The sequence below is a fragment of the Nocardia sp. NPDC050697 genome, from assembly GCF_040654395.1.
Taxonomy (GTDB): Bacteria; Actinomycetota; Actinomycetes; order Mycobacteriales; family Mycobacteriaceae; genus Nocardia.
This window is the reverse complement of record NZ_JBFAHY010000001.1, coordinates 1113031-1168163: the sequence shown is the minus strand read 5'-3', so window position 1 is coordinate 1168163 and position 55133 is coordinate 1113031. Positions and strand designations below refer to the sequence as shown.

At 72.4% G+C, this 55133-nt stretch carries 59 protein-coding genes (1 of these 59 running past the window's edge); 29 read left to right on the top strand and 30 right to left on the bottom strand.

Annotation, left to right across the window (positions count from 1 at the left end):
- A protein-coding gene (locus AB0H71_RS05795) for a DoxX family protein (RefSeq protein ID WP_357015213.1) crosses the window boundary here: on the top strand, positions 1-79 show its 3' portion. 428 nt of this gene lie to the left of the window's left edge; 79 of the gene's 507 nt are visible here — the last part of the coding sequence; its start codon lies beyond the left edge, outside the window; the stop codon is at positions 77-79.
- Positions 76-927, top strand: coding sequence for an AMP-binding protein (locus AB0H71_RS05790; protein WP_357015211.1), 852 nt, complete (start codon positions 76-78; stop codon positions 925-927). Before AB0H71_RS05795 ends, AB0H71_RS05790 begins: the two co-directional genes overlap by 4 nt.
- A gap of 3 nt (positions 928-930) precedes the next feature.
- Here AB0H71_RS05790 and AB0H71_RS05785 read toward each other — a convergent pair whose 3' ends face one another.
- The 6 genes from AB0H71_RS05785 to AB0H71_RS05760 are packed head-to-tail and all read right to left on the bottom strand — an operon-like array spanning position 931 to position 7026.
- Positions 931-1341: a PaaI family thioesterase gene (locus tag AB0H71_RS05785; protein ID WP_357015209.1), complete on the bottom strand. Its 411-nt coding sequence runs from the start codon at positions 1339-1341 to the stop codon at positions 931-933.
- Positions 1338-3038, bottom strand: a complete 1701-nt coding sequence (locus AB0H71_RS05780; protein ID WP_357015207.1) for a class I adenylate-forming enzyme family protein — start codon at positions 3036-3038, stop codon at positions 1338-1340. The genes AB0H71_RS05785 and AB0H71_RS05780 overlap by 4 nt, the downstream gene beginning before the upstream one ends.
- On the bottom strand, positions 3028-4602 hold the full coding sequence (locus tag AB0H71_RS05775) for an AMP-binding protein (protein ID WP_357015205.1): 1575 nt from the start codon (positions 4600-4602) through the stop codon (positions 3028-3030). The genes AB0H71_RS05780 and AB0H71_RS05775 overlap by 11 nt, the downstream gene beginning before the upstream one ends.
- Positions 4602-5411 carry an enoyl-CoA hydratase/isomerase family protein gene (locus tag AB0H71_RS05770; RefSeq protein ID WP_357015203.1) on the bottom strand — a complete coding sequence of 270 codons (810 nt, stop codon included), beginning with the start codon at positions 5409-5411 and terminating at the stop codon, positions 4602-4604. The genes AB0H71_RS05775 and AB0H71_RS05770 overlap by 1 nt, the downstream gene beginning before the upstream one ends.
- Entirely contained in the window at positions 5408-6211 is an 804-nt protein-coding gene (locus AB0H71_RS05765; protein WP_357016189.1) for an enoyl-CoA hydratase-related protein, read from the bottom strand. Before AB0H71_RS05765 ends, AB0H71_RS05770 begins: the two co-directional genes overlap by 4 nt.
- 20 nt (positions 6212-6231) lie before the next feature.
- Positions 6232-7026: an enoyl-CoA hydratase-related protein gene (locus AB0H71_RS05760; RefSeq protein ID WP_357015201.1), complete on the bottom strand. Its 795-nt coding sequence runs from the start codon at positions 7024-7026 to the stop codon at positions 6232-6234.
- A 64-nt stretch (positions 7027-7090) separates the two neighbouring features.
- On the opposite strand from AB0H71_RS05760, the gene AB0H71_RS05755 reads away from it, so the two are divergent.
- The gene (locus AB0H71_RS05755) at positions 7091-7765 is read left to right on the top strand and encodes a hypothetical protein (protein WP_357015199.1); all 675 of its coding nucleotides are present in this window, start codon (positions 7091-7093) and stop codon (positions 7763-7765) included.
- Positions 7762-8637: an enoyl-CoA hydratase/isomerase family protein gene (locus tag AB0H71_RS05750; RefSeq protein ID WP_357015197.1), complete on the top strand. Its 876-nt coding sequence runs from the start codon at positions 7762-7764 to the stop codon at positions 8635-8637. The genes AB0H71_RS05755 and AB0H71_RS05750 overlap by 4 nt, the downstream gene beginning before the upstream one ends.
- 52 nt (positions 8638-8689) lie before the next feature.
- Here the strand turns inward: AB0H71_RS05750 and AB0H71_RS05745 are convergent, their stop codons facing one another.
- The 6 genes from AB0H71_RS05745 to AB0H71_RS05720 all read right to left on the bottom strand — a co-directional run bounded on the left by AB0H71_RS05745 (position 8690) and on the right by AB0H71_RS05720 (position 14478).
- A complete protein-coding gene (locus AB0H71_RS05745; protein ID WP_357015195.1) occupies positions 8690-9553 on the bottom strand; it encodes a TetR/AcrR family transcriptional regulator C-terminal domain-containing protein in 864 nt (287 codons plus the stop codon).
- A gap of 170 nt (positions 9554-9723) precedes the next feature.
- Positions 9724-10527 (bottom strand): enoyl-CoA hydratase-related protein, encoded by an 804-nt coding sequence (locus AB0H71_RS05740; RefSeq protein WP_357015193.1) that lies wholly within the window; start codon positions 10525-10527, stop codon positions 9724-9726.
- Complete coding sequence (locus tag AB0H71_RS05735; RefSeq protein WP_357015191.1) at positions 10524-11717, bottom strand: CaiB/BaiF CoA-transferase family protein; 1194 nt, start codon at positions 11715-11717, stop codon at positions 10524-10526. The genes AB0H71_RS05740 and AB0H71_RS05735 overlap by 4 nt, the downstream gene beginning before the upstream one ends.
- Positions 11717-12481 carry an SDR family NAD(P)-dependent oxidoreductase gene (locus tag AB0H71_RS05730; protein WP_357015190.1) on the bottom strand — a complete coding sequence of 255 codons (765 nt, stop codon included), beginning with the start codon at positions 12479-12481 and terminating at the stop codon, positions 11717-11719. Before AB0H71_RS05730 ends, AB0H71_RS05735 begins: the two co-directional genes overlap by 1 nt.
- Positions 12478-13665: a cytochrome P450 gene (locus AB0H71_RS05725; RefSeq protein WP_357015189.1), complete on the bottom strand. Its 1188-nt coding sequence runs from the start codon at positions 13663-13665 to the stop codon at positions 12478-12480. The genes AB0H71_RS05730 and AB0H71_RS05725 overlap by 4 nt, the downstream gene beginning before the upstream one ends.
- A gap of 27 nt (positions 13666-13692) precedes the next feature.
- Complete coding sequence (locus AB0H71_RS05720) at positions 13693-14478, bottom strand: SDR family oxidoreductase (RefSeq protein ID WP_357015188.1); 786 nt, start codon at positions 14476-14478, stop codon at positions 13693-13695.
- A 113-nt stretch (positions 14479-14591) separates the two neighbouring features.
- Between AB0H71_RS05720 and AB0H71_RS05715 the strand changes: the two genes are divergently transcribed.
- Positions 14592-15830: a cytochrome P450 gene (locus AB0H71_RS05715; protein WP_357015187.1), complete on the top strand. Its 1239-nt coding sequence runs from the start codon at positions 14592-14594 to the stop codon at positions 15828-15830.
- Positions 15831-15840: 10 nt separating this feature from the next.
- The gene (locus AB0H71_RS05710) at positions 15841-17325 is read left to right on the top strand and encodes a carboxyl transferase domain-containing protein (protein ID WP_357015185.1); all 1485 of its coding nucleotides are present in this window, start codon (positions 15841-15843) and stop codon (positions 17323-17325) included.
- Positions 17326-17361: 36 nt separating this feature from the next.
- Here the strand turns inward: AB0H71_RS05710 and AB0H71_RS05705 are convergent, their stop codons facing one another.
- The gene (locus tag AB0H71_RS05705) at positions 17362-18489 is read right to left on the bottom strand and encodes an NDMA-dependent alcohol dehydrogenase (RefSeq protein WP_357015183.1); all 1128 of its coding nucleotides are present in this window, start codon (positions 18487-18489) and stop codon (positions 17362-17364) included.
- An 86-nt stretch (positions 18490-18575) separates the two neighbouring features.
- Here AB0H71_RS05705 and AB0H71_RS05700 point away from each other — a divergent pair, with 86 nt between their 5' ends.
- Genes AB0H71_RS05700 through AB0H71_RS05660 form a run of 9 tightly spaced genes read left to right on the top strand, consistent with a single transcriptional unit; the run spans position 18576 to position 28343 of the window.
- Positions 18576-20201, top strand: a complete 1626-nt coding sequence (locus AB0H71_RS05700) for an AMP-binding protein (protein WP_357015181.1) — start codon at positions 18576-18578, stop codon at positions 20199-20201.
- 3 nt (positions 20202-20204) lie between these two features.
- The gene (locus AB0H71_RS05695) at positions 20205-21047 is read left to right on the top strand and encodes an amidohydrolase family protein (RefSeq protein ID WP_357015180.1); all 843 of its coding nucleotides are present in this window, start codon (positions 20205-20207) and stop codon (positions 21045-21047) included.
- Positions 21044-22093 carry an acyl-CoA dehydrogenase gene (locus AB0H71_RS05690; protein ID WP_357015178.1) on the top strand — a complete coding sequence of 350 codons (1050 nt, stop codon included), beginning with the start codon at positions 21044-21046 and terminating at the stop codon, positions 22091-22093. Before AB0H71_RS05695 ends, AB0H71_RS05690 begins: the two co-directional genes overlap by 4 nt.
- Before the next feature lie 12 nt (positions 22094-22105).
- Positions 22106-23287 carry an acyl-CoA dehydrogenase family protein gene (locus AB0H71_RS05685; protein WP_357015177.1) on the top strand — a complete coding sequence of 394 codons (1182 nt, stop codon included), beginning with the start codon at positions 22106-22108 and terminating at the stop codon, positions 23285-23287.
- Entirely contained in the window at positions 23287-24948 is a 1662-nt protein-coding gene (locus AB0H71_RS05680) for an OB-fold domain-containing protein (protein WP_357015175.1), read from the top strand. The genes AB0H71_RS05685 and AB0H71_RS05680 overlap by 1 nt, the downstream gene beginning before the upstream one ends.
- A gap of 32 nt (positions 24949-24980) precedes the next feature.
- Positions 24981-25820, top strand: a complete 840-nt coding sequence (locus tag AB0H71_RS05675; RefSeq protein WP_357015173.1) for an alpha/beta fold hydrolase — start codon at positions 24981-24983, stop codon at positions 25818-25820.
- The gene (locus tag AB0H71_RS05670) at positions 25817-26728 is read left to right on the top strand and encodes a TIGR03619 family F420-dependent LLM class oxidoreductase (RefSeq protein ID WP_357015171.1); all 912 of its coding nucleotides are present in this window, start codon (positions 25817-25819) and stop codon (positions 26726-26728) included. Before AB0H71_RS05675 ends, AB0H71_RS05670 begins: the two co-directional genes overlap by 4 nt.
- Positions 26725-27726, top strand: coding sequence for a Rieske 2Fe-2S domain-containing protein (locus tag AB0H71_RS05665; protein WP_357015169.1), 1002 nt, complete (start codon positions 26725-26727; stop codon positions 27724-27726). The genes AB0H71_RS05670 and AB0H71_RS05665 overlap by 4 nt, the downstream gene beginning before the upstream one ends.
- Positions 27723-28343: a cysteine hydrolase gene (locus tag AB0H71_RS05660; protein WP_357015167.1), complete on the top strand. Its 621-nt coding sequence runs from the start codon at positions 27723-27725 to the stop codon at positions 28341-28343. Before AB0H71_RS05665 ends, AB0H71_RS05660 begins: the two co-directional genes overlap by 4 nt.
- 157 nt (positions 28344-28500) lie before the next feature.
- On the opposite strand, the gene AB0H71_RS05655 is transcribed toward AB0H71_RS05660, so the two are convergent.
- From AB0H71_RS05655 to AB0H71_RS05635, 5 genes are read right to left on the bottom strand one after another with little or no spacing between them, the layout of a single operon-like run.
- Positions 28501-28800 carry a hypothetical protein gene (locus AB0H71_RS05655; protein WP_357015165.1) on the bottom strand — a complete coding sequence of 100 codons (300 nt, stop codon included), beginning with the start codon at positions 28798-28800 and terminating at the stop codon, positions 28501-28503.
- Positions 28797-30299: an AMP-binding protein gene (locus AB0H71_RS05650; protein ID WP_357015164.1), complete on the bottom strand. Its 1503-nt coding sequence runs from the start codon at positions 30297-30299 to the stop codon at positions 28797-28799. The genes AB0H71_RS05655 and AB0H71_RS05650 overlap by 4 nt, the downstream gene beginning before the upstream one ends.
- Before the next feature lie 54 nt (positions 30300-30353).
- Entirely contained in the window at positions 30354-30833 is a 480-nt protein-coding gene (locus tag AB0H71_RS05645; RefSeq protein WP_357015162.1) for a hypothetical protein, read from the bottom strand.
- Positions 30830-31027 (bottom strand): hypothetical protein, encoded by a 198-nt coding sequence (locus AB0H71_RS05640; RefSeq protein ID WP_357015160.1) that lies wholly within the window; start codon positions 31025-31027, stop codon positions 30830-30832. Before AB0H71_RS05640 ends, AB0H71_RS05645 begins: the two co-directional genes overlap by 4 nt.
- Positions 31028-31038: 11 nt before the next feature.
- The gene (locus AB0H71_RS05635) at positions 31039-32259 is read right to left on the bottom strand and encodes a CoA transferase (RefSeq protein WP_357015158.1); all 1221 of its coding nucleotides are present in this window, start codon (positions 32257-32259) and stop codon (positions 31039-31041) included.
- Between the two features lie 101 nt (positions 32260-32360).
- On the opposite strand from AB0H71_RS05635, the gene AB0H71_RS05630 reads away from it, so the two are divergent.
- The 7 genes from AB0H71_RS05630 to AB0H71_RS05600 all read left to right on the top strand — a co-directional run bounded on the left by AB0H71_RS05630 (position 32361) and on the right by AB0H71_RS05600 (position 38845).
- Positions 32361-33902: an aldehyde dehydrogenase family protein gene (locus AB0H71_RS05630; RefSeq protein WP_357015157.1), complete on the top strand. Its 1542-nt coding sequence runs from the start codon at positions 32361-32363 to the stop codon at positions 33900-33902.
- Positions 33903-33919: 17 nt separating this feature from the next.
- A complete protein-coding gene (locus AB0H71_RS05625) occupies positions 33920-34768 on the top strand; it encodes a mycofactocin-coupled SDR family oxidoreductase (protein ID WP_357015155.1) in 849 nt (282 codons plus the stop codon).
- Entirely contained in the window at positions 34765-34947 is a 183-nt protein-coding gene (locus tag AB0H71_RS05620) for a rubredoxin (RefSeq protein ID WP_357016186.1), read from the top strand. Before AB0H71_RS05625 ends, AB0H71_RS05620 begins: the two co-directional genes overlap by 4 nt.
- On the top strand, positions 34944-36164 hold the full coding sequence (locus tag AB0H71_RS05615; RefSeq protein WP_357015153.1) for an FAD-dependent oxidoreductase: 1221 nt from the start codon (positions 34944-34946) through the stop codon (positions 36162-36164). The genes AB0H71_RS05620 and AB0H71_RS05615 overlap by 4 nt, the downstream gene beginning before the upstream one ends.
- 86 nt (positions 36165-36250) lie before the next feature.
- Positions 36251-37423: a thiolase family protein gene (locus tag AB0H71_RS05610; protein WP_357015151.1), complete on the top strand. Its 1173-nt coding sequence runs from the start codon at positions 36251-36253 to the stop codon at positions 37421-37423.
- Positions 37424-37442: 19 nt separating this feature from the next.
- Complete coding sequence (locus AB0H71_RS05605) at positions 37443-38213, top strand: SDR family NAD(P)-dependent oxidoreductase (protein ID WP_357015149.1); 771 nt, start codon at positions 37443-37445, stop codon at positions 38211-38213.
- A 26-nt stretch (positions 38214-38239) separates the two neighbouring features.
- A complete protein-coding gene (locus AB0H71_RS05600; protein ID WP_357015147.1) occupies positions 38240-38845 on the top strand; it encodes a TetR/AcrR family transcriptional regulator in 606 nt (201 codons plus the stop codon).
- Here the strand turns inward: AB0H71_RS05600 and AB0H71_RS05595 are convergent.
- The 3 genes from AB0H71_RS05595 to AB0H71_RS05585 all read right to left on the bottom strand — a co-directional run bounded on the left by AB0H71_RS05595 (position 38832) and on the right by AB0H71_RS05585 (position 41196).
- Complete coding sequence (locus AB0H71_RS05595) at positions 38832-39281, bottom strand: hypothetical protein (protein WP_357016183.1); 450 nt, start codon at positions 39279-39281, stop codon at positions 38832-38834. The two genes, AB0H71_RS05600 and AB0H71_RS05595, sit on opposite strands and share 14 nt — an antisense overlap.
- Positions 39281-40498: an amidohydrolase family protein gene (locus AB0H71_RS05590; protein WP_357015145.1), complete on the bottom strand. Its 1218-nt coding sequence runs from the start codon at positions 40496-40498 to the stop codon at positions 39281-39283. The genes AB0H71_RS05595 and AB0H71_RS05590 overlap by 1 nt, the downstream gene beginning before the upstream one ends.
- Positions 40499-40593: 95 nt before the next feature.
- Positions 40594-41196: a class I SAM-dependent methyltransferase gene (locus AB0H71_RS05585; RefSeq protein ID WP_357015143.1), complete on the bottom strand. Its 603-nt coding sequence runs from the start codon at positions 41194-41196 to the stop codon at positions 40594-40596.
- Between the two features lie 41 nt (positions 41197-41237).
- Here AB0H71_RS05585 and AB0H71_RS05580 point away from each other — a divergent pair, with 41 nt between their 5' ends.
- The 5 genes from AB0H71_RS05580 (at position 41238) to AB0H71_RS05560 (ending at position 44906) form a co-directional block, all read left to right on the top strand.
- The gene (locus AB0H71_RS05580) at positions 41238-41747 is read left to right on the top strand and encodes a GNAT family N-acetyltransferase (protein WP_357015141.1); all 510 of its coding nucleotides are present in this window, start codon (positions 41238-41240) and stop codon (positions 41745-41747) included.
- A gap of 142 nt (positions 41748-41889) precedes the next feature.
- Positions 41890-42291 carry a VOC family protein gene (locus AB0H71_RS05575; protein WP_357015140.1) on the top strand — a complete coding sequence of 134 codons (402 nt, stop codon included), beginning with the start codon at positions 41890-41892 and terminating at the stop codon, positions 42289-42291.
- Positions 42292-42342: 51 nt separating this feature from the next.
- Entirely contained in the window at positions 42343-43605 is a 1263-nt protein-coding gene (locus tag AB0H71_RS05570; RefSeq protein ID WP_357016180.1) for an alpha/beta hydrolase-fold protein, read from the top strand.
- A 30-nt stretch (positions 43606-43635) separates the two neighbouring features.
- A complete protein-coding gene (locus AB0H71_RS05565; RefSeq protein WP_357015138.1) occupies positions 43636-44325 on the top strand; it encodes a hypothetical protein in 690 nt (229 codons plus the stop codon).
- On the top strand, positions 44322-44906 hold the full coding sequence (locus tag AB0H71_RS05560; protein WP_357015136.1) for a TetR/AcrR family transcriptional regulator: 585 nt from the start codon (positions 44322-44324) through the stop codon (positions 44904-44906). Before AB0H71_RS05565 ends, AB0H71_RS05560 begins: the two co-directional genes overlap by 4 nt.
- Here AB0H71_RS05560 and AB0H71_RS05555 read toward each other — a convergent pair.
- Entirely contained in the window at positions 44891-46165 is a 1275-nt protein-coding gene (locus AB0H71_RS05555; protein WP_357015135.1) for an MATE family efflux transporter, read from the bottom strand. The two genes, AB0H71_RS05560 and AB0H71_RS05555, sit on opposite strands and share 16 nt — an antisense overlap.
- A gap of 287 nt (positions 46166-46452) precedes the next feature.
- On the opposite strand from AB0H71_RS05555, the gene AB0H71_RS05550 reads away from it, so the two are divergent.
- Entirely contained in the window at positions 46453-47043 is a 591-nt protein-coding gene (locus AB0H71_RS05550; protein ID WP_357015133.1) for an RDD family protein, read from the top strand.
- Between the two features lie 57 nt (positions 47044-47100).
- Here AB0H71_RS05550 and AB0H71_RS05545 read toward each other — a convergent pair whose 3' ends face one another.
- From AB0H71_RS05545 to AB0H71_RS05535, 3 genes are all read right to left on the bottom strand, one after another.
- Positions 47101-47373, bottom strand: a complete 273-nt coding sequence (locus AB0H71_RS05545; protein ID WP_357015131.1) for a GlsB/YeaQ/YmgE family stress response membrane protein — start codon at positions 47371-47373, stop codon at positions 47101-47103.
- 85 nt (positions 47374-47458) lie between these two features.
- Complete coding sequence (locus AB0H71_RS05540; protein WP_357015130.1) at positions 47459-48316, bottom strand: 5-oxoprolinase subunit PxpA; 858 nt, start codon at positions 48314-48316, stop codon at positions 47459-47461.
- A 51-nt stretch (positions 48317-48367) separates the two neighbouring features.
- Positions 48368-49315, bottom strand: coding sequence for a superoxide dismutase (locus AB0H71_RS05535; protein ID WP_357015128.1), 948 nt, complete (start codon positions 49313-49315; stop codon positions 48368-48370).
- Between the two features lie 110 nt (positions 49316-49425).
- Between AB0H71_RS05535 and AB0H71_RS05530 the strand changes: the two genes are divergently transcribed.
- On the top strand, positions 49426-49875 hold the full coding sequence (locus tag AB0H71_RS05530; protein ID WP_357015127.1) for a MarR family transcriptional regulator: 450 nt from the start codon (positions 49426-49428) through the stop codon (positions 49873-49875).
- Between the two features lie 7 nt (positions 49876-49882).
- On the opposite strand, the gene AB0H71_RS05525 is transcribed toward AB0H71_RS05530, so the two are convergent.
- The 5 genes from AB0H71_RS05525 to AB0H71_RS05505 all read right to left on the bottom strand — a co-directional run bounded on the left by AB0H71_RS05525 (position 49883) and on the right by AB0H71_RS05505 (position 55019).
- Positions 49883-51172 carry a diacylglycerol kinase family protein gene (locus AB0H71_RS05525; RefSeq protein ID WP_357015126.1) on the bottom strand — a complete coding sequence of 430 codons (1290 nt, stop codon included), beginning with the start codon at positions 51170-51172 and terminating at the stop codon, positions 49883-49885.
- Complete coding sequence (locus AB0H71_RS05520) at positions 51169-52863, bottom strand: SulP family inorganic anion transporter (RefSeq protein WP_357015124.1); 1695 nt, start codon at positions 52861-52863, stop codon at positions 51169-51171. Before AB0H71_RS05520 ends, AB0H71_RS05525 begins: the two co-directional genes overlap by 4 nt.
- Before the next feature lie 77 nt (positions 52864-52940).
- On the bottom strand, positions 52941-53462 hold the full coding sequence (locus AB0H71_RS05515) for a hypothetical protein (RefSeq protein WP_357016177.1): 522 nt from the start codon (positions 53460-53462) through the stop codon (positions 52941-52943).
- Between the two features lie 244 nt (positions 53463-53706).
- Complete coding sequence (locus AB0H71_RS05510; protein ID WP_357015122.1) at positions 53707-54627, bottom strand: hypothetical protein; 921 nt, start codon at positions 54625-54627, stop codon at positions 53707-53709.
- Complete coding sequence (locus AB0H71_RS05505) at positions 54624-55019, bottom strand: hypothetical protein (protein WP_357015120.1); 396 nt, start codon at positions 55017-55019, stop codon at positions 54624-54626. Before AB0H71_RS05505 ends, AB0H71_RS05510 begins: the two co-directional genes overlap by 4 nt.
- Between the last annotated feature and the right edge of the window lie 114 nt (positions 55020-55133).

The window sequence follows — 55133 nt, the reverse complement described above, 5'->3', positions numbered from 1 at the left end:
CGCGGCCGGGCTCGGCGTGCTGGGCGGAGTGGCCCAGCTGGTGATCTTCTACCGGCCGGACGCGGAGCAGCCGCGGTGAGCGGCCCCGCCGATGTGCATGCCGAACCGGGGGCAGTGCGCGACCCCGGTGCGGAGTTCGCCCCCACGCTCGCGGAGCGGCTCGACTCGTACGGCGCGCGTCCGTTCGTCGAGTTCGAGCGGCGCTGGTACACCGGCGACGACCTCGCCGCGATCGCCCGCGCCACCGAGGACGCGCTGGCGCGGGCGGGAGTCGGCCCCGGCGAGGCGGTCGGCGTGACCGTGCGCAACCGGGTGCCGCACGCGGCGGTCGTGCTCGGTGCGGTGGCGCGGCGGCGGCCCTTGGTGATGATCAACTCCTACCGGTCGGCGGGCGCGATCGCGCGCGAGGTCGCGGAGCTCGGGCTCGCCGCGATCGTCGCGGGCGAGCGGGACTGGACCGCCGAACTCCGCGCGGCCTGCGCGGCGGCGGGCAGCGCGGGCGTCGCCGCGGAGATCGGGCGGACCGTGTGCGCGCGCCGCGGCGCGACCGCGACAGCGGCGGCACCGGGGCCGCATATCCCGTCCGGCGGCACGACCAGCCCGCCGCAGCGTGTGGCACTCGGCACGGCGGCTTCGGGGCTGCACATCCCGTCCGGCGGCACGACCGGCCCGCCGGACCCCGCGGTGCGGGACGCCTGCGTGGTCGGCGTGCCCGACCTGCGGCTTGGCCAGGTGCCGTTCGCCGCCGTCGAGCTGCGCGGCGGCCACACTGCCCCGGCACCGGCCGAGCTGCTGGCGCTCGTCCGCGAGGAACTGCCGAGCCACCACATCCCGGTCGACGTCGCGGTGCTGCCCGAGCTGCCGCGCAATGCCGCCATGAAGGTGCGGACCGACGCGGTCGCCGCGCTCTACGGCGACCGCGGCTGACGGTCAGGCCGGCGGGGCGCCGATCCCGGGGAACCCGACATTGGCGAAGTTCGCGGTGGCGATCACCGCGAGGGTGTCGCCCGGCACCACCCGCACCTCGACCTCCACCACCGTGGATCGCCTGCCGGAGTGCACGATTCGGGTGTAGGCCCGCGCCGTCCCCTCGGTGACGGCGCGCAGGTACCGGATATTCAGGTCCGAGGTGACCACCCCGGTGCCGCTGGGCCGGGTGGCCAGCGCGGCCGAGCCCGCGGCGACGTCGACCAGGGTGGCGAGCAGCCCGCCCTGGATCCCGCCGGAGAGATTGACGTTGTGCGCGGCGGCGGGCAGCTCCCAGTACTCGGTGCCGTCCTCGGTGGTCCGGCGGAAGCCGATCCGGTTCATCAGGTCGCCGATCGCTTCGAGCGCTGTCATCGTGAACTCCTCGCTGTGGTACCCCGGGCGTCGAGCAGCGCGCGCAGGGCGGGAAGGTCGACCTTGCCGGTGCCGCCGCGCGGCACCAGGTCGTCGGAGTCGAGCAGGAGCCAGACGGCGGGCACCTTGAAGGCGCTGAGCACGCCCCTGGCCGCCGAGCGCAGCTCCGCGGCCGAGGTGTCCGTGCGGCACACCACGGCGGCGGCGATGCGCGGGCCGGGCAGGTCGGTGACGTAGGCCTGGGTCACCGCGGGCAGCGAGCGCAGCGCGCGCTCCACCTCGCCGGGGTAGACGGTGGCGCCGCTGACCTTGACCATGTCGTCGGAGCGGCCGTGGTAGAAGAGGAATCCGGCGTCGTCCAGGCGGCCGAGGTCGCCGGTGCGGTAGAAGCCGTCCCGGGTGAACAGCTCCTCGCGGGTGCGGCCGCGCAGGCCGCGCAGGATGTGCGGGCCGCGGATCAGGATCTCGCCGATCTCGCCCGGCGCGGGGGCGTCGATACGGAGTTCGGTGCCGGGGAAGGGGCGGCCGCAGCTGCCCCATGCCCGCTCCGGCATGTCGGTGTCGGCGGGGTAGCCGCAGTAGGGGCCGAAGGATTCGGTCATGCCGAACAGGTTCGCGCGGGCACCCGGTCTGGAGCGCAGCTCGGGCGGGAGCAGTGCCTCGAGGCTGCCGGGGCGCAGCGCGGAGAGGTCGGCGCCGACGGTCTCGGCCTCGCGGGCGAGGGCCTGCGCCTGGTCCGGCCAGCCTCGGAAGAGCGTGACCCCCTCGCGTTCCAGCAGCCGCAGGGTGCTGCCCGGGTCCGGGATCTCCTCGGTGACGAGGGTGGCGCCCGCCAGCAGCGCGGAGAGGATGCCGCCGCCGAGGCCGCCGACCCAGAAGAACGGCATCGGCAGGTAGAGGCGGGTCTCCGCGGTGATGCAGCGGTCGGCCAGCCCGGCGCGCACCGCGCCGAGCGCGCTGCCGTGGGTGTGGATCACCCCCTTCGGGGCGCCGCGGCTGCCGGAGGTGAACAGGATGGTCAGGGGGTCGGCCGGGGTCACGGCGGTGGCGAGGGCGCGGGCCACGGCTGTGGTGTCGCCGCGCAGTGCGGCGGCCTCGTCGCTGGTCAGCACGGTCCGCAGGGAGGGCAGCTCGGGGTGCAGGATCGGTGCCGTGAGCGGGGAGTCCAGTGCGGTGCGCAGGTCGTCGAGGTAGCGGTGGCCGCGGAACTCCTCGGCGGCGATGAGGACCTGCACCGCGGCGGTGCGCAGCTGGGCCAGCAGCTCCGGCGGGGTGAGCAGGGTGGAGAGCGGGACCAGGACCGCGCCGATGCGGGTCAGCGCGAGCGCGGTGCGCACCCAGCCGGTGTTGTTCGGGGCGAGCAGCCCCACCCGGGTGCCCGTGCCGATGCCCACGGCGACCAGCCCGGCGGCGAGCTCGGCCGTCGCGGTGTCGAGTTCGCGGTAGGTGAGCCGGTGGGCCGGGTCGATCACCGCGGGCTTGTCCGGATGGGCGGCCGCCGCGGCGGTGATCGCCGCGTCGATGGTGGCGGAATGGCTCCCGGCCCCGAGAGCCGGCAGAGTCCGCTCCCCGGCATCGGCCCTGGCCTCGGCATCGTCGGCACCCCTGGCGGCACCGGCGGCGTCAGCGACGAGGTGCTCATCGTCGCGCTCGGCCGTAGCCGCGGCGAGGTCCGTGCCTGGCGAATCACCGGACATGCTCGCCCCCGGCGGCGATAGCGCCGTTCACGGGAATCTCGCCCGATGCCGGTGAGACCTGGGCTCCCGCCGCAGCGACCTCGGCTCCGGCGGTGGGATGCACGGCGGTGTCGGCGAAGTGCCGCCGCACCGCGCCCAGATCCGGCTTCCCGGAGGGGGTGCGCGGAATCTCCGGCACCACCGCTATCTCGGTCGGAACCTCGTACCCGGCGAGCCGGTCGCGCAGGAAGGCCGTGAGGTCGTCCGCGTCGGTGTGCGCGCCGGAGCGCAGCTCCACCATCGCCACCGGGGTCTCGCCGAGCCGCGGGTCGGACCTGGCCACCACGGCGGCGCCGCGAACGGCGAGGTGCGCCTCGAGCGCGCCCCGCACGTCGTCGGGCAGCACCTTGAACCCGCCGCGGATGATGGCCTGGTCGGCGCGGCCGAGAATCCAGAGGAATCCGTCGTCGTCGAGCCGGGCCAGGTCGGTGGTGCGGATCCACCCCGCGTCCGGCCCGAGCTGCCCCGGCGCCACCTCGAGCAGCCCCTGCTCGCCCGCGGGCAGTTTGCTGCCGTCGTCGGCGATGACCCGCAGCTTCGCCCCGCCCTGCGCCCGGCCGACGCTGCCGCGCTTGGTCGCCCAGAACTCGCGGTGGTCGGCCAGCGTCCACCCCGCCACCCCGCCGCCGAATTCCGTGGCCGCGTAGGAGGTGAGCACCGGAATGCCGAACTTCTCGTAGAAGGCGTCGGCATCGGCGGCGGCCAGCGGCGCGGTCCCCGAGGTCACCACCGCGACGCTCGCGAGATCCTCCCGGGTCAGCTCGGAGTGCAGCACCATGCGCAGCGCCGCGGGCACCAGTGAGACCGCGCGCGGCCGATGCGTGCGCACCGCCCGCGCCCACGGGTCCAGCTCGAACCGCGGCAGCAACACGAACGGCCGCGCCTCGGCCACGCACTGCAGCACCCGGTATACGCCGCCGATGTGCACCAGCGGCGCGTTCACGATCGCCACCCCGGTACGCGGCTCGACCGGGGCGGGCGCGGTGCGGAACCCGGGCCCGATCACGCTGTGCGCGAGCATGTCGTAGCCCAGGTCGATGCGCTTGGGCGGGCCGGTGGTGCCGCTGGTCAGCATGCGCACGGCCACATCGCAGCTCAGCGGATCGACGCCGTACTCCGGGATCGGACCGGTGAACAGCCCGGCCAGCGACCCCGTCGGGGTGCCATCGGGCACCACCGCCGCGAGGTCGCCGGGCAGCCCGAGCACCAGCGGCAGGTCCAGCTCGACCAGGTCGGCGCGGGTGCGCTCCTCGCCGCGGGACGGATTGATCGCGACGACCGTGCCGCCCGCCCCGAGCACCCCGAGGAAGGCGGTGACGTGCGCGGGAGTATTGCGCAGCAGGATCCCGATCGGCGCCCGGCCACCGACGGCGTGCGCGCGGGTGAGCGCGGCGATCCGGGCGGCCGGGCCCGCGAGCTCACCCCAGGTGTGCCAGTGGCCGTCGAACTCGATCGCGGGGGCGTCCGGCCGCAGCGCGAGCACCTCGGCCAGGCGGCGGATCAGGGGATGGACGGAGGTGCTCATCAGCGGATCCTCGGTTCGGTGGGGGCGGGACGGCCGCCGGCGGCCAGTTCGGCGGTGCCGAGCGGGTTGCCGAGCCGGGTGTAGATGAGCCCCTGGTCCAGGGCGGCGCGGTACGGCTTGTCCAGCGATTCCCAGATCGCCTTGACGGTGCCCTGGGTGGCCGTCGGCGGTTTGGCGGCGATGGTCGCCGCGATCTCGTGCGCGCGGGCCCAGAGCCGGTCGGCGGGGACGACCTCGGTCACCAGCCCGATGCGCAGCGCGGTGGCGGCGCCGACCCGTTCGTCATTGCCGAGCAGCGCGATCCGCAGCGTCTCGCCGAGCCCGACCCGGCGCATGAGCCCGATCGGCTCCAGCGCGGAGACCAGCCCGGCCGAGACGTGCGAGTCGAAGAAGGTGGCGTCCTCGGCGCAGAGCACCACGTCGGACTCGTTCACGAAGTAGAACGCGCCCGCGGTGCACATTCCCCGCACCGCGCAGACCACCGGCTTCCACATCTTCTGCCACTTGGGGCTGAGCAGCTCGCCCGGATCCTCGTGGTGCCAGATGCTCTCCGGCTGGCCGTAGCTGGACTTGATGTCGAGCCCGGCGCTGAAGGCCCGCTCGCCCGCGGCGCGCAGCACCACCGCGTGCACCCGGTCGTCGGTGCGCAGCGCCTGCCAGATCCGGGCCAGCTCCTCGCACATGCGCCGGTCGAAGGCATTGAGCCGCTCCGGCCGGTTCAGGGTGATGGTCGCCACCTTCGCCGCCGGGTCGACCTCGAACAGGACGGTGTCGAACTCGGCGGCATCGGGCCGCGCCGAGCCGCTCACCGGGCCCGCCACTCGGGAGCCCGCTTCTCCACGAACGCCTTCGGCCCCTCCAGCGCGTCCTCGGTGCGGGTGACCCGCTCGCGGAAGGACTCGGCCAGCATCTCCGCCTCGTGCAGCGGCAGGTCCAGCCCCTTCTGGATGGCCAGCCGGGTGCCGCGCACGGCGAGCGGCGCGTTCCGGTTCACGAGGGCGGCGAGCTCGTGCGCGCGCTCCAGCAGCCGGTCGTGCTCGACCACCTCGCTGATCATGCCGAGCTCGTAGGCGCGGGCGGCGCTCATCCGCTCGTGCTTGCCCATGATCGCCATGCGCAGCGCCACCGAGCGGGGCAGCACCCTGGCCAGCCGCACCACCTCGCGCCCGGCGACCAGCCCGATGCTGACGTGCGGGTCGAAGAAGGTGGCCTGCTCGGAGGCGATCACGATGTCGGAGGTGGTCACCCAGTCGAGCCCGGCGCCGCAGCAGATGCCGTTCACGGCGGTGAGGATCGGCTTGGCCATGGTGCGGAACGGCGGCGTGCCCTCCTGCGGCGCCTCCCACTGCTCGTAGGTCGACAGGTACGGCCGCTCGTTCAGCACCTTGCCGTCGCCGGGGATGGCCTTGACGTCGGCGCCGGTGCAGAAGGCCCGGCCGGTGCCGGTGACGATCAGCAGCCAGACGCGGTCGTCGTTCTCGGCCTCGGCGTAGGCGGCGCGCAGTTCGGTGATCATGTGCGGGCTCAGCGCGTTGAGCGCCTCCGGCCGGTTCAGGGTGACGGTGGCCGTATGCCCCTCGACCTCGTACGTGATGGCGTCGTACGGCATGGATGTCCCTTCGTCGGTGCTCATCGGCCCTCGAATTCCGGCGTCCGGCGATCGCGGAAGGCGGCGAGGCCCTCCTTGAAATCGCGGGTGCGGCAGGCGAGTTCGAGGGCGAACAGTTCATTGGTCATGGCCTGCGGGAGGGTGGCGTGCAGGTTCTCCGCGAGTGCCTGCTTGGCCAGCCCGAATGCCACGGTGGGCGCGGCGGCCAGCCGGGCGAGCAGTGCCTCGGCGGCGGCGTCGGGGTCGTCGGCGACCCCGTGGATGAGCCCCCACTCGGCGGCGGTGGCGCCGTCCACCTTCTCGCCGAGCAGCAGCATGCGGCGGGCGCGGGCGAGCCCGGCGAGCCGGGGCAGCAGCCAGGTGGCGCCGGAGTCGGGGCTGAAGCCGCGGTCCAGGAACGGCTCCCAGAAGCTCGCGTCCGGGGCGGCCACGGTGAAATCGGCGGCCAGTGCCAGATTGCAGCCCATGCCCGCGGCCCAGCCGCGCACCGTCGCGACCACCGGGAGCTGCACGGTGTGCAGGAGTTCGATCACCCGGTGCGCGGTGTGCGGGACCCGGCGCAGCACCGAGCCGGTGCGCGGCTTGGTGTCCCCGGTATTGCCGGAGACCCAGTCCACGCCCGCGCAGAAGTGCTCGCCCGCACCGCGCAGATGGATGGCGCGCAGGGTGTCGTCGGATGCGGCGGCGGTCAGCGCGGTGACCAGGGTCTCCACCATGTCCGGGGTCAGCGAGTTGCGCCGCCCCGGCCGGTCCAGCGTCAGCCGCAGCACCGCCCCGTCCCGCTCCACCGTCGTCACCGCATCGCCCACAGCCACCCTCCAATCGTTACTGAGATAGATACAGTAGACAATACCGTTGCTCGTCTGCCAAGGTGGGCGTGTGGAGATCCATTTCGGCGAACGCCCGCTGGCCCAGACCGAGGCCGCGGCGGCCGCGCTGCGCCGGCTCACCGCGCTGCTGCTCTCCCAGGAGCAGCCGCAGGCGGTGGTCGAGGAGATGCTGCCGCGCTTCGCGGAGTGGGAGCGCGCGCTCACCGCCACCGCACCGGCCGACGCGCGGCCGCGGGTGGGCGATGCGGAGGACGATCCGGAGCGCCGGATCTACCTCGACCACGCCTTCGATATCGGCACCTACAACCCGTGCTTCCCGGAGTACGCCTTCGATGCCATCGATCCGGCGTCGGCGACGGGGCGGGTGAACTTCCCGGTGACCTTCGAGGGCCCGCCGGGGCTGGTGCACGGCGGCTTCCTCGGCGTCTTCTTCGACTGCGTGGTCCAGCAGCACAGCTGCGCGGCCGGCGTGACCGGCAAGACCAGATCGCTGACGATCACCTACCGGCGCCCGACCCCGCTCCTGACCGAGCTGAACTTCTCGATCGCGCGCACCACCACCGAGGCCGGCCTCGAATCCCAGGCGCTGCTGCGCCACGGCGAAGAGGTGCTGTGCCGCGCCACGGTCACGACGGTCGCGGCGACGCCGGAGCGCCTCACCGGCACCAGATACGGCCGCCGCCGGGCCCCCGGCGCGCCGACGACCGAGAGGATCCCGCGATGACCAGCGCCGCTGACGGCCGCGTCCGCTACGAGGTGGACGAGGACCGCCGGATCGCCACCATCACGCTGAACAACCCCGAGCGCCGCAACTCCTACGACGCGACCATGCGCGACGGGCTGGCCCGCTTCCTCGACGAGGTGGTCGCCGACGACGACATCACCGTGGTCCTGCTGCGCGGCGAGGGCGGGGTCTTCAGCACCGGCGCCGACATGAACAATGCCTACGGCTGGTACGGGGAGGGCAACGGCTCCGCGCCGAGGAAGAGCAGGCCGAGCCAGCGGCGCCGGCTCACCGTCGACCGCAAGTCCTTCGGCTTCTACCACGAGTTCCTCGGCTTCCCGAAGGTCACCGTGGCCGAGATCGGCGGCTTCGCGCTCGGCGGCGGCTTCGAGATGGCGCTGATGGCCGATATCGCGGTCGTCGCGCGCGACGCCAGGCTCGGCATGCCCGCCACCCGCTTCCTCGGCCCGGCGCTCGGCAGCCTGCACATGTTCTTCCACCGGCTCGGCCCGGTGCTGGCGCGGCGGCTGCTGCTCACCGGTGACATCGTCGAGGCGGGGACGCTCGAGCACCTGGGGGTGTTCACCGAGACCTGCGAGCCGGGGCAGGTGACCGCGCGGGCGCGGTACTGGGCGGAGAAGGTGGCGAAGATGCCCGCCGACGGGGTGGTGATCGCCAAGGAGGCGTTCCGGTTGGTGGAGCAGAGCCAGGCGTACCAGGGGGAGGAGGTCGCGAGCTACCTCTTCCACGCCTTCGGGACGAATCTGCAGTTCGCCGAGGGGGAGTTCAACTTCGTCAAGACGCGGGCCGAGCATGGCACCCGCGAGGCATTCCGGTTGCGGGACGAGCACTTCCACGTGCCGGAGCCGTGAACGCGACCGTGCCCCGGCCGATGAGGGCCGGGGTAACGGGGCGTTCGACGGGTCAGGAGGCGGCGGCGGTGCGCCGGGTGCGGGTGGCCGGCGTCTTGGCGGCGGTCCGCTTCGCGGCGGCCTTCTTGGCCGGTGTCTTGGCCGGCGCCGCGGCTTCGTTCGGCGCCTTCGCGGCCGCGGCCTTGGCGGGCGCCTTCTTCGCCGGGGCGGCGGGCGCGCTGCCCGCGATCACCCGGCTCGCGTGGTCGAGAATGCACTCCAGCCCGTACTCGAAGTTCCGATCGTCCGGCGCACCACTGCGCCGCCCGCGCGCCATGGCCTCGGCGAGCAGCGGCGTGGTCTCCGGCTCGATGGCGATGTCCTCGTAGTAGGCGGAGGCCTCGGCCTCGAGTTCCTTGTTCTTGTCGTAGAGCCGCTGCAATACGACCGAGCCGCGCACATGCAGATTGATCGCGGAATAGAGGTCGAAGGCGTCGTCGACGGAGAATCCCGCTTTGACCAGAGTGTTGATGGCGCGCTCGATTCCCTGCGCGCCGAGGCGGGCGGCATCGCGGCTCAGCGCGGAACGAATGAGAATCAGATCGCACAGAATCGGATTGCCGAGAAAGGTCTGCCGCATTGTGCGGGCGTGATTACGCAGGGTCTCGCGCCAGTCGTCGGCCTCGACGAAGGGGGCGGCGAACGCGTACTGGCTCAGCGCCCGGTCGGTCATGGCGTTGAGCAGGTCGTCCTTCTTGCGGAAGTACCAGTAGATGCTGGTGACGCCGACGTCGAGGTGTTTGCCGAGCAGCGGCATGCTCAGCCCGTCGATGGAGACCTCTTCGGCGAGTTCGAAGGCGCCCTGGATGATGTCCTCGGGATTGAGCGATCCTCGCTCGCGGCGCTGCCGCTTCACGGGCGTTGCGCGCTTCGCCATCGCCGAACCCACTTCCTCTGCGTTGCCGGGTGTTTCCGGCGTCCGGCGCCGCCGGGAAAATGCCGGAAGCGGATCATCGAAATCCGCACGGTAGATGCTACCACGGGGTTTACCGTGCAGTATTTCCGACGGCGCCGCCGCATTCCGATTCGTCGATAATGTATCTCAGGTCACATTTCCGCGGCGGCTCCCGAATTCGCGTTCGCGCCCGGGAATACCGGCTCGCGTTTCTCCAGGAAGGCGGCGAACGCCTCGAGCACGTCGGGCCCGGCGAGGTTGACGGCCTGGGCCCTGGTCTCGGCCTCCAGCGCCTCGTCGAGCGTCCGGTCCGCGCCCGCGGCGAGCAGCGCCTTGGTCTGCGCGAGCGCGGTGGGGGCCCCGGCGGCGAGCCGCCCGGCGAGCTCGGTGGTGAAGGCGTCGATCTCCGGCTCCGGCCGGATCCAGGTGACGAGCCCGAGCGCCAGCGCCTCCTCGGCGCCGATCGCCTCGGCGAGCAGGGTGAGCCGCTTGGCCTGCTGCAACCCGACCAGCCGCGGCAGCACCCACGACCCGCCGCAGTCCGGGGAGAGCGCGCGCCGGGTGAAGATCTGGCAGAAGCGGGCATCGGGCGCGGCGACCACGAGATCGCAAGCGAGCGCGAGGTTCCAGCCCGCGCCGTAGGCCGGGCCGCGCACCTTCGCCACCGTCGGCACCGGCAGTTCGTGCAGCCGCCGCACCACCTCGTTGATGCCGCGCATCTCTTCGGCCGGGTCCGGGAACTCTTCGACGTCGGCGGTGGCGGAGAGATCGGCGCCGCCGGAGAAGGCGCCGCCGGCGCCGGTGAGAACCACCGCCCGCGCCCCGCCCGCGGCGATATCGGCGAGCTGCTCGCGCAGCGCCGCCCACAGCGCCCGATCGAGGGCATTGCGCCGGTCCGGGCGGTTCAGCGTGAGGGTGCGCACGCCGCCGTGCTGCTCGACCAGGAGTCCGGTCATGGCATTCCTTCCAGGGCGGGCACCGCGATCCCGGCGGTGCCGAGCGCGGCGATCTCGGCGGGGGTGAAACCCGCTGTGCGCAAAATGGATTCGGTGTGCTCGCCGAGCGCGGGGACGGCGCCCATCGGGGCGCTCCAGCCCGCGATCACCGGGGGCGGCAGCAGCGCGGTCACGGTGCCGCCGGGGCTCTCGACCGGGCGCCACCGGTCCCGCGCCGCCAGCTGCGGGTGCGCGTTGACCTCGGCGGGGGTGTTGAACTTGGCGTTGCCGATCCCGGCCGCGTCGGCGCGGCGCCGGATCTCGTCGAGCGGGAGCCCGGCGCACCACGCGGCGAGCGCGTTGTCGAGTTCGGCCCGGTGCGCCACGCGCCCGGTATTGCTCGCGAATCGCGGGTCCGCCGCCAGTTCGGGGCGGGCGAGCAGCTCGCTCGCGAGCCGCTGCCACTCCCGGTCGTTGGTGGTGCCGAGTACCACGGTGGCGCCGTCGGCGGTGGGGTAGGCGCCGTAGGGGGCGACCGCGGGCGAGCCCATGCCGACCGGCGGCTGTTCGGTGCCGGAGTAGCGGGCGTGCGTGAGCGGATATCCCATGAGCTCGGTCATGGTGTCGAACAGGCTCACCGACGCGGTGCCGCCGCCCCTGCGGTACAGCAGGGCGAGGATGGTGATCGCGGCGTAGAGCCCCGCGGTGACGTCGGCGACCGGCGGCCCCGGCTTGGCGGGCGCGCCCGGGAACCCGGTCACCGCGCAGGCGCCGGACTCGGCCTGGATCAGCAGGTCGTAGGCGCGCTTGTGCGACAGCGGCCCGCCCGCGCCGTAGCCGTCGATCTCCAGCGCGATCAGCTCCGGGTAGCGCTGTCGCAGCGCGGCGGCGTCGAGACCGCGCCGGGCGAGTGCGCCCGGCGCGAGATTCGCGACGAACACGTCCGCCGTGGCCAGCAGCCGGTGCAGCACCGCGAGGCCATCGGGTGCGGTGAAGTCGAGCGCGATCGACTCCTTGCCCCGGTTGGCCCAGACGAAGTGCGCGGCCTGCCCGTGCACCACGTCGTCGTAGTGCCTGGCGAAATCGCCACCGCGCGGATTCTCCACCTTGATCACCCGCGCGCCCAGATCGGCGAGCGTGCGGGTGCACATGGGCGCCGAGACCGCCTGCTCCAGGGCGACCACGGTGACGCCCGCGAGCGGTCCCGCCATCAAATCACCAGCCCGCCGTCCACCGGCAGCACCTGCCCGGTGACGTACGAGGCCGCGTCCGAGGCGAGGAAGACGAAGGCATGGGCGACCTCGGCGGGTTCGGCCCAGCGGCGCAGCGGAATCCGGGCCAGCATCTGCTCGGCGAAGCGCTCGTCGGTGCGGATGGTCTCGGTCATCGGCGTCGCCGCCGCCGGTGCCAGCGCGTTCACCGTGATCTGCTTGCGCGCCAGCTCCTTGGCCAGCGACTTGGTGAGCCCGACGATGCCCGCCTTGGCAGCCGAGTAGTTCACCTGGCCGAGCGCGCCGGTGAGCCCGGCCGACGAGGTGACATTGATGATCCTGCCGGTGCCGTCCTGCGGCAGGTACGTCAGCGCGGCCTTGGCGCAGCGGAATGCTCCCAGGACGTGGATGTCGAGCATGGCCAGCACCGATTCCTCGGTGGTCTTGGCGAACATGGCCGGTGCCGTGGCCCCGGCATTGTTGACCACGATGTGCAGGGTGCCGCCGGTCAGCGCGGCCGCACGGGCCGCCGCCGCGGTGGCCGCGGCCCCGTCGCGGACATCGAGCGCCGCCGCCTCGGCGATGCCGCCCGCGCTCGTGATGCGCTCGGCCGTGACGGCCGCGGCGGCTTCGTCCAGGTCGGTCACGAGCACCGCCGCGCCGCGGGCGGCCAGCGCGACGGCGACCGCCGCGCCGATCCCGCCCGCGGCCCCGGTCACCAGCGCCGAGCGCCCGGACAGGTCGAACGGGTCGCGCTCGCTCACCCGGCCACCTCGAACGACACCGGCAGCGCGGTGGGGGAGCGGAAGGGCTGGCCGAAGATGTGCGGGTCGTCCTCGGTCAGCAGGGTGATCCCGGTGAGCCGGTCGAGCAGCACCTCCAGCGCCACCCTGGTCTCCATCCGGGCCAGGTGCAGCCCGAGGCAGGTGTGCGCGCCCGCGGTGAAGCTGATGTGCGGCAACCGCTTGCGGTGGATGTCGAACTCCTCGGCGCGCTCCCAGCGCTGTTCGTCGCGGTTCGCCGCGCCGAGCGCGATGTCCAGTGTCGCGCCCTTCGGGATCGCCACCCCCTCCAGCTCGGTGTCCCTGGTGACCGTGCGCTGCACCAGGGTCAGCGGGGTCTCGTAGCGCAGCCCCTCCTCGATGGCGGGGCTGAGCAGCCTGCGGTTCGCCTGTACGGCCGCGAACTGCTCGGGGTGGGTGAGCAGCAGGTAGAGCAGGTTGCCCGAGGAACGGTAGGTGGTCTCCAGCCCGGCGGGCAGCAGCAGCCGCAGGAACGAGTAGATCGCCTCGTCGGTGAGCTGCTCGCCCTCGATCTCGGCGGCCACCAGGTCACCGATGATGTCGTCGGTGGGCTGCGAGCGGCGCTGGTCGATGTGGCCCTGGAAGTACTCCTGCAGTTCGGCCGAGGCCGTGAAAGCCGCCTTGTAATTGCCGGTGTAGCTGATGATGTCGACCGCGGCCTTGCGGAAGAAGGGCAGATCCTCCTCCGGCAGCCCGAGCAGCCGGGCGATCACCCGGGTCGGGAACTCGAAGGTGAACTCGCGCACCAGATCCGCGGTGCCGCGCTCGGCGAACTCGTCGATCAGCGCGGTGCAGATCGGGCGCACGATCTCCGGCTCCCAGGTCTGCAGCGACTGCGGCTTGAACGCCGCCGCCACCAGGTTGCGGTGCGCCTTGTGCCGGGAGCCGCCCATGGCCAGGATGGTCGGGCCCATGAAGACGCCGATGGTGCTGTCGTAGAGCGTGGAGCTGAAGGTCTCGGTGTCCCGCAGCGCCGCGTTCGTGGCGGACCAGGAGAGCGCGGACCAGGAGTCACGCGGCCGGAACTCCTCCGGGGTGCGCGAGTAGTCCATGACGCCGCCGTGGTAGACGCCGTGTTCGCGGCGGTGGGCGGCGAAGAAGGGGTAGGGATCGCGGAGATCGAGGTCCCGTACGGGGCTGTTCACAGTTCACCTTTCGGGTAGAGCGCGCGGCTACAGCGCGAGCGGGCCGCCGACCGACATCGGGGCGACGAAGCCGCCGTCCACGTGCAGGTCCTGGCCGTTCACCCAGCCCGCCGCGGGCGAGCCGAGGAACTCGATCACCGGGACGATGTCGGCGGCGGTGGCATGGCGGCCGACGGTGGCCTTCACGGTGTCGAGGACCTCCTTGCCCATGGAGGTCTCGAAGTCGCCGAGGATCGGCGTCTCGGTCGGCCCCGGGCTGACGGTGTTCACCCGGACGCCGTACTTCTGCCAGGCCGCGGGCGCGAGCCGCTTGGCGAAGAGCACCGCCGCCTGCTTGGAGGTGCTGTACACCGGGTAGGCCGGGTCCTGCCCCGCCTGCCAGGCCCGCACCGCGGCCTCGTCGGTCGCCGCGAGCAGCCCCTCCAGCACGGGGATGCGCTGCTGCCAGCCGAGCGCGGCCACCGAGGCGACGGTGACGACCGCGCCCCCGGTGCGCAGCAGCGGCAGCATGCCGGTCACGGTGCGCCGCATGCCGAGGTAGTTGATCGCGAGCACGTCGCCGGCGGGCGCGGTGCCCGGCACGCCGGCGACGTGCGCGAGCAGGTCCCAGCCGTCGCCGATCCCGGCGAGCAGCGCCTCGATGGCGGCGGCGTCGCGCAGGTCGCAGTGGCGGTGCTCGGCGGCCGGAGTGTCGCTGTCGCGCAGGTCGACCGCGAGTACGTGCGCACCGGCCGCGTGGAAGTGCGCCGCGGTGGCCGCGCCGATGCCGGACCCCGCCCCCACGACCACGACCCTGCGCTGTGGCTGTGCCATGTGAATATCACCGTCCAGTCGGCTCGAAGGTCTTACGGAATGCTTGACAGTAAGGTCGACTATAAATCACGCTGGCAACCGAGACAACGAGCCCGAAGGACGGAACAGCCCAGATGAGCACGCCGATCGTCGATGAAGCCGCGAAGCTACTCGCGGAGCCTGCCGCCTATACCGACGAGCCGCGTCTGCACGCCGCGCTGTCGGGCCTCCGCGCCAACACCCCGGTGTCGTACGTCGACGTCCCCGGGTACAAGCCCTTCTGGGCGATCACCAAGCACGCCGACGTGCTCGCGGTCGAGCGCAACAGCAAGCTGTTCAGCAACTGGCCGCGGCCGGTGCTGATGTCGGCGGAGTCCGACGAGCAGCAGGCCGCCGTCGGCATCCGCACCCTGATCCACATGGACGATCCGCAGCACCGGGTGGTGCGCGCCATCGCCGCGGACTGGTTCGGCCCGAAGGCCATGCGCGCCATGGATCTTCGCATCACCGACCTGGCCAAGCGGTACGTGGACAAGATGCGCGACGCGGGTGGCGAGTGCGACTTCGTGCAGGAGGTGGCGGTCAACTACCCGCTGTACGTGATCATGTCGCTGCTCGGCGTGCCGGAATCGGACTTCCCGCGCATGCTGAAGCTGACCCAGGAGCTGCTCGGCAGCGACGACGAGGAGTACCAGCGCTCGGCGGCGTCGCAGGAGGAGAAGGTCGGCGCGCTGCTCGACATGTTCGCCTTCTTCAACGACCTCACCGCGGCGCGCCGTGCGACCCCGACCGAGGATCTCGCCTCCACCATCGCCAATGCCCGCATCGACGGCGAGCCGCTCGGCGATATCGACACCGTCTCCTATTACGCCATCATCGCGACGGCGGGCCACGACACCACCAGCGGCACCATCTCCGGCGGCATGCGGGCGCTGGCGGAGAACCCCGATCAGCTGGCCCGGCTGCAGGCCGACATGTCGCTGCTGCCGCAGGCCACCGAGGAGATGATCCGCTGGGTCACGCCGGTCAAGGCGTTCATGCGCACCGCCACCGCGGACACCACCGTGCGCGGTGTACCGATCGCCGAGGGCGACTCGCTGCTGCTCTCCTACATCTCGGCCAACCGCGACGAGGAGGCCTTCGACGACCCGTTCCGCTTCGATGTCGGGCGCGAGCCGAACAAGCACGTCGCCTTCGGCTTCGGCATCCACTTCTGCCTGGGCGCGGCGCTGGCCCGGCTCGAGGTGAACCGCTTCTTCGCCGAGCTGATCCCGCGGCTCACCTCGGTGGAGCTGGCCGGGGAGCCGGAGCTCATCGCCACCACCTTCGTCGGCGGCCTCAAGCACCTGCCGATCCGCTACACCCTGCGCTGAGGAGCCCGTCGTGAGCTGGAAGGAAACGCTCGAGGACCTGGATGGGCGCCGGGAGCGGTCCGCGGCGATGGGCGGGCCGGAGCGGGTCGCCAAGCACCGGGCCAAGGGCAAGCTGGACGCGCGCGCCCGGATCGCGCACCTGCTCGACCCCGGCTCGTTCCAGGAGTTCGGCGCGCTGGTCGGTGGTGAGATCGCCGCCGACGCCATCGTGACCGGCTCCGGGCTGATCGACGGCACCCCGGTCATGGTCGGCGCGGAGGACTTCACCACGGTCGCGGGCACCATCGCCCCCGGTAGCAATGCCAAGCGGTACCGCCTGGCCGAGCTGGCGGTGCGCAACAAGGTGCCGCTGATCATGCTGCTGGAGGGCGCCGGCTTCCGGCCGACCGGCGCGCACTACGGCCGCACCCCCACCGACCTGCTCGCGCAGGCGCAGTGCTCCGGCAAGGTGCCCATGGTCACCGGCGTGCTCGGCCCGTCGGCCGGGCACGGCGCGCTCATCGCGCCGGTCTCGGATTTCGCGATCATGAGCCGCCAGGGCGCCATCTTCACCGCCGGTCCGCCGGTGGTGCGGGAGTCGACCGGGGAGGAGATCAGCAAGGAGGAGCTGGGCGGTCCGGACGTGGCGGTGCCGAGCGGGCTCATCCACAATCTCGCCGAGACCGACGAGGACGCGCTGGACGAGATCCGCCGATACCTCTCGTACTTCCCGTCGAGCGCCTGGTCCTACCCGCCCGCCCTGCTCTCCGATGACGCCACCGAGCCGCGCGCGACCCCGGAGCTGCTCGACATCATCTCCCGGGACAACCGCAGCACCTACGACATCCGCACGGTGCTCGACGTCGTCTTCGACACCCCGGACTGGTTCGAGGTGCAGCCCGGCTACGGCCCCGCGATCGTGTGCGCGCTGGCCCACCTGGGCGGGCACCCGGTGGCGGTGGTCGCCAACCAGCCCGAGATCCTGGCCGGCTCGATCGATACCGCGGCGGCGAACAAGGCCGCGCACTTCATCACGGTCGCGGACTCGTTCCACCTGCCGCTGGTGTTCCTCGCCGACAACCCCGGCATGCTGCCGGGCAGCGAGTCGGAGCGGGCGGGGGTGCTGCGGGCGGGGGCGCGGATGTTCGCCGCCCAGACCACGGCGAGCACGATCAAGCTGCACGTCACGCTGCGCAAGGCGTACGGGTTCGGGTCGATGGTCATGTCGCTCATCGGCTTCGACAACCAGACCGCCGCCTACGCCTACCCCGGCGCCACCATGGGCGCCATGAGCGCCGCCGCGCTGGGGCTGGCCTCCGGCGCGGAGGAGGAGGTGGCCGCGCAGCTGCGCGAGATGGAGCTGCTGGCCTCCTACTACTCCGCCGAGCACATGGGCTTCGACGAGCTCATCCGCCCGGAGGAGACCCGCGACGCGCTGCTCACCGCGCTGCGCCGCGGCATCTTCGCCCGTCAGCAGGTGGCGGAACCGGTGCTGCGCACGGCCATCGTGCCCTGAGTGTCCGGGGGGCGGCGCCCCCCGGACACCGTTCGTTCAGCGGTCGGCGTCGGTGTAGCGGATGATGCCGCGCAGGTCGTGGCCGCCGAGCAGCTCGGCGTAGGCATCGTTGATCTGCTCAAGCCGGTACTCGCGGACCCGCGTCTCCGCGAGGTCGATATCCCCGAGCTTGTGCAGCGCGAGCACCTCGGGGATGTCGTGTTGCGGGTCGCCGCCGCCGTAGAGGCTGCCCTGCAGGTTCTTCTGCAGCAGCGGCACCAGCGACAGGTCGAGCTTCAGGTCCGAGGTCATCACGTCGGCGCGGGCGGTGAGCACGCAGGTGCCCCCTCGGGCGGTGATCCGGAGCCAGTCGTCCAGCTCGTGGCCGTCGTAGCGGCCGGTGGTCACCACGACCTTCTGGCACATGTGGCCACCGGTGTGCTCGGCGATCCGCGCCGTCGCCGACCCGATATCGGCGTACACCTCGGTGGCGCCGAACTTCACCGCCCGGTCCCGCTTCCACTGCGCCGACTCCACCACGAAGATCTGCCGCGCCCCGGAGAGCACGGCGCCCTGCAGGGCCGAGGCCCCGACCCCGCCGAGGCCGATGATCGCCACGTCCTCGCCGGGCGCGATCCGGGCGGTGTGCACCGCCGAGCCGTAGCCGGTGGTGATCTGGCAGCCGGCCAGGCAGGCGATGTCGAACGGGATGGACGGGTCGATCTTCACCACCGAGGCGCGGTGCACGACCGCGTACGGGGCGAAGGTGCCGACCAGCGACATGGGGTGCACCGGGCGGCCGCGGGCGTGCACGCGGAAGCTCCGGTCGGTCACCGAGGTGCCCGCGAGCAGCCCGGCGCCGAGGTCGCAGAGGTTGTGCACGCCCGCCCGGCAGGACGGGCAGCGCCCGCAGGACGGCAGGAACGAGGTGACGACGTGGTCGCCGGCGGCGAGGTCGGAGACGCCGGAACCGACCGCGGTGACGATGCCCGCGCCCTCGTGCCCGCCGAGCACCGGGAAGGCGCTTATCGGGATGGCGCCGGTGACCAGATTGTGGTCGGCCCGGCACAGCCCCGCCGTCTCCATCCGGACCGCGACCTCCCCGGCTCGCGGCTCCCCGATCTCGATCTCCTCCACCGACCACGGTGTGTCGAGCCCCCAGAGCACAGCGCCTTTGGTTTTCATCCGAGTTACCGTCCCGAACCTTGTGTGAACCCTTACCGATAGGTATACAGTAACAGCGTCAGCCGGGATCGTCGTGGAGGAATGCAGTGACCGAATGGACCATCGGCGCGGTGCTCGATGCCGTTGCCTCGGCGGTGCCGGAGCGCACGATGACGGTGTGCGGCGAGCGGCGCAGCACCTTCGCCGAATCCGCGGAGCGCACCCGCCGGTTCGCGAACTTCCTCGCCGATCGCGGGCTCGGCCTGCACACCGAGCGCGCCGAGTTGGAGCGCTGGGAGTGCGGCCAGGACCGGGTCGCGCTGCTCATGCGCAACGACCTCTACCTGGACGTCATGATCGGCTGCCTCAAGGCGCGCACCGTCCCGGTCAATGTGAACCCCAGCTACACCGCGCACGAGGTCGGCGAGCTGCTCGCCTACCTGCGGCCCAGCGCGATCGTCTACCACCGGGCCTTCGGGCCGGTGCTGGCCGAGGCGGTCCCGGACCTGTCCGAGCTGCTGCTGATCGTGGTGGAGGACGGCAGCGGGGCGGCGGAGCTGCCCGCTGCGATCGCCTTCGAGGACGCGGTGAACCAGGGCGACCCGGACCGGGTCATCGAGACATCCCCCGACGATGTGGCGATGTTGTGTACCGGCGGCACCACCGGCAGGCCCAAGGGTGTGCTCTGGCGGCAGGCCGACCTGTACGTCTCCTCGATGAACGGCGGCGACCACGAGTCCACCGACGTACTCCACGCCTTCGCCCGCGCCACCGGGCAGTCCTGGTTCGCCATGTCCCCGCTCTCGCACGCGGCGGGGATCTTCACCGCCTGCGCCGGGCTGCTGGCCGGGCAGACCATCGTCCTCTACGACGACCGGCACCGCTTCGACGCCGCGCTCGCGCTGGAGACCGCGGAGCGGGAGAAGGCGGCGCTGCTCACCATGGTCGGCGACGCCTATGCCGCGCCGCTGGTCGCCGCGCTGCGCGAGCGCTCCTACGACCTCTCGGGGCTCTTCGGCATCGGCACCGGCGGCGCCGCCACCAATCCGGTGTACAAGCGCGCGCTGCTGGAGCTGCTCCCGCACATCATGATCATGGAGGGGTACGGCTCCTCGGAGACCGGCGGCATGGGCTTCGGCCGCAGCAGTAAGGACAACCCGGTCGAGACCTTCGCGCCCATGCCGGGCGGCACCGCCATCTCCGCCGACCGCACCCGGTTCCTGGAGCCGGGGGAGAGCGAGGTCGGCTGGGCGGTGCGGGTCGGGCGGGTGCCGCTGGGCTACTTCGACGATCCCGAGGCCACCGCGCGCACCTTCCCCGAGATCGACGGCAAGCGCATGGCGGTGCCCGGTGACCGGGTGACCGTCGATGCCGACGGCACCCTTCGCCTGCTCGGCCGCGATTCGCTGGTGATCAATACCGGCGGCGAGAAGGTCTTCGTCGAGGAGGTCGAGGAGGTGCTGCGCGCCTGCCCCGGCATCGCCGACGCGCTGGTGGTCGGGCGGCCGAGCCCGCGCTGGGGGAGCGAGGTGGTCGCGCTGGTCCGCACCGAGTCGGGGGCGATCCCGGTGGCGGAGCTGCGCACCGCCTGCCGGGAAAAGCTGGCCGGTTACAAGATCCCCAAGGACTTCCTGGCCGTGGCCGAGGTGCGGCGCCTCGGCAACGGCAAACCCGACTACCGGTGGGCGGCCGAGCAGGCCCTGGAGTCCGCCGCACGAGAAATCGGAGCCTGATCCGTGACCAGAGTCATCGATGGCCTCGTCAATGTGCACTTCGGCGAGGTCGAGCGGCAGCCCGACTGGATGCTGAAGGTGCGCGACGACTACTTCAAGGGCCCGAAGTCGATGTTCGCCCAGCCGGAGCTGGACGAGCTGATCGACGAAATGGACGAGCAGGGCGTCGAGAAGGCGATCCTCATGTACAACATGCGCAAGCCGTCGGCGACCGCGCTGAAGTTCGTGGAGGCGCGGCCGGAGCGGTTCGCGCTGGCGGTCAACGGCGTCGACCTGCTGCGCCCGGTGGCCTCGCTGCGCGAGCTGACCGCGCTCACCCGAGACCTGCCGGTCGCCTACACCGCCGTCGGCGCGAGCTTCTGGGGCGAGGGCCGCTACCCGCCCAGCGACGCGGTGTACTACCCGCTCTACTACAAGTGCTCGGAGCTGGGGCTGCCGCTCTGCATGAACACCGGCATCCCGGGCCCGCCCATCCCGGGCGAGGTGCAGAACCCCATCTACCTCGACATGGTGTGCGTGCGCTTCCCCGAGCTGAAGCTGTGCATGATCCACGGCGCCGACCCGTGGTGGGACGTGGCGATCCGGCTGCTCATCAAGTACTCGAACCTGCGGCTGATGACCTCGGCCTGGTCGCCGAAGCGGCTGCCGGACAGCCTGATCCACTACATGCGGACCAGGGGCAAGCAGAAGGTCATGTTCGGGTCGGACTGGCCGGTGCTGCCGATGCGGCGGGTGATCCCCGAGGCGCTCGCGCTCGACCTGCCCGCCGACGTCCTCGACAACTACCTCTACGCCAACGCCGACGACTTCTTCTTCGACGGCCGGGCGGGTCAGGAGCAGGAATGAACCGCTACGAACTGCGCAGGCAGGACTACAGCCTCTCCGAGGACCAGACCGAGCTGCAGGCGGTCTACGCCAAGTTCTTCCGCACCCGCTGCCCGATCGACACGGTCCGCGCCGCCGAGGGCACCGGGTTCGACAAGAGCCTGTGGGAGCAGCTCTGCGGCACCGGGGCGACCAGCATGGCGCTGCCGGAGTCGGCGGGCGGCGACGGCGCGGGGCTGGTCGAGCTGACCCTGGTCGCCGAGGAGCTGGGCCGGGTGCTCGCGCCGGTCCCGTGGATCGAGCACGTGGTCGCCGCGCGGCTGCTGGCCCGGCTGGGGCCGGTGCCGGACGACATCGTGGGCGGCAGGCGGATCGTCGCGCTGAACCCGGACCCGGCCGCGCGGCCCGGCCCCCGGCTGATCCCCGCCGGGGCGGTCGCCGATGAGGTCGTCGTGCTCGACTGCCAGGACGTGGTCCGGCTGACCTTCGACAGCCCGCCCGCCCGGGTGGAGAACATCGGCAAGCTGCCGATGGCCTGGGTGGACGCGGGCACCGCGGACTCCGCCACGGTGCTCGCCAGTGGCCCCGACGCGGTGGCCGCGTACCGGCGCGCGCTGGACGAGTGGCGGGTGCTCACCGCTTCCGCGCTGGTCGGGCTGCTCGACGAAACCCTGCGCATCGCCGCGGAATTCGCCACCACCCGCTACACGCTCGGTGTCCCGATCGGCACGCTGCAGGCCATCTCGCACCCGCTGGCGAATATCGCCGTCGCGGTGAACGCGGGCCGCAACCTGAACCGCCGCGCCGCCTGGTTCCTCGAGCACGAGCCGGAGCACCAGCCGGAGCTGCCCGCCGCCGCCTTCGTCTTCATCACCGGCGAGGCGCCGGCCGCGGCGACCATGGCGGTGCAGGTGCAGGGCGGTCTCGGCGTCTCGGCCGAAGCGGCGTCGGCGGCCTACCTGGTGCGGGCCCGCGGCTGGTCGCTGGCCGGCGGCGACCCCGCCCTGCACGCCCGCGAACTCGCCGAGACCGTGGCCCGGCGCGAAGCCGCCGCCCTTTCCGCTTAGGAGAACGCAGACATGGATTTCTCACGCGTGGAGCTGTCCGACGCGGATGCCGCCTTCCAGGCCGAGGTCCGCGCCTTCCTGGACGAGCACGTCACCGACGAGGTGCGCCGCCGCGACCGGGAGACCGGCGACAACTTCGACGAGGGCGTGCACCTGGCCATGGCCGCGGCGGGCTGGCTCGCCGCCGAACTCCACCAGGAGGGCGGGCCGCAACTGAACCGGCTGCGCGAGCGGCTCTGGGACCTGGAGAAGCGCCGCGCCGAGGTGCCGTGGGTGACCTGGGGGACGACCAAGATCGTGGTGCCCTCGGTGCTGCGGCACGGCTCGAAGGAGCTGCAGGACGAGGTGCTGCCCGGCGTGCTGGACGGCACCGTGCGGCTGTGCCTCGGCTACACCGAGCCGGACGGCGGCTCCGATGTCGCGACCTGCAAGACCCGCGCGGTGCGCGACGGCGACCACTGGATCATCAACGGCTCCAAGATGTTCACCACCGGCGCGCACAACTCCCGGTACGTCTTCCTGATCACCAATACCGACCCGGCGGCGCGGAAGCACAAGAGCCTCACCATGTTCCTGGTGCCGCTCGACACCCCCGGCATCGAGATCCAGGGGCTGCGCACCGTGGACGGTGACCGCACCAACATCGTGTACTACAGCGACGTCCGCGTGCACGACCGCTACCGCCTGGGCGAGGTGAACGACGGCTGGGCGGTGCTGCTCGGCCCGCTCAACGAGGAGCACGGCGTGGTCGACGCCGCCAACGACGGCCTGCAGGATGTCTCGATCATGACGCACCAGGGCTCGACCATGGCGACCACCGTCGACCGGGTCGCCGGGCTCGCCGCCGAGCGGGTGGCCGAGGACGCCTCGGCGGCCGTGCGGCTGGGGCGCAGCGTCGCGAAACTCGAGGCCGCGCTGAGCGCGCCGCACATGTTCGGCCGGGTCGCGCTCGCCCAGACCATGCGCGACATCTCGCCCGACCTGATGGACGTGCTCGGCCCGGCGGCGGCGCTCGCCGCGGGCACCGACGGCGCCGCCGACGAGGGCGCCGCGGGCTACCTGTACCGGTGGGCGCCGCTGTGCGGGATTTACGGCGGCACGCTCGAGGTGTTCCGCAATATGATCGCCCAGCACGTGCTCGGCCTGGGCAGACCCGCCTACGCGCCGCCGAAGCAGCCCGTGGCCGCGAGCTGATGCCGGAGAACGAAGCGCCGCGCCGCCCGCTCCCGCTGCTGACCCCGCAGAACGAGTTCTTCTGGACCTCGGGGGCGGACGGCCGGCTGCGGGTGCAGGAGTGCCGGTCCTGCTCATCGCTCATCCATCCGCCGCAGCCGGTGTGCCGGTACTGCCGGGGCGCGGAGATGGGCGTGCGGGCGGTGTCCGGCGCGGCGACCCTGATCGGGTTCACCGTCAACCACCGCTTCGCGCTGCCCGGGCTGCCCGCGCCCTACGTGGTGGCGCAGGTGGCGCTGGCCGAGGACGCCCGGGTGCGGCTGACCACCAACGCGGTGCAGTGCGACCCGGAGAGCCTGCACCTCGGTATGCCGATGGAGGTGGTGTTCGAGCACCACGACGATGTCTGGCTGCCGCTCTTCCGCCCCGCGCCGCCGCCCGCGCTGCCCGCACCGCTGCCCGAGGACGAGGTCACGGCCGAGACCGTGGCGCGGTACGTCCGCCCTCCGGCGAGCACCGCGAAGTTCGAGGACAAGGTCGCCATCACCGGGATCGGCGCGACGCCGCCCGGCCGTCGCACCATGGTCGACCCGCTCGCACTCACTGTGCAGGCGTGCCGAGAGGCGGTGGCCGATGCCGGGCTGCTGCTCGACGATATCGACGGCCTCTCCACCTACCCCGGCCCCAACCTCGGCCCGTTCAGCGAGGGCGGGGTGACCGCGGTGGAGTCCGCGCTCGGGCTGCGCCCCACCTGGCACAGCGGCGGCCCGGAGACCTTCGGGCCGGGCGGCTCGGTGATCGCCGCCATGCTCGCGGTGGCGAGCGGGCTGGCCAGGCACGTACTGTGCTTCCGCACCATCTGGGAGTCCACCTACGGCGAGCTGGTGCGCACGGGCAGGCTGGCCCAGCCCGGCAGCCGCACCGACAGCTGGCAGATTCCGTTCGGCGCCACCTCGGCCGCGCACACCCTGGCGCAGAACGCGCAGCGGCACTTCCACCGCTACGGCACCGACCGGGAGACCCTCGGCTGGATCGCGCTCAACCAGCGCGCCAATGCCGCTCTGAACCCGGATGCCATCTATCGCGATCCGCTCACCATGGACGACTACCTGAACGCGCGCCCGATCACCACCCCGTTCGGGCTCTACGACTGCGACGTCCCATGCGATGCCGCCGTGGCCGTCGTCGTCTCGGCCAGGGACGTTGCCGCCGACCTGGCCCGCCCGCCGGTCCTGGTGGAGGCAGTCGGCACCCAGATCGTCGAGCGGCTGGAGTGGGACCAGAGCACCCTCACCCACGAACCGCAGGTCATCGGCCAGGCCGCGCACCTCTGGACCCGCACCGACCTGCGACCGGCGGATGTGGACGTGGCCCAGCTCTACGACGGCTTCACCTTCAACTGCCTGTCCTGGATCGAGGCGCTCGGCTTCTGCGGGATCGGCGAGGCGAAGGACTTCCTGAAGGGCGGGGTGAATATCGCCCGCGACGGCGTGCTGCCGCTGAACACCCACGGCGGCCAGCTCTCACACGGCCGCACCCACGGCATGGGGCTGCTGCACGAGGCGATCGTGCAGCTGCGCGGTGACGGCGGGGCCAGGCAGGTCGCCGACGCCTCGGTGGCGGTGGTCTCCAGCGGCGGCCTCACCCCCAGCGGGGTACTGCTCCTGCGGGCAGACCGATGAGGGCGCGCACCGTCGAGGTCGATGGAATCCCCATGTCGGCGCTGTGTGCGGAGGTCGAGGAGCCGCGCGCGGTGCTGGTGGCCGTGCACGGCGGCGCCGCCAATGCCCGCTACTTCGACCTGCCCGGCCATCCGCGCTCCTCGCTGCTGCGCACCGGCGCCGCGCTCGGCTTCACGGTGCTCGCGCCGGACCGCCCCGGCTACGGCGCCTCCGCCGTCGCCGAGGCCGAGTTCCGGCCGCCGCGGCGCCGGGTCGACGCGATGTATCGCACCGTGGACGCCCTGCTCGGCGCCCGCAGCCGCGGGGCCGGGGTGTTCCTGATCGGGCACTCGGCCGGGTGCGATCTGGCGGTCCGGATGGCCGCCGACGAGCGCGGCACCGCGCTGCTCGGGCTGGAGCTCGCCGGGACCGGGCTGGTCCGGCAGGAGCTCGCCATCCGGCGGATCGCCGCCCTGGTCCGGGAGCAGGACCGCGCGGGCATCCGCGATCTGCTGTGGCAGCCCGCCAGGGTGTACCCGCCGGAGTTGTTCGGCGGCAGGCCGATCGCCGACAAGGCACCCGGCTACGAAGCCGATGTCGCGGTGGACTGGCCCGACGACTTCCGGGCGCTGGCCCCCGATATCCGGGTCCCGGTCCGCTTCACCTGCGCCGAGCACGAATCGGTGTGGCGCTGCGACGACGCCGCCCTCGACGAGGTCCGCGGCATCTTCCCCGCCGCACCGCGATTCGCGATCAACCACCAGGCCGACGCCGGGCACAACCTGAGCGCGGGGCACGGCGCCACCGCCTACCACCTCGGCGTGCTCGCCTTCGCCGAGGAGTGCGCGGTCGCCGCCGCGGCCGCACCGGACGAGAAGGAGCGCGGCGCGTGAAGTACGTCCTGGAGTACCCGAGCGAACAACCGATCGCCCCCATCGAATTCCTGCGCCCCGAGGTGATCCGCGAGGTCGCCGTGCGCGCCGAGGCCGCCGGCTTCGACGCGCTCGCGCTGAGCGAGCACCCCGCCCCCTCGGCCAAGTGGCGGGGCGCGGGCGGGCACGAAACCCTCGACCCGATCGCGGCGCTCGGCTTCGTGGCCGGGGTGACCGACCGGCTGCGGCTGCTCACCAACCTGTACGTGCTGCCGTTCCGCAACCCGTACCTGTCCGCGAAGGCGCTGGGCAGCCTGGATATCGTCTCCGGCGGCCGGTTGATCGCCGGGGTCGGGGCCGGCTACCTGCGCGCCGAGTTCGCGGCGCTCGGGGTGGATCACGAGCGCCGCGCCACGCTGTTCGACGAGGCGCTCGGCGCGCTGCGCTCGATCTGGACCGACCCCGCCGCCCCGGTGGGCGGCGCGCCCGGCGAGATGTGGTCGCAGCGGCCGGTGCAGCGCCCGCACCCGCCCATCTGGATCGGTGGCAACGGCGCCGCCGCCCGCCGCCGGGTGGTCCTGCACGGCGACGGCTGGATGCCGATCATCGCCGCCGCGCGCATGGCCGCCGCCATGCGCACCGCCGCCCTCGAGACACCCGAGCAGTTCGGGGAGGCGGTCGACCGCCTGCGCCGAGACCTCGAGCGCGCGGGGCGCGACCCGGCGTCGGTGACGATCCAGGTGGTGTGCCCGCACTTCCGCTTCGATGACCCCGCGAGTGTTGCCCGGGCCCGCGCCGTGCTTGCCGACCTGGGCAAACGCGGCGCCACCTCCGCGGTGGTGCACGCCGACGGCAGCTCGCCCGCGGCGACCGCGGCCTTCCTCGACCGCTTCGGCGAAACATTCCACGACGACTGGAGAACAGCATGAAGGTTCCGTTCACCTGGAAGGTCACCGGCTGGTTCATGATCGGCTGGTCGGCCGAGTTCCCGCAGGGGCAGAGCAGCCCGCTGCACTACTTCGGCGAGGACCTGGTGGCCTACCGCGACGACGCGGGGGAGCTGCACGTGCTCACCGGGCACTGCCGCCACCTGGGCGCGCACCTCGGGCACGGCGGCAAGGTCGTCGGCGACTGCATCGAGTGCCCGTTCCACGGCTGGCGCTGGGGGCCGGACGGCCGCAACAAGCACATCCCCGGCGAGAACCGGGTCAACCGCGGGCTCAAACTGCGGGTCTACCCGGTGAACGAGCAGAACGGGTGCGTGTTCATGTGGCACCACCCCGAGGGCGAGCCGCCGAGCTGGGAGATGCCGGACATCCTCGGCCTCTTCCCCGATCTGGCCAAGGACCCGGACTCCTTCTACCGGCCCTACCCCGAGTTCTCCCGCAAGGCCGAGCGCGAGCCGGTGCACCCGCAGGTCGTGCTGGAGAACGGCCCCGACAGCGCGCACTTCCGCTACGTGCACCGCGCCACGGTGACCCCGAAGATGCTCGAATGGACCGAGGAGGGCCACACCTGGAACTTCCTCACCGGCTGGCCCGACGTCCGCAGCGACGACCCGGACGCCATGGCGCTGCGCATCCACGCGCAGATGTTCGGGCTCGGCGGTTCGATCAGCGCTTTCGAGGGCTCGTCCAACCACCGGCTCATCTTCGCCTCCACCCCGGTGGACGACGAGAGCTCGGATCTCTTCTACTCCATCTGGTGGCCCAAGCTGCCCGGGGACGACGGCGATGTGCCGCCGCCGGAGGTGCAGGCCAAGGTGGAGCGGCAGTTCCTCATCACGGTCTGGGACGACCTCAGCATCTGGCGCTACCAGAAGTACGTCGAGCACCCGGCGCTGTCGCCGGCGGACGCCAAGCCCTACATGTCGCTGCGCAAGTGGGCGACGCAGTTCTACGACGTCCCCGCCGAGGCGCAGGTGTGAGCAGGCCGCTGCCCGCCGAGCTCGTCGCCCCCGGCCGGACCGCGCTGATCACCCAGGAACTGCAGGGTGCGGTCGTCGGTCCGGCCGCCGGGCTGCCCGCGCTCGCCGAGGTCGCGCGGGCAGAGGCGCTGCCGAATATCGCGGCCCTGCTCCCGGTAGCCCGCGCCGCCGGGGTCACGGTCGTGCACTGCCTGGTCGAGCGCCGCGCCGACGGCCGCGGCTCCAACCACAATGCCGCGCTCTTCGCCCTCGGGCGGCGCGGCGTCGCCGTCACCCCCGGCAGCCCCGGCGCCGCGCTGCTCCCCGAGTTCGGCCCGGAACCCGAGGATCTAGTGTCGACCCGCCGTCACGGCCTCGGCCCCATGGGCGGCACCGACCTCGACGCCACCCTGCGCAACCTCGGGATCCGCACCCTCGTCGTCACCGGCGTCTCACTGAACGTGGCGATCCCCAACCTGGTCATGGACGCGGTGAACCGCGCCTACGACGTCGTGCTGCCGCGCGACGCGGTCGCCGGGGTACCCGCCGAGTACGGCGCCGCCGTCATCGCCAACTCCCTCGCCCTGCTCACCACGGTCACGACTACGGCCGAGCTGATCGAGGTGTGGTCGGGCTAGGCGTGCCCGGCGCCCGGCTTCGATCACCGATCCGGCCACGGCAATAGCCTGCCGCTCGGCACGAGCGGCAGGCTATTCGTTCGAGTGAGCGCGGAGTCCGCCGGCTCGCGGAGGTGCGGAGCCGGGCCGGCGCATGCGCGGACCGGCCCGGCGCGGCTCAGTCGCTGGAGGGCAGCTGGGCGGCCTGCCTGAGCCCCAGCGGGATTCCGTCGACGGCGAGGCTGCCCGCCCCCGCCTTGGTGACGAGCAGTTCGGCGCCGCTCTCGTGGGCGTAGCGCTTGCCGAGCACCGTGCCCTCGGCGAAGTCGGGGTCGAGGACGGCGCCCGCCTGCTCGGCGCCGAGGGGGACGAGCGGCGCGCCGCCGCAGGTGAGGGCGTCGAGCGCGGGGGTGGATTTGACCACGATGACCTGGGTCTCGCACACCTGGCTGGCCAGGCGGGTTCCATTCCTGATCACACTGTCTCCTTGTCGATGGCGGTGAACTCCGCGACCAGGTCGCGGCGCAGGATCTTGCCGGTCGGGGTGACCGGGAGCTCGTCGCGGAAGACGACGCGGTCGGGGGTGCGGGAGCCGCGCAGGGTGGCGCGGACGTGGGCGCGCAGTTCCTCGGGGTCGGCGGCGGCGCCGTCGGCCGGGACGACGACGGCGAGGATGATCTGGCCCCACTCGGGGTCGGGCACGCCCACGACGGCGACCTCGCGCACCGCGGGGTGCTCGACCAGGACGTCCTCGAGCTCGGCGGGGGCGATGTTCTCGCCGCCGCGAATGATGGTGTCGTCGGAGCGGCCGCCGAGGAACAGGTAGCCCTCGGCGTCGAGCTCGGCGAGGTCGCGGGTGGGGAACCAGCCCTCGGCGTCGAGCACCGAGCCGATGCCGGTGTAGTTGCCCGAGACCTGCGGGCCGCGCACGAACAGCTCGCCGGTGGCGCCGGGGCCGAGCACCGCGCCCGATTCGTCGCGGATCTGCAGCTCCACACCAGGCACCGCGCGCCCGACCGAGCCGAGCCGCCGGGCGAGAGCCGGATCGGCGGCGGCGATCCGGTGGTCCTCGGGCGTGAGGACGGCGATGGTGGAGCTGGTCTCGGTGAGCCCATAGGCATTGACCAGCCCGACCGACGGCAACAGCGCCATCGTCCGGCGCACGAGGGGGAGTGGTGCCTTCGCGCCGCCGTAGGCGAGGGTGCGCAGGGTGGGCAGCTCGGCCGGGTGCGCGGTGAGCTCGGTGACGATCCGGTCCAGCATGGTCGGGACCACCGTCGCGTTGGTGACCCGTTCCTCCCGGACCAGCCGGACCCACTCGCGCGGGTCGAACCGGCGCAGATAGACGATCCGGCGCCCCGCGTACAGGTTCGAGAGCGCGGCCCCGACCCCGGCGATGTGGTAGGGCGGGACGCAGACGAGCACCGCGTCCTCCGGCTCGGCGGAGGCGAAATCTACCGTGCCGGTGACGTATTCGGTGAGGTTGGCGTGGGTCAGCTCGACCGCCTTCGGCTGCGCCGTCGTCCCCGAGGTGAACAGCACCACCGCCACGTCGTCCGGGTCGGGGAAGGCCGGCTCGGTGGGGGCGGCGTGCGCGCGGGCGGTGGCCAGGAAGAGCGCGGTGTCCACCACCTGCTGGCCGGCGCCCCGCATCACCTCGGCGTACTCGCGATCGGCCACCACCAGCGGCGCGGGCAGCCGGTCGACGAGTTCGTGCAGCGCGGCGGCGCCGAGCCGGTAGTTCAGCGGGGTGCAGGGCAGGCCGGCGCGGGCGCTCGCGAAGAGCAGCAGGGGGAGCGCGAGCCCGCCGGTGCCCACGTAGGCGACGTGCCGCACCCGGGACTCGAGCAGGAATCCGGCCGCCCGGTCCGCCATGGCGTCGAGTTCGGCAACGGTGACCGACGCGGTGTCGGCACTGACCGCTGTGCGCTCCGGATCGCCGGAGACGGCCATGTCGAGCAGCAGCGAGACGCTCATCGCGGCACCGTCGCGAGGGGAATGACGAGAGGCATGGTGACTGTCCTTCGAAGGTCAGGGATGGAGTACGCGGCGGCGCCTGCGCTCGACGGCGAAGCGGGCGGCGCGCTCGATCGCCGCCGCGGCTGAACCCGGCCGCCAGCCCAGCTCCCGCTCGGCCTTGCCGTGGTCCAGCGGCGCGGTGCGGCGGAGCAGGCGCACCGCGGTCGCGTTCAGGACGATGTCGCGGCGCAGCAGCCGCGCGGCGAGCGAACCGGCGCGTCCAGCCGCCACCAGCGCGAACTGCGGGATACCGAAGCGCGGTGGCGGAACGCCCCCGGCTAGGGCGGCGATCAGGTAGATCTCCCGCTGGGCGAGGAAACGCTCCGAGACGATGTAGCGCTCGCCCGGCCGCCCGTGCTCTGCGGCCAGCAGCAGGGCGTCCTCGACATCGGTCTCGCGCAGCAGCACCCGGACCCGATCCCCGCGGGCGACGAGCTGCCGGGTGACGAGGAACCCGCTGGCCCCCATGACCAGCACCGGCGCGGCGCTCATCGGGGCAGTTCGAGCAGGGTCCGGGTCAGTTCGAGCGTCGCGATCCTCCACCGCCCGTCCGCTTTGACGTAGCTCTCGTGGTAATGCCCGGCCCCGCAGACCTTCGCGAAGTCGCGGGTATCGAGCAAGCGGCAGTAGCGGGCCTTGAGGTTCCGCAGCACTTCGAACTCCACGACGGTGGTGAGGGGATCCATGGGATCAGCTCCTAGAGAACGGCGCCGGATTCCTTGGCGGCGATGATCTGATCCCAGTCCAGGCCGAGCTCGAGCAGGATCTCCTCGGTGTGCTGGCCGTACTCGGGGGCCCGGGTGGGGGCGGGCGGGGTCTCGTCGAACTGCACCGGCGCGGCCACCGTGCGGAACTGCTCGCCCGCGTCGTCGGTGAGCGTCAGGAAGTAGCCGTTGGCCTGGGCCTGCGGATCGTCGAGGACCTCGCGCGGGGTGGCGATGGTGGCCCACACACCGGGCTCGTCGGCGAGCGCCTTCTGCCAGTCGGCGAGGTCGCGCTCGGCGAAGGTGCGGCGCAGCTCGGCGGTGGCGGCGTCCTGGTTGGCGACCAGGTTGGCCAGCGGGACGAAGCGCTCGTCGGTGCCGAGGTCCGGGCGGCCGATGCGGGCGCAGAAGCCGGGCCAGAAGCGGTCCGCCTGCAGCAGCACCAGCTGGACCCAGCGGCCGTCGCGGGTGCGGTAGCGGTTCACCGCGGGGTTGGGCGCGGTGCCCGCCTTGCCGACGGGGATGCGGTCGATACCGAAGTAGTCGGCGGCCGCGATATCGGGGGCCACCGCCCACATACCCTGCGCGAGCAGGGAACTGTCCACGATCGGGGCGTGCCCGGTGCGCTCCCGGTGGAAGAGCGCGGCGGTGATGCCACCGGCCAGCGTGATCCCGCCCTGCAGGTCGCCGAAGGCCGGGGTCTGGGTCACCGGGAACTCCTGATCGGCCACGGTGAGCGCGTGCGCCACCCCGGCCCTGGCCAGGTAGCTGGCGGCGTCGAAGCCACCGCGGTCCTTCTCCGGCCCGCGGCTGCCCTGCCCGCTGCCGCGCGCGATGATCACCTTCGGGTTGAACTCGCGGATCTGCTCCACGGTCAGCCCGGCGCGCTCCAGCGGTGCGGGCAGCCAGTTGGTGAGGAAGACGTCGGCGCGGGCGATGAGCTCGCCGAAGATCCGCCTGCCCTCGGCGGACTTGATGTCCACTCCGATGCTGCGCTTGCCGTGGTTGCCGATCTCCATCATCACGCTGGCGCGCACCCTGGCGTCGGCGGGGTCGAGGCCGCCGATGGTGAGGTAGCGGCAGGGATCACCGCCGCGGGTGTCCTCGATCTTGATCACCTGCGCACCCCAGTCGGCCAGGGCCGCTCCGGCACTCGGGACATAGGTCCACGAGGCCAGCTCCACCACCTGCACACCGTCGAGCAGACCTGACATCGCCGCTCCTCTCCACGTCCGTTTACTGTCTTGAAGTACTATACGGTAAGAGTTACAGTTACTCACCCGATACTCGATGTCGGGAATGAACTGGAGGGCTTGTGAGCGACGTTCTCGGAGCACGGACCGCCCCGGTCCTCGAGGTTGCGGCGCGCGCCGCGGCGCGGGCCGAACGCAGGATGCTCATCGACGGCGAGCTGCGGGCGGCCGCGGACGGCGCGGAATTCGACAACATCGCCCCCGCGACCGGGCAGCTGCTCGGCGGCACCGCCGCCGCGACCGCCGCCGATATGGACCGGGCGATCGGCGCCGCGCGGCGCGCCTTCGACGAGACCGACTGGCCGACCAACCGCGCCCTGCGCGCCCGCTGCCTCGAGCAGCTGCAGGCGGCGCTGGAGAGCGAGAAGGCCGAGCTCGGCGAGGAGCTGATCGCCGAGGCAGGCTGCCCGGCCATGACGCTGAGCAACGCGCAGGTGGAGTGGCCGCTGGCCGAGGCGCTGCGCTACCCGCTGCGGCTGATCGACGAATTCGCCTGGGAGCGAGTGCTTCCCGGCGGCGGGCTGTTCGGGGAGCGCAATGTGCGCACCGTGGTGCAGGAGCCGGTCGGCGTGGTCGCCGCGATCTGCCCCTCGAACTTCCCGGTCGAGGTGGTGCTGAACAAGATCGGCCCTGCCCTGGCCGCGGGCAATACCGTGGTGCTCAAGCCGGACCCGAACACCCCGTGGAACGCGACCCGGCTCGGCCGGCTGGTCGCCGAGCGCACCGACTTCCCGCCCGGCGTGCTCAATGTGGTTACCACGCCGAGCAACGAGGTCGCCGGGTTGCTGGCGACCGACCCGCGGGTGGACCTGATCTCGTTCACCGGCTCGACGGCGGTCGGCAAGCACCTCGTGCGCACCGCCGCCGACACTATGAAGCGCACTTTCCTCGAGCTCGGCGGCAAGTCCGCGCTCATCGTGCTGGACGACGCCGACCCGATGGCGGCCATCCGCAGCGCGATCGGGGTGTGCGTGCACGCGGGCCAGGCCTGCGCCGCCACCAGCCGCATGCTGGTGCCGCGCCACCTGGCCGACGAGATCACCGCCCAGGTGGCCGCCGCCTACGCCGCCGTTCCGCCCGCCGACCCCGCGCTGCCGGACACCCTGGTCGGCCCGCTGATCAGCGCGGCCCAGCAGCGCCGGGTGCTCGACGCGATCGAACGCGGCGTCCGCGACGGCGCCCTGCTGGTCACCGGCGGCGGCATCCCCGACGACATCGCCCCGCACCTGCGTGACGGCTTCTTCGTGCGCCCCGCGGTCTTCGCCGTCGCCGACAACACCCTGCCCATCGCCCGCGACGAGATCTTCGGCCCGGTGCTGGTGGTGATCCCGCACGACGGCGACGACGACGCGGTGCGGCTGGCCAACGACAGCGACTACGGCCTGGCCGGTGCGGTGCTGTCGAGCTCGCCGGAGCGCGGCATGGCGGTGGCCAGGCGAGTGCGGACCGGCGCGATCGGGGTGAACGGCGGCATGTTCTACGGCGCCGACGCCCCCTTCGGCGGGGTCAAGCAGAGCGGGCTCGGCAGGCAGTGCGGGCTGGAGGGCTTTCAGCAGTACCTGGAGACCAAGACGATCGGCACCCGCAGCCCCCGGCCGCGGTGAACAGAAAGGCGAAATCGGTGGCACGGATCGAAGGCAAGGTCGCGGTGATCTCCGGCGCGGCCCGCGGACAGGGCCGCTCGCACGCGGTGAACCTGGCAGCGGCGGGCGCGAGCATCATCGCGCTCGACATCTGCGCGGACCTGGAGGGCAATACCTACCCGCTGTCCCGGCCGGAGGACCTGGAGGAGACGGTCCGGCTGGTCGAGAAGGAGGGCGTCCACGCCTGGTCGGCGGTGGTCGACGTGCGGGAGCGCAGCGCTGTGTGGGGCGCGATCGAACAGGGCGTCGCGGCACTGGGCGGGCTCGATATCGTGGTCGCCAATGCGGGCATCGCGCCGCTGGGGAAGGGCCAGACCATCCAGTCCTGGTCCGACACCATCGACACCGACCTGGTCGGCGTCTTCAATGTGGTGCAGGCGAGCCTGCCGCACCTGAGCGACGGCGGCTCGGTCATCGCCACCGGCTCGCTCGCCGCCCAGCTGGGCAGCTCGACCAAGCAGGGCCCCGGCGGCTCGGCGTACAGCTTCGCCAAGCAGGTCGTCGCGCACTACGTCAACGACCTCTCGATCCAGCTGGCCAAGCGCTCGATCCGGGTGAACGCGGTGCACCCCACCAATGTCGACACCGGCATGCTGCACAACGAGGGCATGTACCGGATCTTCCGCCCCGACCTGGAGAGCCCCACCCGGGAGGACGCCGAGCGCTCCTTCGGCGCCATGCAGGCCATGCCGGTGCCCTACATCTCCCCGCAGGACGTCTCGAACCTGGTGGTCTTCCTGGCCTCGGACGAGTCCCGCTACATCACCGGCAGCCAGCTGCGGGTGGACGCCGGCGGCTACGTGAAGGCCAAGCCGTGGCAGGGGTGACGACGGCGTACAAGCTGTACCGCTGCCTGGTCTGCAACTTCGAGTACGACGAGGCGCTGGGCTGGCCGGAGGACGGGATCGAGCCCGGCACCCGCTGGGACGACATCCCCGAGGACTGGAGCTGCCCGGACTGCGGCGCCGCCAAGGCCGACTTCGAGATGGTCGAGGTCGCCCGGTGACCGTTCCGCCCGCCGGGCGGGTCGTGATCGCGGGCACCGGCATCGCGGGCGCCACCGCCGCCGAGACCCTGCGCAAGCGCGGCTTCGACGGCGAGATCGTGCTGCTCGGCGCCGATCCGGCGCCGCCCTACCGACGGCCGATGGTCTCCAAGGAGCTGCTCGGCGCCGCGTTCCCGGAGGAGAGGGCGCTGCTGCGTCCGGCCACGGCATGGCCGGAGTCGCGCATCGAGCTGCGGACCGGCACCCGGGTCGCGGCGATCGACCCGGACGCCGCGCGGGTGACCCTCACCGACGGCACCGCGCTCGGTTACGACGCCCTGCTGCTCGCCACCGGCGGCCGGCCGCGGACGCTCGGCGTTTTAATCCCGGGCGCGTTCACGCTGCGGGACCGGCACGACGCCACCGCTCTACGCGAGGTGCTGGCCCGGCCCGGCATCGAGGTGCTCGTGGTCGGCGGCGGGCTGATCGGCACCGAGGTGGCCGCCTCGGCCCGCACCGGCGGTGCGCAGGTGACGATTCTGGAGGCGGGGCCGCAAATTCTCGACCGGGTGTTCCCGGAGCCGGTCTCCGCGGCGCTGGAGTCGGTGCATCGCGCACGCGGGGTCGCGGTGCACACCGGTACCGCGGTGACGGGGGCGGACACCGTCTCCGGCTGCACCCGGCTCCGCTCGGCTGACGGCCGCGAGTGGATCGCCGACGTGGTCGTGGTCGCCGTCGGCATGACCCCGGACGACGAGCTGGCCCGCGCGGCAGGGCTCCGGGTCGACGACGGGATCGTGGTCGACGAGTTCTGCGCCACCTCGGCGCCGGGCATCTACGCCGCGGGCGACGTCGCGCGGTTCCCGGATCCGGTGCACGGCGGCTCGGTGCGGGTCGAGCACTGGAACCACGCGCAGTCGCACGGCGCCGCCGCCGCGGCCACCATCCTCGGCGAGCGCACCCCGTATCGCGAGGTGCCGTGGTGCTGGACTTCTCAGTACGGCCGCACCGTGCAGGCCGCGGGCAGGCCGACCGCCGGAGCCGAGCTGATCCTCGACGGCGACCCCGCCGGGGACGCGTTCCTCGCGCTGGCGCTGACCGGGGACCGGCTGGTCGGCGCGGTCGCGGCGGGCAGGCCGCGCGAGCTGCGCGCCGCCCGCACCCTGATCGGCTCCGGCGCCGAGCTGCCCCGCGACCGGCTCACCGGCCCGATCGACCTGGCCTCGATGGCCGCCTGAAGAACTTACCGCATGACATACTATTGGCATTACGACAACGAACCGCGCCGCAGCGGCGCGGCCCGACACCCCAGGGGTTGAGAGATATGGCCGAGCCCGTCATCGTCGGAGCGGTACGGACCGCGATCGGACGGTCGTTCAAGGGAACGCTGGTGAACGTGCCGAGCGAAACGCTGGCGACCACCATCCTGCCCGAGGTGATCCGCCGCGCCGGGCTCGACCCGGCGGCCGTGGACGACGTGATCTTCGCCGAATCGCACTACGGCGGCGGCGATCTGGCCCGCTATGCCGCCATCGCCACCGGCCTCACCTCGGTGCCGGGGCAGGCGGTGAACCGGCACTGCGCGGGCAGCCTGACCGCCATCGCCAATGGCGCGGCCCACATCGGCGTCGGTGCGGAGCGGGTGATCGTGGCGGGCGGCGTGCAGTCGCTCTCCACCAACCCGGTGTCGCGCTGGCGCATCCCCGGCACCGCCGAGTTCCAGGACGGCTGGATGCCGCCCTCGCACCCCGAGACCCCGGACGCGCCCACCCTGGACATGGCGATCACCGTCGGCTGGAACACCGCGCGCAAGGCGGGGATCTCCCGCGAAGAGCAGGACGCCTGGGCGGCCCGCTCACACCAGCGCGCCATCGCGGCCATCGACGCGGGCAAGTTCCGCGACGAGATCGTGCCGCTGAAGGTCGAGCAGCCGGACGGCAGCGTCCTGAACTTCACCGTGGACGAGCACCCGCGCCGCGACACCACCGCGGAGAAGCTCGCCCAGCTCAAGGTGCTGCACCCCGAGATCGAGGGCTTCTCGGTCACCGCGGGCAACAGCAGTGGGATCAACGATGCCGCCGCGGCCGTGGCGCTCACTGCCCGCGAGTACGCCGAGGCGGAGAACCTCGCGGTGCTGGCCCGGGTCCGCGCCTGGGCCAATGCCGCGGTGACTCCGGCCGATACCGGGTTCGGGGCGGTGAAGGTGATCGGCAAGGTGCTCGACCGGGCCGGGCTGAAGCCGTCGGATGTGGCGCTGTGGGAGATCAACGAGGCCTTCGCCTCGGTCCCGATCGCGGCGGTCCGCGAGCACGGGCTGGACGAGGAGCTGGTGAATTTCTCCGGCAGCGGATGCAGCCTCGGCCACCCCATCGCGGCCTCCGGTGCCCGGATGATCACCACGCTGATCTACGAGCTGCGCCGCCGCGGCGGCGGCATCGGGGTCGCGGCCATGTGCGCAGGCGGTGGCCAGGGTGGCGCCGTCGTCATCGAAGTCTGATCGAACGAGAGGAAACACAGTGTCTTTCGAAGGAACGGTTGCCCTGGTCACCGGCGGCGCCGGGGGATTAGGCGCGGCCACCGTGCGCCGCCTGCACGCCGCGGGTGCCGCGGTCGTCATCGCCGATGTCGCCGACGACAAGGCCAAACTGCTCGCCGACGAACTCGGCGAGCGGGCCGTCTACGTGCGCACCGACGTGCTGGACGAGGACTCGGTCGCGGCCGCCATCACCGCGGCGGGCGAGCTGGGCACGCTGCGCTACTCGGTGATCGCGCACGGCGGCTTCGGCGTGCTGGAGAAGGTCGTCAACCGCGACGGCTCGCCGCACACGCTGAAGGGGTTCACCGACACCATCTCGCTGTACCTGACCGGCACCTTCAATGTGCTGCGGCTGGTCGCGGCGAAGATCGCCACCCAGGAATTGGACGAGCGCGAGGAACGCGGCGCCATCGTCATGACCAGCTCCATCGCCGGGTACGAGGGCCAGATCGGCCAGGCCGCCTACTCCGCGGCCAAGGGCGCGGTGATCGGGCTGACGCTGACCGGGGCCAGGGATCTGAGCGCGACCAAGATCCGGGTCAACAGCATCGCCCCCGGCACCATGCACACCCCGATCATGGAGCTCATCGGCGAGGAGGGGCTGGCCAAGTTCGCCGCCACCGTCCCCTTCCCGAAGCGGCTCGGCAAGCCGGACGAGTACGCTTTCCTGGCCCAGCACCTGCTGGAGAATCCGTACATCAACGGTGAAGTGATCCGGATCGACGGCGGGCAGCGGTTCCAGCCGAAGTAACGGGCTCGAGCGGCGCGGAGGTGGCCATGACACCCGATGGGGGAGACGACCCGCGCCGCTCGCGTTCCCGCGCGCGGCTGCTGGCCGCGGCCACCGCGCTGGTGGAATCCGGTGGGGTGCACGCGGTCACGGTGGAGGCGGTGACCCGCTCCTCGCGGGTCGCCCGCACCACCGTCTACCGGCATTTCCACAGCATCAAGGAGCTGCAGGCGGCCGCGCTCGGCCAGCTGCTGGCGCCCGTGGTCGCCCCCGCGCCGAGCACCGGCACCCTGCGCGACCGGCTGCTCGACCTGGTCCAGCGGCAGGCCGAGGTGATCGACACGGTGCCGCTGCACCTCGCGGCGCTGACCTGGGTCGCCATCTCCGGCGACGGGTCCGAGGAGGCGGGGTCGCTGCGCAATCGGATCATCGAGCAGTACCGCCGCCCCTTCGACGAGCTGCTCGGCAGTGCCGAGGGGCGGCGGGCGCTCGCGGGCTGCGATCCCGATGTCGCTCTGGCCCAGCTCTTCGGGCCCATCGTCTTCGCCAAACTCGTCGGCTTCGGCGGGGCCGGGCCCGAGCAGTGTGCCCGCATCGTCGACGACTTCCTCACCGCGCGCGGGTCCGGTCCGGGATGGGTCAGGAAACAGTGACCAGGCCCCGGGGGAGCGGGAGAAGGTCGGCGTAGGTGACGATGCCCGGCTGCGCGGCGATCACCTGCGGGATGGCGTTCACCGCGGGCATTGCCGTCAGGATCATCGGCAGCCGCATGAAGTCGCTCATCGTGGTCCCGCGGAAGTCCGGCGGCGGAGCGACGTCCAACCGCAGGCTGATCCGCGGGCGGCCGTCCACGACGACCCGATGCCCGGTATCGATCGGCCAATCCGGTTGCAGCGTCTGCCCTTTGCGCCAGACGGTGCGCAGCTCCACGACGCTGCGCCCACCGGCCCGGCCGTGCCAGCTGGTGGCGATACCCGCCACACACCCCGCGTCGATGCGCCAGGAGCCCAGATCGACGTCCGCGGTGGTCGCCGCGTACTCGGGCTCGCAGACGATCTCGTCGAAGGTGACGCCGAGGGCATCGCCGATCAGCTCGGCGAACCCGTCGGCACCCGCGACCCGAGCAGCTCGAGCGCGTTCTCCCGCATGACCCGCCGGGTGTCCTCGTAGGAGAACTCCGGGAACTGCGGGATGTCGGCGGTGAAGGTGGTGGGGTCGGCCAGCCCCTCGCCGTGCGGCCAGTCCGAGCCGAAGAGCACCTTGTCCACGCCGATGGTCGCGGCCAGCAGCTTGACGTCGTCCTCGTAGTAGGGCGCGATCCAGACGTTGTTCTTCAGCTGCTCCACCGGGTCCTCGACGAAGTGGTAGGGCGCGGTGTTGGCGGCCTTCTTGAGCCGCTTGATCAGCCGGTAGACGAAGTACGAGCCGTTCTCGATGCTGGCCACCTTGAGGTTCGGGTGCCGGGTGAAGACCTGGTGCACGATCATCGAGGCCATGGTGTCGTGGATGGCGCGGTCGTCGAGCAGGATCTGGTCGAGCGGGTCCTTCTTGCCGAACCCCTCGAAGGTGCCCTTCCCGCCCCACAGCGCCGCGATGGCCAGGTAGCCGCTGTCGGAGAGGTGGAAGCCGACCGGCACCCCGGCCTCGGCGAGCCGGGCCCAGACCGGATCGTGCAGCGGGTCGCCGAGCGAGCGCGGCTTCACCGCGCCCGGCACCGGAGCGGGCCGCACCAGCACCATCTTGGCGCCGCGCTCCAGCACGAACTCGACCTCGGCGATGGCGCCATCGGGGTCGGCGAGCGAGATGATCGGCGCGCTGACGATGCGGCCGTCCGGGCGGTGGAAACCCCAGTCCTCGTCCAGCCAGAGGTTGAACGCGTGCACCGAGGCCATGGTGGCCGGAATGTCGTGCTTGAGCGCCTCTTCCACGCCGCAGGCGAAGGTGGGCAGCATGAAGACCGTCTCCAGCTTCTGCCGGTCCAGGGTCTTGATCCGCTCGTCGCGGTTCTGGTACTCCGGGTGGTCGGGCAGCCGGTCGAGCTTCATGAGCGAGCCCGGGTCGACGCCCTCCGGAATTTCGCCGCGGAACAGCAGGTCCAGGCAGCCGGGTTCGACGATCGGGTCGAAGGTCGGGTTGGGGACGAAGTGGTTGACCTTCTCGCCCATCACCGCCAGCGTGCGCCTGCCGCTGGTGACCATCTGCACGCCGCGGGTCTTGAACTCCTTGGGGAGGTGCCGGGTGAAGGCGTCGAGTGGTTCGTAGTAGTGGTTGTCCACGTCGATGGCCAGGTAGTCCAGCTTCGTCATATCGCGTCCTTCCGCGGGTGGGCCGCCGATGTGCCAGTACTACATACTGTATACCTATCGGTAAATGCGGTGGCAAGGGCGGCCCCGGTTCGCGGTCAGGATGCGCTGCGCGAGAGGACGGCGACCAGGAAGTCCGAGTCCGGGCCGAAGGGGCGCAGGTCCCAGGTCGAGAGCAGGAGGTCGGGGGAGGGGCCGCTCGCCGCCGCGTCGGCGAGGAAATCGTCGAAGGCGTAGTCGCGGCCCGCGCCGAAGCCGACGACCGCGCGCCCGCCAGGCGCCAGCCGCGCGGCGAAGCCGGCGAGTACCGCGGTCCTGGTCGGCGGCGCCACGAAGGTGAGCACATTGCCCGCGCACACCACGATGTCGAACTCGCCGGGGACGTCCAGTTCGGCGAGGTCGCCGACCAGCCAGGTCGGGCCGGGGTAATCGGTTTCGGCGGCCGCGATCAGCACCGGATCCACATCGACGCCCACCACCGTGTGGCCGACGGTGTGCAGGTATCCGCCGACCCGCCCCGGCCCGCACCCCGCGTCCAGCACCCGGGACCCGCGCGGCAGCATGGCGTCGATCAGCCGGGCCTCGCCGACGATGTCGGCCCCGCTCGCCGCGAGCCTGCGGAAGCGCTCGATGTAGCGCGGGGAGTGCGTCGGGTCGGCGGCGGTGATCTCTTCCCACTTGCTGGGGATTCGCGGGTCCATGCTCCCAGTGTGTCCCGGAGAGGACCCGGCATACTTGCCGGGTGCTGATCAGGGGAGCCCGCTCCGGCGATGTGGCGGCGATCGCCGCGCTGCACGCCGCGAGCTGGCGCAAGGCGTACGCCGGGATGATGCCGAGCGAGTTCCTGGACGGCGACCTGCTCGCCGACCGGCTCGCGGTCTGGACCGAGCGCTGCGCCGCGGCGGTGCCACCCGGCCTGTTCGTCGCCGAGGACGGCGCCGACCTGCTCGGCTTCGGCTACGCGACACCGGTACCCGACGGCCGCGTGCTACTCGACAACCTGCACGCCGCACCCGGCCGCACCCGCGGCGGCATCGGCACCGCGCTGCTCGCCACCGTCCTCGACTGGGCCGCCACCGACCACCCGGGCCGCGCCGTCCACCTCGAGGTGCTCCAGGCGAATACCCCGGCCATCGCCTTCTACGAACGCCACGGCGGCACCAGGACCGCCACCGGCACAGCCCATTTCGAGCAGGGCTTCGACCTCCCCGAGTTCGAGTACAGCTGGCCCGCCGGGTTCCGGCTCTGTTAAGGTCGACCCGTGACTGCCGGGTCGGCTTCGTGCCGTGAGCGAGATGGGTTCCCGGCCGCCCCCTGACCCCGGGGCGGGCCCGCGGCCCACCGAGTTCCGTCGAGAGGCGCATCGCACCATCCACGGAAACCAGGAGCCCTTCATGTCACAATCCGACGTGCGTTTCGACCACACCATCGTCGCCGCCAGGGACAAGCACGAGTCCGCGCGGTTCTTCACCGAGGTCTTCGGGCTGCCCGAGCCGCGGGAGTCCGGATTCTTCGTCGAGGTGCGGCTCACCGACGGCCGGGTCTTCGACTTCGCCGAGCCACCCATCGACTTCCCCGGCCAGCACTACGCCTTTCTCGTGAACGACGAGACCTTCGACCGGGTCATGGCGCAGCTGCGCGACCGCGGCGTCACCTACTGGGCCGACCCGCGGCAGAGCAGGCCGGGGGAGATCAACACCAACCACGGCGGGCGCGGCGTCTACTTCGACGACCCGTCCGGGCACCACCTCGAGGCCCTCACCGCCCGCTACGAGGGGTACCCCGTCCTGGGCTGACGGTAGTCTTCGGCGGGTGACGCGCTGCTCGGAAACCCCGCTGACCAGGTGATGCTTGATCTCGCGCTGCTCGACGGTGCGGTGCCGGCGCTGCTCGCGGTGTCGGCACTCACCGGGCTGATCTGGCTGCTGGCGCACAGCGGGCCGCGGCCGATCACCGCCTGCCTGGTCGCGGCCGGTGCGGTGACCGCGACCGCGGCCTGGCTGGCCACCGACGTGTTCGTGCTGTTCCCGGACCCGCTGGAGCCGCGCACCTACTGCTCGATCGGGGTCGCGGTCTTCGCCGCGCTGCTCGCCGTCGCCGGGCGGCGCCCGCTCGGGGTGCTGATCGCGCTGCTGGTGATCGCCGCCTGCGCGAACCAGGTCAATGCCGACTTCGCCGCCTACCCCACCCTGCGCTCGGTCTTCGAACCGCACGCCCCGAACGAGATCGCGTTCCGCGATCTGCGCCCCGCCCCGGTCGCGGAGCTCGGCCCCGGGCCGCTCGACCGGAGCTGGCAGCCGCCGCCCGGGCTGCCCGCCGCGGGGCGGATCACCCGCGCCCGCATCCCCGGCGCCGAATCGGGCTTCCAGGCCAGGCCCGCCGAGATCTACCTGCCGCCCGCCTACTTCGCGGTGCCGCGCCCGCGGCTGCCGGTGCTGGTGCTGCTCTCCGGACAGCCCGGCTCCCCGGACGACTGGCTCACCTCCGGCAACCTGGTCGCCACCATGGACGGCTTCGCCGCCCGCCACCACGGCCTCGCCCCCGTGGTCGTCGTCGCCGACGGCACCGGCGGGACCTGGAAGAACCCGCTCTGCGCCGACACCCGCCGGGCCCGCGCCGCCACCTACCTCGCGGTCGACGTCCCCGCCTGGATCCACACCCACCTGACCGTCGCCGACGACGCCGGCGGCTGGGCCATCGCGGGCTCCTCCTACGGCGGCACCTGCGCGATCCAGCTCGCGCTCGCCCGGCCCGGGGTGTATCCGACCTTCCTCGGCATGTCCGCGGAATCCCAGCCCAGCCTCGGCGATCCCGAGCGCACGCTGCGCGAGGGGTTCGGCGGCGACACCGCCGCCTTCGCCCGCGCCGACCCGCTCGCCCTGCTGCGCGCCCGCGGCTACCCGGAGCTCGCCGGGGTGGTCTCGGTCGGCGCCGCCGACGACGACACCGTGCCGGAGGCGAAGAAAATCGCCGACGCGCTGCGCGCCGGGGGTGCGCGGGTCCGGTTCCTGGAGGTGCCGGGCGGGCACGACTGGACGGTGTGGTCGGGGGTGCTCGAGCAGGTGCTGCCCTGGCTCGCCCAGCGGCTCGGCATCGTGAGGTATCCTTAAAGCTAGAAACACTGGCTTTAAGGAGTTGGCATGCCCGGCATCATCGCGACGATCGGCGGACAGCGGCGGAGCCGGGAGGAGGTGCGCGCCTGGGAATCGCGCCGGATCGCCGCCGCGGCCCGCAAACTGGGCGTCACCGCGTCCGGGCCCGAGGCTTTCGTCCAGCTCAAACTGGAGCTCGGCGCGGACGAGATCCGCGGGCGGCTGGCCCGCGATATCCGCTGGGCCGACCGGCTGGCCCGCACGCAGGCGCGGGTGAGCCCGCGACGCCGGCGCAGCGTGACCGAGCTGCACGTCGACCGGGGTTCGGCGACGGAGTTCGTGGCGTGGTTCCGGCACGCCACCGGCTCCTCCGACGAGGTGGCCATGCTGCGAGCCTGCCCCGACCACTTCCTGATCCGCTCCGGCCCGGCCGGTCAGGAGGTGCTGGAGACCACCGGCGGCAGCCCGCTCGCCGCGCGCTTCGTCATCGACTACGAGGATCTCGCGAGCCTGGTCACCACCCCCGACCCGGAGTTCCCGCACCAGATCGCCGGTGTCGCCCGCGCCGCCGACGACACCCCCATCGGGGGCGTGCGGCACCAGTTCCGCGATACCGGCGCCGGGTTCCACGCCCGCCTCACCGTGGAGTTCCCGCTGCCGACGCTGCCCACCATGGTCGCCGGGCACCGCTGGCACCTGGCCTGCGAGTTCGCCAACTGGATCGAGGCGGCGGCGTGACGGAGCCGCCGCGCAGGCGTCCGGGCGGGCGCAGCGCCCGGGTCCGCGACGCCGTCATCGCGGCCACCCTGGACGAGCTGCTCGAGCACGGGCTCGCCGAGCTGACCCTGGGCCGGGTCGCCGCCAGGGCCGGTGTCGCGGAGACCACGATCTACCGGCGCTGGGGGTCGCGCACCGCGCTCATCGCCGATGCGCTCACCGGGCTCGCCGCCGCCGGGAATCCGCCGCCCGACACCGGTTCGGTGCGGGAGGACCTGCGGCTGCTGGCCGAACAGGTCCGCGATCTCATCGCCGCCCCCGCCATCACCCGGCTGCTCACCACCGTCGCCGCGCTCGCCGCCGACCCCGAGCTCGCCGCCGCCCGCCGGGCGTTCTGGGACCACCGCTTCGAGCAGACCCGGCCCATCGTCGAGCGCGCCCGCGCCGCGGGCCTGCTGCGCGCGGAGGCCGACCCGCGCGTTGTCGTGGAGAGCCTGGTCGCGCCGCTCTACTTCCGCGTCCTGGTGACCGGAGAAGCGCTCGGCGACGACATCGTCACCCGCTGCGTCGATGACACCCTGCGCCGCTACGGCACGGCGTAGCGGGTTTGCCGCCGCCAGCGCAGCACGGTGGCGCCGGTGCGCGCGATCCACCCCGCGACGATTCCCGCGTAGACCCCGGCGAGCCCCGCCACCGCGCTCAGCGCCCACACCGCGGGCAGGGCCACCACCACGACCGAGAAGAGCGAGGCGTACAGCACGCCGCGGGTGTCCCCGGCCGCCCGCAACTGCGCGGCATAGATCATGCTCACCGCCATGATCGGCGCGAGCACCGGCAGCGCCCACACCACCCCGCGCGCCGCCGAGCTCACCGCCGGATCACCGGAGAGTACCGCGAAGACCAGCGGCGACGCCGCGGCCAGCACGATCGCGGTGCCGCACGCGGTGACCAGCATGACCATCGCCCCCGCGCGCACCACCGCGCGGCGCTCATCGGGGTCGTCGGCGCCGATACTGTGCCCGACGAGCACCGCCATGGCGACGCCGATCCCGAACACGAACATCCACACCAGCGACACCGCGACGCTCACCGTCCGGTGCGCGGCCAGGCTCACCGCCCCCGCGCCGGCCGCCAGCACCGCGATCACGGCGTCCCCGCCGTAGCTGACCAGGCCGAATCCCACGTCCGGCACGGCCACCTCGAGCCACGCCCGCAGCGGTGCTCGCCCGGTGTCCCGCAGCAGGGTCCGCGCGCTGTGCGTGAGCCCGGCGGTCCCGGCGGCGAGCGCGGCGGTGGAGCCGAGCGCGGAGCCGATCGGGCCGAGTCCGGCGGGGAAGATCAGGACGGCGGCCAGCGCCAGGTTCAGTACCGCCACCGCCACGGCATTGCGCGCGCCGGTGCGGGTGTCGCCGGTGCCGCCGAGTACCCCGCGCAGGTGCGCGGTGACGGCGGTGCACGGCAAGCCGCACAGCAGGATCCAGAGCACGAGCGTCGCCTGCCCACGATCCAGCCCCTCCGGTGCGGTGGCCCGCACCAGCAGCGGCGCCACCACCCCCGCGCCCAGCGCGACCACCGCGCCGATCACCGCCGTAGCGCGCGATCCGGCCCGCGCGAGCGCCCGGATGCCCGCGGTGTCCCCGGCGCCGTGCAGCCGCGCGACCACGACCTGCGTGGCCGACCCGAACGGGATCACCAGCGCGGTGGCCACGATCCACATCGGCAGCACCAGCGCCACGGTGCCGAGCGCTTCGGTGCCGTAGTGGCCGAGCAGTGCGGTGTCGGTCGCCGCGAGCACCATCGTCGTCGCCGACGTGAGCACCACCGGCACCGCGATATCGATGACCGCGCGAACCCTCCCCATGCGGGAACCCTACTGCCGCCCGGTCCTCCGCCGGCCGGCGTCGGCCGCCTGGCCGATCACCTCGAACCCCGCGGTGGTCATCAGGCTGGCCAAGCCCTCGCGCAGGAGGATGTCGTCGTCGGCGAGCGCTACCCGCGTTGTCGGCTCATCCGGTCTGTTCGTGGCTCTGCACTGTATGGGCTTTCCGGACCGTCGGGTCCGGGAGTGTCCCACGTTCGGCCGACCCAGCCGCCGGAGCGGCGCTGGCATACTCGGCGGGTTGTTCGCCGCCGACCCGGAAAGATCGCATGACCCACGAACCCGCCCCGTTCTTCCGGCGTCTCGCCGCCAGGATCCTCGATCTCGCCTTCTGCCTGCTCCTCACCTTCGCGGTGGCGATACCGGTCGGGCTGGTGGTCGTTCCGGTGGCGGTCGTGGCAGGCGAAGCCTCCGAGGATGTCGTGCTCGGCCTCGGCGCCTGGCTCTGCTATTTCCTCGCCTACGTGGGGCTCGAGGTGTTCCTGCTGATGCGCCGCGACGGTCAGACACTGGGCAAGGGGCTGCTGGGGTTGCGGGTCGTACCCGCGGGGGAGTGGGCTCGGCCGCGATTGGCCCCGGGACCGGCGACGGCTCGCATGCTGATCATCTTTCTCCCCTTCGTCTTCATGTCGCTCGCCGGCTCATACCCCGAATCGGAGCTCCTCGACGGGATCGCCCTGGCCGGGGTCTTCGCCTCGCTCGTCAGCCTGGTGCTCGCGATGCTCCCCGGGCGGCGGCGCGCCCTGCACGACCTGGCGTCGGGGAGCCGCGTGGTGCGGGCGCCGCGGCGGAAGATCGAGCTGAAGAAGGATCTGCTGATGACGCTTCCCGGTCGGGTGGATCTGAGCAAACGGCCCTGAGGCAGAACGCGAAACGGCCCGGAGCCGAGGCTCCGGGCCGTTTCGGGGACGCGCGCGTTACCGCACCGCGCGACGCCCGGTGACCAGGTTGACCAGGAACAGCAGGATGACGGCGCCACCGAGGCAGGTGAAGAAGCTGAACCACAGCCCACCGCCCTCGACGTCGACACCGAACAGCTTCAGGATGAACCCGCCGAGCAGGCCGCCGATGACGCCGACGACGATATTGAGCAGGATGCCCTGCTGGGCATCGGTCTTCGCGATCTTGCTGGCGATCCAGCCCGCCAGGCCGCCGATGATGATCCAACCCAGGATTCCGAGACCGAGCATGGCACTCTCCGTTCTTTCCGAAACTGTTGGTGCGCGCCCTCATACGCGCCCCGTCCAGTTCGCGGCATACCCGGGGTTCCGGAGCTCAATCACCCCGATTCGGTGAATTCGAAGTGCGGTGATCGCGGACCGAGTCCGGGCCTCGCCGAACTGCCGGGTGACGGTGATCGGAGCGCGCGATCGGCTCCGGGACGTAACCGTTCGCGCGCAGGACTTCGCCGGTGGCCGTCGCCATCTCCAGCGCGCCGGGGGTGTCGCTGTGCACGCAGAGCGCGAGCGCGGCGGCGTCGTCCGGCGCGACGGCCACCGTCTCGCCGTCGACCGAAAGCACCCGGCGCTCGGTCACCATGCGCAGCGCACGCCCGGCGGCCTCGGACACGTCGGTGACGAGCGCATCCGGGTGCTGCCGCGAGACCAGCCGACCGGCGGCGGTGTACCCGCGATCGACGAAAACCTCCGGGATCGTCGCGATGCCGCGCTCGCGGGCCCGGTTCCACACCTCGGTCCCGTACTGGCACAGCAGCGCCAGCCCGGGATCGACCAGCTCCACCGCCTCCACGATGGCGCCGGCCTGCTCGACGTGCTCCGCGGCCACGTTGTAGAGCGCGCCGTGCGCCTTCACGTAGGTCACCGCGGTGCCCGCGATGCGGGCGAAGGCCTGGAGCGCGCCGATCTGGTAGACGATCTCGTTCACCAGCGTCGGGCGGGCGACATCGATGAAGCGGCGGCCGAACCCGGCCAGGTCCCGATACGAGACCTGCGCGCCGATCGAGACGCCGAGCTCCGCGGCGAGCGCGGTGGTGCGGCGCAGGATGTCGGGGTCGCCGGCGTGGAAGCCGCAGGCGATATTGGCCGCCGAGACCTGGGCCATGAGCGCGGACTCGTCGTGGTCGCCCCACACGCCGAAGCCCTCGCCGATATCGGTGTCCAGATGCACCCGCATGCTCCAGGTATACAGCTCGGTAGTTCCCGCCCGCCCGGCAAGGTCGGCCGCTCAGATTCCGTGCACCGCGACGACCTCGAACCGGGACGGCTCGCCCGGCCCCATCGGCCCACCCTTGTCGAACTGCGACGCCACGACCAGCATCCGGTCACCGACCCGCGCCATCGTGGTCGGAATGTGCAGCGCGGCATCGGTGATCTCCCCGGACTTGGTCGCGCTGGCCCCGTCGTCACCGAGCGTCCACCGGCTGATGGTGTCGGTCGTGTTCTGCACCACCCACAGGGTGCCGTCCCGCAGCTCCAGCCCGTCGCCGTTGGTGACGTCGCCGCCGTGCAGCGCGACCTTGCGGATCTCGCCGGTGTCCAGCGCGATCCGGTACAGCTCGCCGGGGACCATGTCCACGACGAGCAGGTAGCGCCCGTCGGTGACGATGCCGTTCAGGCTCAGCTTGTCCGCCGGGCGCGGCGCGAGCCGGCCGCTGAGGTCGAATTGCACCGTGAGCTCGGATGTTCCGGCGGCCGCGAGCTGGTCTGGGGTGACGCGGTAGACGCCGCCGCGCACCGAGTCGGTCAGGTAGGCGGTGCCGTCCGGGGTGATGGCGAGGTCGTTGACGAAGCGCGGGGCCGAGCCGGGCACGGTGAAGCGGGCGAGCGGGCGGCGGGTCGCGATGTCGTAGACCGTGACGCCCGCGGTGGAGTCGGTGACCCAGAGCCGCCCGGCGGGGTCGACCTTCAGCCCGTTGGCGGTGGCGCGGCCGTCGGCGCCCGCGGGCAGGAAGACCTCGGCCTCGGTGGCATCCGGGGTGGCGCGGTAGATCGCGCCGGTGGCGTACGAGCCGACGTAGGTGTCGCCGGTACGGGGGTCGGCGGCGATCCCCTCCGGGTAGACGCGGTCACCGGGCAGCGTGTACGCGGTGCCGACCGTGTCCGGGCTTCCGCAGGCGACCGTGACCAGGGCGAAAGCGGCGGCGACGGGCAGACGGAGACGAGCGGGCAGCATGGCCCCTCCCTCACTGTGTGAAGTCGAATAGAAGAACGAGCACTAAGGTAAGTTAGAGGTCTAATAATCGTCAATGGTCTGACGGAAGGGTGGGCGGATACCATGCGTGCATGACGTCCATGCCGACCACGGAGCGCCTCGGGCACTACATCAAGCGCGCCGAGCAGGCTCTGACCACGGCGAAGAACGCCGCGCTGAAGCCGGTGGGCGTCACCGTCCCGCAGTACGCCGCCCTGCTCTCGCTCACCGAGAACCCCGGCATCTCCGCCGCCGCGCTCGCCCGGCTCTGCGGCGTCACCCCGCCCACCATGAACACCATCCTCACCAACCTGCAGGAGCGCGGGCTCATCGAGCGCAGCCCGCACGAGTGGCACCGCAATGTGCTGGAGACCCGGCTGACCGAGCGCGGCGAAGCGGTCATGCGCGACGCGGATGTGCGCGCGGTGCGGGTGGAGCGCGCCGTCGGCGCGGCCTTCACCGACGAGGAGCGGGAGCTGTTGCAGTCGCTGCTCATTCGCTGCGCGGATGCGTTCGATGCAACGAGGGCGGCCGGGGCGTAGCGCCGCGTCAGCCGCGCCGCGGCCCGGCCAGCTCCAGCAGCCGGACCCAGTCCACCGCCGGCTCGGCCGGACGCCGCCGCACCCGGACGCCGGGGACGCGCACGCGCAGCGCGCCCGGCTCGATGGTGCAGCGCACCGGGGTGTCGAGCAGCAGCGATTCGCCGTCCACCCCGACCGGGATGCGCGGCACGTCGGCCTCGACGGTAACGCTGGTGGCGAGCCCCCTGGTCAGCCCCCTGGTGCGGGTGCGGCGCAGCAGCCCGAGCGCGGCGCGGGTGCTGGACACCGTCACGGCGACGACGCCGAGCACCCCGCCGTCCAGGCGGTCCCGGCGGCTCAGCCCGGCGAGGTCGCTGGAGCCGTAGGGGTTGTTGCTCACCAGGATCGCCTGCGGGGCGTCGATCTCGGTGCCGGGCAGCCGTGCGGTCAGCCGGGTCCGGCCGGGGCCGGTGAGCAGGTCGGGGAGGCGCGCGAGCACGGTGCGGGTCTTGTCGTCGCGGTAGGCCGGGTCCTCGACGATCTGGGCGTAGACGCCGAACGAGGCATTGTTGACGAAGGGGCGGCCGTTGATCCGGGCGAGGTCGACGTGCAGCTCGACGCCGTCGGTGAGCGCGGTGAGCCCGGCGACCGGGTCGGCGCGGTCCAGCCCCAGGTCCATGGCGAAGTGGTTGCGGGTGCCCGCGCTGATCACCAGGAACGGCAGCCCGTGCTCGGCCGCCACCCCGGCGACCAGCGCCTGGGTGCCGTCGCCGCCGGCCACGCCGAGCAGGTCCGCGCCGCGCGCGACGGCCGCCCGCGCGAGCGCGACCACGTCGATCTGCTCCGGACCGTCCAGCAGGGCCACCTCGGCACCGAGCTCGGCGGCGCGCCGCGGCAGGTCGAACTTCGTCACCTTGCCGCCGCCGGAGCGCGGATTCATGATCAGGAACGGATGCTCGGCCTCGGGCGCGAGATGCTCGAGCACGGGGGAGTGCGGCCGCCGCAGCGCCGCCCGCGCGGCCAGCAGCGCCAGCACCGCGAACCCGGCGGCCAGCAGCACCACCCACAGCAGGTGCGCCGCCACGAAAAGCACCACCACGACGAGCGGCGCCACCACCGCCACCCCCACCGCCGCCGCGCGCAGCACCCCGCGCCGGGTGAGCGCCCAGTACAGCGCTGCCACCGTGAGCACCACCCCGCCTGCCCCGACCGCCAGCAGCAGCACCGCGCCGCGCAGCCCCGCGGCCGCGATCGGCGTCAGCGCGGCGGCCAGCGCGCAGAGCAGCGCGGCGCGGGCGAACCACCGGTGCGCGCTCATGATCCGGCCCGCCGCTCGAACGCCTCGACCGCCGCCTCCACGGTCGGGTAGAAGTGCCCGTCCCCGAACCGATCACCGACCCCGAACCGGATGAGCCGATCCTTGATCGGCCCCTTCATCTCGGCGAATGCCAATCGAATCCCCTTGCTCGCCAGGAAGCGGTCCAGGTCGACCAGCTCGTCCACGGCGGTGGTGTCCATCCCGGTGATCGGCTCGGCGGCCACCACCACCCATTCGGCGGGCGCCGGCGCCCGCGCCACGACCGAGCGCACGTAGGAGTCGAAGATCTCGCCATTGGCGAAGAACAGCGGCGCGTCGAAGCGGACCAGCACCAGCCCGGGAATGCGGTGCCCCTCGGGGTGGCGCTCGACATCGTGGAAGCCGGGGCGGGCCGGGGTGCGCACCAGCTCGGTGCGGTAGGGCTGCCAGGCGCGCGCCACCACCGCCAGGAACGACAGCCCGATCGCCACCAGAATGCCCTGCAGCACCCCGGCCAGCGCGACCCCGAGCAGCGCCGCGGCGGCCAGCGCGAACTCGACCCTGCTCATCCGCCACATCCGGACCAGCCCGCGGATGTCGACCAGCGCGGTCGCGGCCACGATCACCACCGCGGCCAGCGTCGCATCCGGCAGGTAGGCGGTCACCCCGGGCGCGACCAGCACGAACAGCAGCACCGCGGCCGCGCCGACCACCCCGGCCAGCTGGGTGTGCGCCCCGCTCTGCTCGGCCACCGGGGTGCGCGACCCGCTCGCCGAGATCGGGAACCCGCCGAAGAGCCCGCCCGCGATATTGGCGACGCCGATCGCCTTCATCTCGGTATTGCCGTTCACCTCGGCGCCGTGCCTGGCGGCGAAGGTCCGGGAGAGCACGCCGGTGTCGGCGAACGCGATCAGCGCGATCCCCGCCGCGGGCCCGACCAGCCGCCCGACCTCGCCCCAGTCGACGCCGCCGAACGTCGGCAGCGGGAAACCGCTCGGCAGCGCCCCCACCATGCCGATATCGTCGGTCAGCCCCGCCGCCGCGGCGAGCGCGATCGCGCCGACGACCGCGACCAGCACGCCCGGCACCGCGGGCAGCACCAGCCGGAACCCCACGATCACCACCAGCGACCCGATCCCGACCGCCGCGGCGAGCGGATCCACCGCGCCGGAGGTGAGCGCGCGCCCGATCCCGGCGATCTCGCCGAGCAGATTGTCGCCGTCGCCGTCGAAGCCGAGCAGCTTCGGCACCTGCCCCACCAGCACGATCAGCGCGATGGCATTCAGGTAGCCGAGCCGGATCGGCTTGGAGAGCAACTCGGTGACGAACCCGAGCCGCAGGAACCCGCCGAGCAGCAGGATCAGCCCAACCAGCACCCCGAGCACCCCGGCCAGCGCGATCGCGCTCTCCGGATCGTCGGCGACGGCCAGCGGGAGCACGGCGGCCGCGATGAGCGGCGCCAGCGACGAATCCGGCCCCAGGACGAGAATGCGCGACGGCCCGCACACCGCGTAGGCGAGCAGCGGCACGATGGTGGCGTAGAGCCCGGTGTAGGCGGGCAGCCCGGCGGCCTCGGCGTACCCCATCCCCGCGGGGATGAGCAGGGCGGTCAGGACCAGCCCGGCGGTGATGTCGTCGCGCAGCCACTCCCGGCGGTAGTGCCGCGCGGTCGCGATGCCGGGCAGCCGGGCGAGCGTCGACATCGGCTTCATCGAGTCGGTCCTTCCTGCTCGGCGCTGCGCCAAGTGTCCGCGCCCCGCGCCCGTCCCGCCTCACCCGTTGCGGGTGACTAGTGCGTGAGAATCACCTTCACCACGACCACGGCGGTCGCCACCGCGGTGACGAGCAGCGCTTGGATCAGCGTGGACCGCTGCGGCCGCCGCCCCTCCACCCGCCGGACGACGAATGCCGTGCCGCCGATCCGGGCCAGCACGGTGCCCTCCGCGAGCAGCTGCGCGGTGCGCGGCTCCAGCCAGCCGAGCCAGGCGCAGGCCAGGACGGCGCAGGGCAGCACCGCCGCGGTCAGGATGGGCAGCGAGTCGCGCAGCTCCGCCCGGCGATCGGCCGCGGTCAGCGTGCGGTTCTCCCGGATGCCCTGCCCGATGCTCTCGGCGAAGGCGTGCGCGACGAAGGTCGAGAGCGCGACGCCGACCACGATCAGGATGCCGACGTGCCCCGGGCTGACCGGGATCGGGATCAGCGCGGCCAGGATCAGCACATTGCCGTAGACGTAGGCGCTGACCCGCGCCGCCGCCCGGTCCCGCTCGAGCGGCAGCCCGCTGGCGAACAGCGGACGGTGCAGCAGCGCCAGCTTGCTCACGGACGCTCCTTCCGAGGGCACTGTCCTCTCAGCGAACTACGGGGCGCGGGCGGTGTCGAGCGATTGCCCGGATATCACCCGATACGGGTGAGCACCGCCGCCCGGCGACCGCGGCCAGTTCGTCAGCGATCCCCGGGCGGGTGCGCAGCCGCGGGGGCGGCTCGGACGCGGCGGGCGGCTGCGCAGGCGACGGCGGACTGCGGTTCGCGCAGCCGCTCCCGGGGTGCGTGAGCAATCAGCCCGTGTACACCACGATCCCGCGCTCGGCCCGCTCGATCGCCCCGGTAGCGCCGGAGAACTCCACCTTGATCTGCACGAACCAGTCGATGGAGGAATGCACCGCCTCGGTGGTCGGGTCGATATCTTTCGGCAAAGTCAGAGCGAAGGGGAATTCCTGGCGCTGCCGTCCGATGAACTGGACATCTTTGGCGAATGTGACCATCGGGCGCACAAAAGCCTCGGTGGGGCTGCCCGGAGTCTTCGCCACCGGATGCGATTCCTGAACACGCTGGAACCAGCCCGCGACCGAGGCGGTTCTCTTCGGTGTCTCCGGCGCGGTCACCGCGACCACCCCGCGCACCTCCGCACCGGCCCGGTACGCGCCCTGCTCGGTGACGATCTCGAAATCGAGGGTGCTCGCCAGCGCTCGGCTCTTCTGGTTCAGCGGCAGGTCGGGCAGCGGGTCCGGCGGGCCGATGAGCACGGTCAGCGGTACCGCGGTCTCGAGATCCCGCCCGGAGCGCTCCACCACGAGCCGGATCTCCCACCGGACCACCTCTTTCGAGGAGCCGGGCGACCAGGACGGGAGCCGGAGCCGCACCCGGTGCTGCCCGGCGGCCAGGCTGCCCTCGACCAGCGGCAGCGGCTCGGCCAGGACCGGCACCCACTCCTCGGTGTCCTTCTCCGAGCCGTAATCGGTGCCGACCTGACCCGCCAGCAGCAGCGAATCGTTGTCGTGATTCAACGCCGCGTTCGTGCGCCCCGCCCAGCGGTATCGGAAACCGTTCCGGTACCCGAGCTGCACCGAAGCCGACGCCACCCGATCCAGCGCCTTGTCCACCGTGACCGTCGCGGTGATGGTGTCGGTGGGGCGGTACGGGCCGTCCGGAGCGAGGGCGACACTCGCGTCCTTCCGGCGGCTGAACAGCCCCATCATCCCTGCCGACCGGCGGCCTTGCGCGCCGCCAGCTCGGCCTGGAACGCGGCGTACTCCTCGGGATTGTTCCGCTTGTGCATGGCCCGCACCGGCCAGAACAGCACATACAGGATGCCCTCGACGACCTTCCCGACCAGCCAGAGCGGCCAGAACAGCACCAGCACGAACAGCCACGCCGGGTAGACCAGGATCAGGCAGAACTGCAGGAACTGTTTGATCCCGGCCGGATACCCCTCGGCCTGCGAGAGCAGGAATCTCGGGTTCGCCGCCGCCGCGGCCTTGCGGGCCCAGCTGCGTTCGTCCGCCACCGCCTGCTGGGCGGTGCTGACGTCGGGGCCCCGTTCGGCGGCGGTGGTGCCGCGTTGCGGGCGGGGAGGTTCGGCGAGGGTCATGGGTTTTCTCCTGGCTATCGGGGGCGCGCAGTTAGCGGAATGCTCTCATTGCGCTTCCCCTATCGCCTGCGGAATGGGGTAGAGCGCCGTCCATACGGGATATTTCGCCCTTTT

Coding starts and splice junctions, on each gene's coding strand:
- AB0H71_RS05550 (WP_357015133.1), top strand. CDS start 46,453: ATGACCCACGAACCCGCCCCGTTCTTCCGGCGTCTCGCCGCCAGGATC.
- AB0H71_RS05740 (WP_357015193.1), bottom strand. CDS start 10,527: ATGACCGGACTCCTGGTCGAGCAGCACGGCGGCGTGCGCACCCTCACG.
- AB0H71_RS05640 (WP_357015160.1), bottom strand. CDS start 31,027: ATGGATCCCCTCACCACCGTCGTGGAGTTCGAAGTGCTGCGGAACCTC.
- AB0H71_RS05765 (WP_357016189.1), bottom strand. CDS start 6,211: ATGCCGTACGACGCCATCACGTACGAGGTCGAGGGGCATACGGCCACC.
- AB0H71_RS05675 (WP_357015173.1), top strand. CDS start 24,981: ATGTCGGCGCTGTGTGCGGAGGTCGAGGAGCCGCGCGCGGTGCTGGTG.
- AB0H71_RS05610 (WP_357015151.1), top strand. CDS start 36,251: ATGGCCGAGCCCGTCATCGTCGGAGCGGTACGGACCGCGATCGGACGG.
- AB0H71_RS05750 (WP_357015197.1), top strand. CDS start 7,762: ATGACCAGCGCCGCTGACGGCCGCGTCCGCTACGAGGTGGACGAGGAC.
- AB0H71_RS05705 (WP_357015183.1), bottom strand. CDS start 18,489: ATGAAAACCAAAGGCGCTGTGCTCTGGGGGCTCGACACACCGTGGTCG.
- AB0H71_RS05530 (WP_357015127.1), top strand. CDS start 49,426: ATGACGTCCATGCCGACCACGGAGCGCCTCGGGCACTACATCAAGCGC.
- AB0H71_RS05635 (WP_357015158.1), bottom strand. CDS start 32,259: ATGTCAGGTCTGCTCGACGGTGTGCAGGTGGTGGAGCTGGCCTCGTGG.
- AB0H71_RS05685 (WP_357015177.1), top strand. CDS start 22,106: ATGGATTTCTCACGCGTGGAGCTGTCCGACGCGGATGCCGCCTTCCAG.
- AB0H71_RS05510 (WP_357015122.1), bottom strand. CDS start 54,627: ATGATGGGGCTGTTCAGCCGCCGGAAGGACGCGAGTGTCGCCCTCGCT.
- AB0H71_RS05600 (WP_357015147.1), top strand. CDS start 38,240: ATGACACCCGATGGGGGAGACGACCCGCGCCGCTCGCGTTCCCGCGCG.
- AB0H71_RS05650 (WP_357015164.1), bottom strand. CDS start 30,299: ATGAGCGTCTCGCTGCTGCTCGACATGGCCGTCTCCGGCGATCCGGAG.
- AB0H71_RS05690 (WP_357015178.1), top strand. CDS start 21,044: ATGAACCGCTACGAACTGCGCAGGCAGGACTACAGCCTCTCCGAGGAC.
- AB0H71_RS05555 (WP_357015135.1), bottom strand. CDS start 46,165: ATGGGGAGGGTTCGCGCGGTCATCGATATCGCGGTGCCGGTGGTGCTC.
- AB0H71_RS05565 (WP_357015138.1), top strand. CDS start 43,636: ATGCCCGGCATCATCGCGACGATCGGCGGACAGCGGCGGAGCCGGGAG.
- AB0H71_RS05785 (WP_357015209.1), bottom strand. CDS start 1,341: ATGACAGCGCTCGAAGCGATCGGCGACCTGATGAACCGGATCGGCTTC.
- AB0H71_RS05585 (WP_357015143.1), bottom strand. CDS start 41,196: ATGGACCCGCGAATCCCCAGCAAGTGGGAAGAGATCACCGCCGCCGAC.
- AB0H71_RS05545 (WP_357015131.1), bottom strand. CDS start 47,373: ATGCTCGGTCTCGGAATCCTGGGTTGGATCATCATCGGCGGCCTGGCG.
- AB0H71_RS05535 (WP_357015128.1), bottom strand. CDS start 49,315: ATGCTGCCCGCTCGTCTCCGTCTGCCCGTCGCCGCCGCTTTCGCCCTG.
- AB0H71_RS05720 (WP_357015188.1), bottom strand. CDS start 14,478: ATGGCACAGCCACAGCGCAGGGTCGTGGTCGTGGGGGCGGGGTCCGGC.
- AB0H71_RS05525 (WP_357015126.1), bottom strand. CDS start 51,172: ATGAGCGCGCACCGGTGGTTCGCCCGCGCCGCGCTGCTCTGCGCGCTG.
- AB0H71_RS05590 (WP_357015145.1), bottom strand. CDS start 40,498: ATGACGAAGCTGGACTACCTGGCCATCGACGTGGACAACCACTACTAC.
- AB0H71_RS05780 (WP_357015207.1), bottom strand. CDS start 3,038: ATGTCCGGTGATTCGCCAGGCACGGACCTCGCCGCGGCTACGGCCGAG.
- AB0H71_RS05575 (WP_357015140.1), top strand. CDS start 41,890: ATGTCACAATCCGACGTGCGTTTCGACCACACCATCGTCGCCGCCAGG.
- AB0H71_RS05540 (WP_357015130.1), bottom strand. CDS start 48,316: ATGCGGGTGCATCTGGACACCGATATCGGCGAGGGCTTCGGCGTGTGG.
- AB0H71_RS05665 (WP_357015169.1), top strand. CDS start 26,725: ATGAAGGTTCCGTTCACCTGGAAGGTCACCGGCTGGTTCATGATCGGC.
- AB0H71_RS05680 (WP_357015175.1), top strand. CDS start 23,287: ATGCCGGAGAACGAAGCGCCGCGCCGCCCGCTCCCGCTGCTGACCCCG.
- AB0H71_RS05570 (WP_357016180.1), top strand. CDS start 42,343: ATGCTTGATCTCGCGCTGCTCGACGGTGCGGTGCCGGCGCTGCTCGCG.
- AB0H71_RS05745 (WP_357015195.1), bottom strand. CDS start 9,553: ATGGCGAAGCGCGCAACGCCCGTGAAGCGGCAGCGCCGCGAGCGAGGA.
- AB0H71_RS05715 (WP_357015187.1), top strand. CDS start 14,592: ATGAGCACGCCGATCGTCGATGAAGCCGCGAAGCTACTCGCGGAGCCT.
- AB0H71_RS05735 (WP_357015191.1), bottom strand. CDS start 11,717: ATGGCGGGACCGCTCGCGGGCGTCACCGTGGTCGCCCTGGAGCAGGCG.
- AB0H71_RS05505 (WP_357015120.1), bottom strand. CDS start 55,019: ATGACCCTCGCCGAACCTCCCCGCCCGCAACGCGGCACCACCGCCGCC.
- AB0H71_RS05520 (WP_357015124.1), bottom strand. CDS start 52,863: ATGAAGCCGATGTCGACGCTCGCCCGGCTGCCCGGCATCGCGACCGCG.
- AB0H71_RS05775 (WP_357015205.1), bottom strand. CDS start 4,602: ATGAGCACCTCCGTCCATCCCCTGATCCGCCGCCTGGCCGAGGTGCTC.
- AB0H71_RS05645 (WP_357015162.1), bottom strand. CDS start 30,833: ATGAGCGCCGCGCCGGTGCTGGTCATGGGGGCCAGCGGGTTCCTCGTC.